Origin of the sequence: Nocardioides kongjuensis (assembly GCF_013409625.1) — a bacterium.
GTDB lineage: Bacteria > Actinomycetota > Actinomycetes > Propionibacteriales > Nocardioidaceae > Nocardioides > Nocardioides kongjuensis.
In genome coordinates, this window is the sequence record NZ_JACCBF010000001.1 from 2,688,393 (window position 1) to 2,746,063 (window position 57,671).

The following is a 57,671-nucleotide window of genomic DNA, read 5'->3' on the forward strand; positions in this document are numbered from 1 at the left end:
TAAGAGCCTGGCAAGCGCCTCATCAATGTCCTGTCTGCTCGCCCGACCGGCGTCGACCATCCACATCGGTACGACACGGAAGGCAGCTCCATCATGACAGCGACACGACCAGTGACCCCTGCCGTCTTCGCGGGCGCTGACACCCACGCCGACACGATCCACGTGGCCGCGATCGACGGCTACGGTCGCGATCTCGGCGACGGCGAGTTCCCCACGACGCCGGCGGGCTACCGCGACGCCTTGGCCTTCCTCGCGTCGTTCGGTTCGGTACAGGTCTTCGGGATCGAAGGCACCAGCTCCTACGGAGCAGGGCTGGCCGTTGTGGCCCGCACGGCCGGGATCGCGGTGCGGGAGGTGATCCGTCCCGAAGCCACGGTGCGGCGGATGCAGGGCAAGTCCGACCTGATCGACGCTTACCAGGCGGCCCGTGCCGCCATGACCGGTCGCGCGAAGACCGCGCCGAAGGCCGAGGACGTCGAGGGACTTCGAGCGCTTCTCAGCACGCGACGTTCAGCCGCCAAGGCACGTACTGCGGCGATGAACCAGATTCACGCACAGTTGATCACCGCGCCCGTCGAGATCCGTGAGAGGTACCGGAAGCTGAGCGACAAGCGGTTGATCGACGCGCTCGCTGCCTGCCGCCCCGGCTCCCGCGGTGGAGTGGTGGCCACCGTGCTGCTCGGGTTGAAGATGCTGGCCCAGCGCCACCGGTTCCTCGGCCAGCAGATCGAGCTGCTCGACGACCAGCTCCGCGGCCTGGTCGCGGCGATCAACCTGAACCTGATCTCGGCACGCGGCATCGGACCGGTGACCGCTGCGCAGCTGCTCCTCACCGCGGGCGGCAACCCCGAGCGCCTGGCCAGCGAGACATCCTTCGCTGCCCTGTGCGGCACCGCACCGGTCCCGGCATCGTCGGGCAAGACCACCCGATACCGGCTCTCTCGTGGCGGGGATCGTCACGCCAACTCCGCGCTGCACACGATCGCGACCGTGCGGATGGCCAGCGACCCCCGCACCCGCGAGTTCGTCGCCACCCAGCGCGCCAAGAACCGCAGCAACCCCGAGATCCTGCGAATCCTCAAACGCGCCATCGCCCGCGAGGTGTTCAAGCTGCTCCAGAACCCGAACGCGCTTACCGGAATCGCCGACCTACGACGCATCCGACGCGAGAAGAACCTGCCTATCCGAGTCGTGGTCGAACAGCTCGGCACCACCCTGAACCATGTCAGCCGCATCGAACGCGGAGTCGCGTTCGACCGCGAGTTCACCCAGCGCTACCGAACCTGGCTCCAAGCCGCTTGACAACCATAGGAGCATCACAATCCAGCGCCGGAAACCCGCCTGGGGACAGGGGAAACTCCATTCGGAGGGTGTGGAGAACCGACGTCACCGACCGTCACGAAAGTGACCCCGGGACCGCAGCCCGACCGCGGAACCCAGCCACCTCCCCACCCTTCTCGTCACTGCCCTTTCGGAACGGAACCGGCCACCCAACCGACGCCCACGAACACTCGCAGCAGCGCGGCCGAGGGTTTGAGGCTCGACCGCGGACGGCGGCCCCGCACCTCAACCACGTCGCTGCACGACCCCAGCCACCGCAAGCGAGCGACAAGGACGCCGCAAGCGCCCCGAGCCACCCTCGGGTCCATGACCACCACCCCCACCTCCTGGCTGCCCGCGTCCTGGGCGCATCCGACCCGGGTCCCGGTGACGCAGGCACACCACCTGCGACCCATGGGCCCGGCCGACGTCGACCTCGACCTGCCGGCGGTGCACGCGTCGCGGGAGCGGCTGTGGTCGATCTACGGGCAGGCGTGGGGGTGGCCGCCGGTGGACCTGAGCAGGGAGGCGGACATCGACGACCTCGCCCACCACGCGGCGGAGATCGACGCCCACGAGTCCTTCCTCTACGGACTCTTCGACGCGGCTGAGACCGCCCTGCTCGGGTGTGTGTACGTCGACCCACCGGCCAAGGTCGGCGCCGACGCGGACATCTCCTGGTGGGTGGTCGAGCATGCCGTCGGCAGCGAGCTCGAGCGGTCGCTGGACGCCTTCGTCCCTGCCTGGATCGAGGCCGAGTGGCCGCTCCACCAGCCGCGCTACGTCGGCCGCGACCTCAGCTGGCAGCAGTGGCTCTGCCTCCCGGACCTCGTCGAGGACGACACCGAGGAGGACGCATGAGCCCCCGCGTCCTCGCCCGCACCGTCGTGGGCCTCCTCGCCCTGGTCGCCGGCCTCGCTCCGGTCCTCACCCCCGCGCCCGCCCACGCCGGTCAGGTCGGGGTGACGCTCAGCATCGCCGGCGCCGGCCGGGTCGAGGTGGTCGAGGGCTCGCTCGAGGACGGGGGTGCGTACGCCTGCGACCGCACCACCAACCTCGACCACCGGGTGACCATGACCTGCGGCCGGGTCCGCAACGAGGAGCCGTTCGAGGCCTGGATCTGGCTGCGGCCGTCCTTCTTCGGCGTCCCCGACGGCTGGGAGTTCGTCGAGTGGCAGGGCTGCGACGAGACGCGTGCCAACAGCAGCGGCACCCGTGACTGCGCGGTGCACTCGGGCGCGTTCACGAGCGTCGAGAAGTACCCGGTGGCCGTGTTCCGCGACGTCGACCCGCCGACGATGACCAGCTTCAACGCCACCCAGGTCGTCAACCAGCAGGGGCGCTTCACGTTCACCTTCGCCGCCAGCGGAGCGGTCGCGATCCACTGCAAGCTCGACAGCGGCGCGTGGGAGGGCTGCGCCTCCCCGCGGACGCTCACGCTGCCCGAGGGTGCGCACCTCTTCGCCGTCCGGTCGGAGGACGCCTCCGGCAACCTGAGCTTCTCGCACTCCCTGACGGTGCACTCGATCGACACCGGTTTCACCGCCACCCCGCCCAGGCTGAGCAACAGCCGCTCCGCCGACTTCACCTTCACCTCGCAGGGCGGCAACGCCTTCGACTGCAACCTGGACGGCTACCCGTTCACCTGCGACAGCGGCCAGGGCCACTTCACCGACCTCGCCGACGGGCCGCACACGCTGACCGTCGCGGGCCGCAACGGCACCTGGGTCGACCCGGTCCCGGCGCACCACGAGTGGACGATCGACGCGACGGCGCCGGAGACGACGCTGACCGGCGGCCCGGCGGAGGGCTCCACGACCACGGACAGCACCGCCACGTTCACCCTCGACGGCCCCGGCGCGGCCGACTTCTCCTGCACGATCGACGGGGCCCTCACGCCCTGCGACCGCGGCCAGGTCAGGCTGGAGCGCCTCGCCCCGGGCACCCACGTGCTCGAGGCGGCCGCCCGCGACGCCGCCGGCAACCGCGACCAGACGCCGGCCCGGCGGACCTGGAGCGTGCGCGCCGCCGACACCACCCCACCCGACACCACCCTCACCGGCGGACCCGCTGACGGCTCGATCGTCACCACCCCGAACGCCACCTTCGCCGTCGGTACGACGGAGCCCGGGTCCCGCACGACCTGCACCCTCGACGGGTCCGCCCTGCCGTGCTCCGCCGGACCGCTCGTCCTCACCGGTCTCGCACCCGGCACCCACGTGCTGACCGCGACGTCGACGGACGCCGCCGGCAACACCGACGCGACCGCTGCGACCCGGATCTGGACGGTGCCGGTCCCGGCCGCCGCCCTCGAGCGCAGGGGCAGCACGCTGAGCCTGAAGGTCCGCGACGCGCGTCGCCTCGCGCTGGTCGTCTCGACCGGCAAGAGGCCCGGCAAGGTGAAGGTCTACGCGGGCAAGCGGCTCGTGAAGACCCTGTCACTCGATCGCTCGACCACCACGCGGGTCGTCGACGTGACCACCTTCGCGTCCCCGTGGAGCGGCAAGGTCCGCATCGTCGTGGCGTCGAAGCGCCGCGCGGTGCGGGTCGAGGGAGTCGCGGCCCCCACGCGCTGACCTCGACCGAGGAGGCGCCGCCGGTCGTTCAGTGGACGACGACCGGCGGCGTCGCCGCTACTGCCTTCTCCGCACGGCGTCGCGCAGCGCCTGCTCCGGGTCGACGCCCTGGGCGCGGGCCTCGGCGACCAGGGCGAGCAGGCGCTCGCCGAGGTCCGGCGAGTCCGGGTCCACGTCGAGCGTGAGCCCGGCCCGCTCGCGGCGGCCGAGGGCCTTGTCGGCGTACAGGAGTGCGGGGAGGGCGGACGGCAGCTCGGACGGCGCGGACTGCTCGGCCGCCTTGATCCGCTGCCAGCGCTCGTCGACCTGGTCGGCCGTGAGGTGGTCGTCGGGCATGGCGTCACCGAAGACGTGCGGGTTGCGGCGGCGCATCTTCGCGGTGATCCCGCGGGCGACGTCGTCGAGCGAGAAGTCGCCGCGCTCCTCGGCGATCACGGCGTGGAAGACGACCTGCAGCAGCAGGTCGCCGAGCTCCTCGGCGAGGTGCCCGAACTCGCCACTCGCCTCCGCCTCGTCGATGGCGTCGACGGTCTCGTAGGTCTCCTCGAGCAGGTAGCGCACCAACGAACGATGGGTCTGCTCCTGCTTCCACGGGCACTCCGCCCGCAGCCGCCGCATCACCTCGACGAACTCGGCGACCGGCCCGTCCGCAGGATCGGGCACGGCCTAGCCCTGGGGCGCGCCCGCCGGCGAGGCGGCCGCCGGGCCGCACCGCTGGTCGGCGGGCAGCTTCGCGACCTGCTCGGGCGTCATCGCGGAGGTGTTGCTGGCGTCCTTGGCCTGGCTGCTCACCGGCACCGAGAGCGGGTCGCCGCTGAAGACGCCCGTGCTCGCGTCGTAGGTCCCGAAGACCGGGTTGAAGCTGACGTCGTGCTCGTCGAGCCACTTCGTGATCAGCGCGATGCCCGCACTGACCGCGGCATCGCCCTGGGCGCCGGACTCGTCGGCCCCGAGCTGCTCGACCGGGTCGCTGAGCCGCTGCTTGATCCAGGTCAGGAACTCGAAGGTGTCGTAGTTGTCGTCGTCGATCGTGCCGAGGGCGCCCCAGGCGTCGGTGACCGACGTCCGGTCGATCTGCTCGCCCGGCAGGGACACCCCGTGCTCGGGTGCCAGGTCGTCGACGGCGACCGCCTGGGTCCAGCCGACGACGAACTGCGCGCGCACGAGTGCGATCGGCGCCGCCTGCGCCTGCGGGTTGGTCGCGGCCAGGGCGCAGTAGTCCTGGACCGCCTTGTCGACCTTGCTGAGCGAGAGCTGCTGGCCCTCGACCTCGGCGGCCACGCCGGGCTTCACCTCGTTGTCGCTGACGCCGCAGCCGGCGGTCAGCAGGGCGACCGCAGCGAGACCCGCTGCGGCGGACCGGAACGTGGGACGCACACTCACTCCTTGGGGTCGATGACCGAGTCGATGACAAGCCGGGCCCATTCAAGCAGGGCGACGCCCTCGAGGGGCGTTCCCGTCCTCCCCGGGATGCCGGGGCGCGGCACCAGGATCGACTCCAGCTGGTGCTTGACGATCGACTTCGGGTAGAGCCGGTTGAGCCGGATGGTGCGCGACTCGGGCAGCACGACGGGGTGGAAGCGCACGTTCTTGCCGACCGTGGTGACCTCCTTGACCCCGGCCTGCCGCACCCGGGCGCGGAAGCGGGCGACCAGCAGCAGCGCGGTGACCTGCTCGGGCGGCTCGCCGTACCGGTCCTGGAGCTCCCCGACGATCTCGTCGACGTCGGCGTCGGTGCGGACCTCGGCGAGGCGCTTGTAGATCTCCAGGCGGAGCCGCTCGCTGGGGATGTAGTCGTGCGGCAGGTGGGCCTCGACCGGCAGCTCGATGCGGACCTCCTCGAGCTGCTCCGGCGCGCCGCCGTCGGAGCGGAAGTCGCGGACCGCCTCGCCGACCAGGCGGACGTAGAGGTCGAAGCCGACGTCGGCGATGTGCCCGGACTGCTCGCCGCCGAGCAGGTTTCCGGCGCCGCGGATCTCGAGGTCCTTCATCGCGATCGCCATGCCGCCGCCGAGGTCGGAGTGCTGGGCCAGGGTCGCGAGCCGCTCGTGGGCGGTCTCGGTGAGCGGCTTCTCCGTCGGGTAGAGGAAGTAGGCGTAGGCCCGCTCCCGCGAGCGACCCACGCGACCGCGCAGCTGGTGGAGCTGCGAGAGGCCGAGCGTGTCGGAGCGCTCGATGATCATCGTGTTGGCGTTGGAGACGTCGATGCCGGACTCGACGATGGTCGTGCAGACCAGGACGTCGAAGTTCTTCTCCCAGAAGTCGACCATCACCTGCTCGAGCTGGTGCTCGCCCATCTGGCCGTGGGCCGTCGCGACCCGTGCCTCGGGCACCAGCTCGCGGATCTTGGCCGCGGCCTTCTCGATCGAGCTCACCCGGTTGTGGATGTAGAACACCTGGCCGTCGCGCAGCAGCTCGCGCCTGATCGCCGCGACCACCTGGCGGTCCTCGTAGCCGCCGACGTAGGTCAGCACCGGGTGCCGCTCCTCGGGCGGCGTGGTGATCGTCGACATCTCGCGGATGCCGGTGATCGCCATCTCCAGGGTGCGCGGGATCGGGGTGGCCGACATGGACAAGACGTCGACCGAGGTCCGCAGCCGCTTCATCGCCTCCTTGTGCTCGACGCCGAAGCGCTGCTCCTCGTCGACGATGATCAGGCCGAGGTCCTTGAACTTCGTGTCGGCGTTGAACAGCCGGTGGGTGCCCACCACGACGTCGACGGTGCCGTCGGCGAGGCCGGCGATCGTCTCGGCGGCCTCCTTGTCGGTCTGGAACCGGCTCAGCGGCTTGAGGTTGATCGGGAAGCCGCTCATGCGCTCGGAGAACGTCGCGAGGTGCTGGTTGACGAGCAGCGTCGTCGGCACGAGCACGGCGACCTGCTTGCCGTCCTGCACCGCCTTGAAGGCCGCGCGCACGGCGATCTCGGTCTTGCCGTAGCCGACGTCGCCACAGATCAGGCGATCCATCGGGACCGTCCGCTCCATGTCGGCCTTGACCTCGTCGACGGTCGTGAGCTGGTCGGGCGTCTCGTGGAACGGGAAGGCGTCCTCGAGCTCGCGCTGCCAGGGGGTGTCGGGGCCGAAGGCGTGTCCCTGGGTGGCCTGGCGGGCGGCGTACAGCTTGATCAGCTCGGAGGCGATCTCACGGACCGCCTTGCGGGCCTTGTTCTTGCGCTTGGTCCAGTCGCCGCCACCGAGCCGGTCGAGGCTCGGCTGCTCGCCGCCGACGTAGCGGGTGACCTGGTCGAGGGTGTCGGCCGGCACGAAGAGCCGGTCGGCCGGGCCGCCTCGCTTGGACGGGCCGTACTCGAGGACGAGGTACTCGCGGATGGCGCCCTGCACCTCGCGCTGCTTCATCTCGACGAACCGGCCGACGCCGTGCTGCTCGTGGACGACGTAGTCGCCGGCCTTGAGCTCGAGCGGGTCGATCTGCCGCTTGCGGCGCACCGGCATCGCGCCCTTGTCGCGCACCGAGGCCTTGGCGCCGACGATGTCCTCGCCGGTGAGGATCGCGAGACCGCGGCTGGTGTCGACCAGGCCGTGGCCGAGGTTGCCGCAGGTGATCGTGACGACGGCCGGGTCGAGCTGGTGCCCGGCCGGGATGTCCTCGACGAGCCGGGCGGGGACGTCCTGCTCCCCCAGCGCCTCGACCATGCGCTGCGCAGGTCCGTGACCGACGTGCACGACGGCCACGGCGTGCCCCTCGCTGCGCCAGCGGGCGATGTCGGCGAAGGCCTTCGCCACGTCGCCGCGGTACGACGGCGCGGGTTGCGCACTGCTGGGCACCTCGTCGTCGAGGCCGAACGGGCTGAACGTCCACCAGGCCTGGCCGCGCTCGCGGGCGTGGGCCCGCACGTCCGCGAGCGACTGGTACGACGCCGCCTGCAGGTCGATCGGCGCCTGTCCGCCGCTGGCGGCCGTGGCCCACGACGCGGCGAGGAACTCCTCGCTGGTGGCGACCAGGTCGTGCGCGCGGGCGCGAGCCCGCTCCGGGTCGAGCACGAGGATCCGGGTGTCCGCCGGCATCAGGTCGACGAGCAGCTCGAGCTCGTCGACCAGCGCCGGGATCAGCGCCTCCATCCCCTCGACGGCGATGCCCTGGGCCAGCTTGTCGGTGATCTCGAGGAGCTGGGGATGGGTCTTCCCGAGCTCGGCGGCCCGGGCCCGGACCTCGTCGGTGAGCAGCAGCTCGCGGCACGGCGGGGCCCACAGCCGCTCGACCTTGGCGATCGTGCGCTGGTCGGCGACCGCGAAGGAGCGGATCTCGTCGACCTCGTCGCCGAAGAACTCCACGCGCAGCGGGTGCTCCTCGGTCGGCGGGAACACGTCGACGATGCCGCCTCGGACCGCGAACTCACCGCGCTTCTCGACCAGGTCGACACGCGAGTACGCCGCACCGACCAGCCCGGCGACGACGTCGTCGATCTCGGCGGTGGCGCCGACGCTCAGCTCGACCGGGACCAGGTCGCCGAGCCCCTTGACCTGCGGCTGCAGCACGCTGCGCACCGGCGCGACGACGACCTGGACCGGCCCGGTCGTCGCGTCGGTGCCGGGGTGGCACAGGCGGCGGAGCACGGCGAGCCGCCGGCCGACCGTGTCGCTGCGCGGGCTGAGCCGCTCGTGGGGCAGCGTCTCCCAGCTCGGGTAGTAGGCGACGCTCGCCGGGTCGATGAGGTCGCCCAGCTCGGCGACCAGCTGCTCGGCCTCGCGGGTGGTGGCGGTGACCACCAGCACCGGCTTCCCGGCCCGGACCAGGCCGGTCGTCAGGAAGGGCCGAAGTGCCTCCGGACCGGTCAGCTCACCGGTCGGCTGGGCGCCGCTGGTGGCGCCCGCGAGCGCGGCGGCGAGGGTCGGGTCGGCGAGGACGGCGTCGGCGAGGCCGGCGAGACTCACGGGGCACACCTTTGGTCGAGGAACACGACGAGTGCCCCCGGTCTTCGTGCGACCGGGGGTGCAGGCGCCAGCCTACGCCGCAGCCCCGACAGCCCTCGCGGTCAGCCGAACCGTCCGTTGACGTAGTCGTAGGTGCGCGAGTCCTGCGGGCTCTGGAACATCGCCTCGGTGGCGCCGTGCTCGACGATGACGCCGGGCTTGCCCTGCGAGGCGAGGAAGAACGCGCACTGGTCCGAGACCCGCGCCGCCTGCTGCATGTTGTGCGTGACGATCACGATCGTCACCTCGCGGGCCAGCTCCAGCATGGTCTCCTCGATCACCCGGGTGGAGGTCGGGTCGAGGGCCGAGCAGGGCTCGTCCATGAGCAGCACCCGCGGCTTGATCGCCAGCGAGCGGGCGATGCACAGGCGCTGCTGCTGACCACCCGACAGGCCACCGCCGGGGGCGTCGAGGCGGTCCTTGACCTCGTTCCACAGGCCGCCCTTGACCAGGCAGGACTCGACGAGGTCGTCCTTGTCGGCCTTGCTCATCCGGGTGCCGGTGAGCTTGAGGCCGGCCAGCACGTTCTCCCGGATCGACATCGCCGGGAACGGGTTGGGCTTCTGGAACACCATCCCGATCGATCGACGGGCGTCGATCAGCCGCTTGCCGGGGTCGTAGATGTCCTCGCCGTCGAGCAGCACCTCGCCGGCCAGCTGCGCCGACGGGACCAGCTCGTGCATGCGGTTGAGGATGCGCAGGAAGGTCGACTTGCCACAGCCGGACGGCCCGATCAACGCGGTGATGCCACCGGCCGGCATGGTGAGCGAGACCCGGTCGAGCACCTTGTGCTCGCCGAACCACGCGGTGATGTCGCGCGCCTCCAGCTCGGCGAGCGCGCCGGTGGCGGGGTCGGGTGCGTCGACGGACGTCGGCGGGTCGAGCCGCGGTACGCCGGCCCCGGGCGACGGCGGAGGCGGCGGGACTGCCGGGATGGAGATGGTGTCGACGTTCGGGTCGGTGGTCATGCGTGGTCCTTCGGAACGTGCGGAGCCCGGGTGGGCGTCGTGCCCACCCGGGCCTCGCGGAGTGCTTGAGCTACGTGAGCCTGATCGTGAACGCGAGGGTGGTCGACGGCGCGAGACCGTCACCGCTCCACGTGACGACCAGCTTGTTCTTGCCCTTCTTCAGGCCCTTGAGGGTGACCTTGGCGACGCCGCCGCTGACGGTGCCCTTGCCGACGACCTTGCTCCCGAGCTTGATCGTCACGGTGCCGGTGGCCGGGGTGGCGGTACCCGCGAGCGAGACCGAGATCGAGCCCTTGACCTTCTTCGCGAACTTCGCCTTGGCCTTGAACGACTTGCTCAGCGAGGCCGAGGTCTTGACCGTGACGGAGCCGGTGGCCTCGGAGGGCTGGAAGACCGAGCCCGCCTTGGGCGTGAAGACCGCCTTGTAGGTGTGGGCACCAGCAGCCAGACCCGACAGCCTGGCGGTCGCGGCACCGCCGACAACGGCGACGTTGGCCGCGACGACCACGCCGTTCTCGGAGAAGGTCACCGTGCCCTCGGGGGTCTTCGAGCCCGCGATGGTCGCCTTGACGTCGGCCTTGCCGGCACCCGTGCTGGTGCCGCTGACGGCGGCGGTGGTCGCGACCGGCTCGTTGCCGGTGGTGAAGTTGCTGGTGGCGGCGGTCGTCTGGACGCCGCACACGCCGCCGTCGACCGGACGCGCGAGCTGGTCGAAGCCGGCCTGCTTGATCAGGGCCTCGGCGGCGTCGGAGCAGATGAACCCGTCCGGCCCGAAGACCGCGGTGATCTCGGGCTTCGCCACGTCGGCGCCGCGCACGACGTTGTAGAGCGCGCGCTTCGCCACGAAGTCACCGTTGACCAGGCGCAGCGTGCTGCCGAGCAGACCGGCGCGGCCGGCGGAGAACGGCGCGATCGCGTTCGGGTCGTTCTTGATCGGGGTGTCGTCGTGCTCCTGCACGGCGACGACGGTCGGCGCGAGGGTCACCGCGGTGCCGCCGTTGGCGGCCTTGAGCTGGGCCTCGAAGAAGGACCGGGTGCCCGAGCCGGCCTGGGGGATCCTCGGCGCGATGACGCCGCTCGTCGTGCTGCCGGGGACCTGGTTCCAGTTGGTGTAGGTGCCGTCGTAGATCTTGACCAGGTCGGCCTTGTTGATCGTGGCCGGCGCGTTCGACGGCACGCTGGCCGACACCGCGACCCGCAGCACGTCGACGGCGAACGGGAACTGCTTGAGCCCGGCGTTCGTCTCCGCGTCGCTGAGCGTGGAGGAGGACCGGGCGAAGTCGACCTCGGGCGTGTCGTTGGGGGCGAAGAGGCGGCTCTTGCCCGAGCCGGAGCCGTTCGGGCGTGCGATCGTCACGCCGCCGGGGAGGTTGAGGTCGCCGCCGCTGGTGGCGGCATAGCTGACCACCTTGACCGACGGAACCGGGTTCTGCGCGTTCCAGGCGTCGCCGAGGACCTTGAGCGCGTGCTGGCTGGTGTCCGATCCGACGCCGATCAGGTCGCCGCTCACCGGAGTCAGGACGGTGTCGTCGTCGTCCGGGATGTAGGCGGCGTGGGCGGGCGCCGTACCGGCGATCACCGAAGCGGTCGCGAGAGCCCCGACGAGGACTCCCCCGAACGTCTTGCGTGCAGACATCAACTTCCTCTTCTCTGGATTTCTTCTCGGGTGTGTGGTGCGGGTCGGTCAGATCAGGTTGGGCAGCAGCCGCATGGCCGTGTCCGTGGTCAGCCACGACAGGGCGAGCAGGGGCGCACAGGCGACCACCCAGACCTGGACGCGGCTCCAGCGCTGGCGCGCCAGCTGGGTGGCGACGACGAGGCCGACGAGCAGCGCGAGCCACAGGGTCAGCAGCGGCAGCGCCTCGGTCCCGGCCTTCATCGCCTCCTCGGACTCCGGCACGCTCGGCGAGAGGCCGCCGGGCGCCGGGAGGCCCTCGGCCGCCTCGGCGTCGACGTACACGGTGCTGCCCGGCATCATCCGGGCGAACCGGCCGTCGCCGGCGGCCGTGACGAGGGTCAGCCGTGCGGCACCCTGCGCGGCGGGCCGTGGCAGCGGGTCACCGTCGCGGCGTACGTCGAGCACCCGGAAGCCGACCTCGCCCTGCGCCATGGTGACCTTCACCAGGTCGCCGGCAGCGAGCCGGCCGAGGTCGCGGAACGGTGCACCGTAGGTGGTCGAGCGTCCGTAGACCGTCGACGCACCGACCTGGCCGGGGAGCACGGTGTCGCGGCGGTGCCCTGGTCCGGCGAACAGGTCCCCGGCCGCGGTCCCCTCGACGACGACCTCCTCGACGCCGATCGCCGGGATCGACAGCAGTGCGACGGGCGCTCCGGGCTCGGCGACCGGGCCGACCGGCGCGGTCGCGCCGGCCAGCTCGGAGCGGAGCTCGCGGTGCAGCAGCGACTGCGCCCGGTCGTGCGAGACGGCACCGAGGAAGAGCAGGTGCAGCACGAGCCACAGGCACAGCAGGGAGACGACGGTCAGGGTCGAGCTGACCAGCAGGCCGGACTCGCTGGGCGGCGGCGCAGGGGCCGGCGTACGACGTCGGCGGCCGCCCTCCTCGATCGCCTCCTCGGTCGCCTCCTCGGTTCCGGCGGTGGGCGGAGCGGTCATCGTCATGCGGACCACCTCCGGCGCAGCGACATCAGCCGGGTCACCAGCGAGGCCGCGGCGGCGACCATGCCGATGACGAGCAGGGCCGGGAGCATCGACATCGCCGTGGTGGAGCTGGCGGCCTTCGTGTGCGCGGTCACCACCTCCTGCGGTGCGGCCGGGGCCGCAGCTGCGGCGGCACCGGGGTCGGCGGCCGGAGCGGCCGCGCCGGGTGTCCCGGAGGCCGCCGGCGGCGGCGCGTCAGCGGCCGGCGCGTCGGCAGCGGGCGCCCGCTGCGCCTCGATCGCCTTCGCGGTGTCCTGGGCCGCACGCCACAGGCGGGCGGTCGCCCCGGTCCTGCGCAGCGGCAGGTAGCCCGCGGGCAGCTGGCCGTTGGCGCGGCCGGGCCGCTGGCCCTCGGTGGTCGCGATCCGGATGAAGGACGCGACCGTCTCGGCCTCCACCTTGCCGAGGCCGTGGGTGCGCGCCGCCGTGTAGACGATCTGGGTGCCGGGATAGGCGGACTTCGCAGCGACCAGGTCCTTCTGCGACATCAGCAACGGACCCCGCGGGTCGCCCTTCTCCTGTCGCGCGACGGCGACTGCCTTGCTCAGCGAGGCGGTCGTCGGCTCGACGAAGTTGCCACCCGAGGTCTTCAGCGCGGCCGCACGCAGCCCGAACCGCTCGGCGTCGCCGAGGCTGACGATGCCGAGCATGAACCGGGCGCCGTACGACTGGCGGTCGATCCGCCCCAGCTTCCACGCCTTCGTGGCCGCAGACAGGTCGGCGACGCACCGGGTCTGCACGTTGGGCCAGGCGTCGATGAGGGCGTCGGCGATCTTGCGCAGCGTCGTGACCGGAGCTGCGAGCTGGTTGAAGTAGACCGCGGGGTTGGCCTGCCGGCACTCGTCGTTGGTCTGCGGCTCGTAGGTGTCGAGCAGCGGCCACTCGCCCGTGGGCAGGTCGACCTTCTTGTACGACGGGTTCACCACCATGCCCCACGGGTCCTTCTTGCCCGAGACGAACCTCATGGCGTCCTCGTCCTGGGCGATGTACTCGGTGAGCTGCTGGATGATGTCCGAGGAGTTGGACAGCGACAGGAGGGTCGCGCCGGCCTCGGAGGAGATGTCGGTCAGGCCCGGGTTGAGCGCGCGGAACTCGGGGTCGAGCTGCAGGCTGAGCGGGTTGTCCGCGAGCCCGGGGTGTCCCTTGCCGAGTGCGGATCCCGGGTAGCTCTGCGTGAGCAGCTTGGCGATCAGCCGGGCGTTGAGCCGGAGCTCGGTGTAGACGCCCGCGTTGTCGGGCCGGTCGATGACGTAGCCGATCGCGAAGCCGGTGATCGCGGTCGGCGCGTAGCCGACCGGGTCCGGCCCGGTCTTCTCGTGTGGTCCGGCGACGAAGGCGGCCGGCGAGCCACCGGTCTGCATGAGGTTCCACCCGGTCTGGTCGGGCATCTGGTTGAGCTGGAACTTGAACCGCTTCTTGTCCAGGCAGTACGCCGGTGCCCACTGCAGGGCGGCCTGGGCCATCAGCTCCGAGCCCGAGAACGCGACCGGCGGCCGCTTGTCGAGGATGTCGCAGGCGTCCGGCGGGAGGCCGAAGCGGATCGGGATCGAGACCCGGTTGCGCCAGTTGGACGCGGCCCACCACAGCTCGGGGCCGACGGCACGGTCGATGCCGTCGCCGGCGAAGTTGCTGCTGCCCGAGGGGTGCTCGCCGAACTGGCGGCAGTCCTTGCCGAGGACCGCACTCACGTCAGCCGGCACGTCGGCCGGCACGGTCGGGTCGGCCGGCGCGGCGCAGCTGAGGCCCGCGATGGGGACGACGACGATCGAGCAGGCCACCTCGCGCGTGCAGCCCAGGGACTCGTTCTCGGCGCTGGACCGGACCTCGAAGTCCACCGACCCGTTGCCGTCACCGTCGGTGAAGGCGGCGATCTCCGAGGGCGGGAAGGCAGCGTCGACGGCTGCCTCCGGCGGCATCGTCTCGCGGTTGCACGCGAGGAAGACCTTGCCCGACGCGGCGAGGAACGGCGTCACGTGGGTGTAGGTGGCGTCGGACTGCGCCTCCTTGCACGCGTCGGCGGGGAGCCGGTCCGCCCCGGACAGCGGCTCTCGATCGGCCTCGCTCGCGTAGCGGTCGACGGTCCACAGGGCCTCGTAGGGAGACACCGCGATCTGCGAGCGCTGCGAGAAGGTCGACGTCCAGCAGGTCTCCGGACGCACCTGCTGGTCGAGGGGCAGGGACGCGTCGTCGGTGCCCCGGCACTGCATCACGACGACCGGGTACTCCTGGAGCAGACCCTTCTCGCCGTAGGGGTTGCTGGCTCGCCCGCCGCTCGGCGGCGCTCCGGTCCAGGAGACCTCGACCCGCTCCCGGCCACGCAGGTCGGTCGTGTGGTCGGCCCGGACCGTCAGGTCGTAGCTGGCGACCTTCTCCACGTTGCCCTGGTCGTCGACGAACGTCCGGTCGATGCTCCTGGTCTGCTCGAAGGCCCCTGCGGGTACGGCGCTGCGGGCCGTCGCCGAGCCCGCGCTCGCGCCGGGCGCGAGGAGCGCCAGCCCCATCAGCGCGCCGAGAGCGACGGTCACGACCGTGCTGTGGCGGCGGTTCATGCGCCGGCTCCGGTCGTGCGGGCACCGCGTCGACGGCGCAGCAGCATGCTGACGACGCCGGGCACGATGACCAGGGCGCACAGCTCGAGGACCGCCAGGACGCCGAACGGGCGCTGGTCCCCCTTGCGGTCGGCGACGAGGGTCGGGTTGGCGTAGACCTCCGTGGCGGCCGCCGTACCGGTCTCGGCGACGGGTGCGGCCCCGGTCTCGGGATCCACCTGGCCGGCAGGCGGGGGCGCGGCACCGGCAGCGGCGTCGGGCGCGGGCGCACCGGCGTCGGGCACCGCACCGTCGGTGGACGGCTTGCCGGTGCCGGTGTCGGTGCCGCACGGCCCCGCGCCGGTCTTGTCGCAGGCAGCCGGCTGCGGCGCCTTCTTGGCGAGGACGTTGTTCTTGAGGTCCTTGCCGTCGAAGGTCGGGTTGTTGCAGCTCTTGACGTCGCGGTCGGTCAGCTCGACCCCCGCGTCCGCGGCCTTGAGCTTGGCGACCTGGTCGAACCCGGCCTGCACCAGGTTGAGCGGCAGCGGCGAGTAGCCGTAGGACCCGGCGCTGGTCTGCCCGGCGCACAGCGAGTAGTAGATGAAGTCGGCGAGCGTCTGCCGCTTCGCCGTCGTCATCCGAGCGTCGGTGCTGCCGGTCGGGATGATCATGTAGGAGTACGACGAGATCGGGTACGCCCGCGGGTCCGGGTTGACGTACACCCCGCGCAGGTCCTGGGTGAGCGTCGTCGGGTTGATCTGCGCCTTCGTCAGCGCGACCGCGGTGTTGTACTGGGTCGGCTCGACGAAGTAGCCCGCCTTGTTGAGCACCTTGACGACCGGGTAGTTCGCGTTGACCGGGTAGGAGTACTCGACGTACCCGATGGTGCCGTTGCCCGCGAAGCCCTTGACCGTGTTCATCACCTGGTCGGAGCCGGACTGGGCGACCATCCGCGAGCCCGGCTTGCGCGGGAAGTACGACGTCAGGCCGGACTTGCCGAAGTACGGCCGCCAGATGCCGGGGTACTGGTCGTCCATCCAGGTGGTGAACTGCGCCGTCGTGCCGGAGCCGTCGGAGCGGACCACGGGCGTGATCGGCAGCGACGGGAACGCGCGGCCGTTGTTGTCCTTGGTGATCGCGGCGTCGTTCCAGTTGCTGACCTGGCCGGTGAAGATCTTCGCGATCGTCTCGCCCGAGAGCCGCAGGTTGCGCACGAGCTTGCCGCCGACCTTGAGCTGGTAGGTGAAGGCGGTGCCACCGGCGACGATCGGCAGGTAGGCGTAGGGCCGGTCCGACTTGTCCTGGTTGCCCTGCTCGTCGACGCCCTGGTAGGGGATCTCGGAGATGGCGAAGTCGTTGGTGGCCTGGGCGAAGTCCTTGCGGCCCTTGCTCGAGCCACCGCCGGTGTAGACGACCTTCATGCCGTTGGCGTCGACGTCGGCGATCCACTTCTGGACGATCAGCTCCGACCAGGTGGAGCCGGTGCCCTCGATGGTCGTGTACGCCGCGCGGCCGTCCGGCTGGGTGCTGTCGCCGCCGTCGGCGGCCGCCGTACCGGTCGCGCAGACCAGGACGGCGAGCCCCGCGAGCAGGGTGAGGGCGGTGCGGCGGACGCGGGAAGTCATGCGGTCTCTCCGTCGGTGCGGGGGTTTCGGGTACGGCGTGGGCGGGTGCCGGTCGTGGTCACGAGGGCGACGACGCGCTTGCGCAGGCTCGGACGGGTCCGCAGGCGGCGCGGGCGGGCCACCAGGCGGGCGATCACGAACAGCGCGAGCACGAGGGTCATCAGCACGACGGCAGCACCGAAGGCGCGGCCGATGGCGTGCGGCTCTCCGCTGCGGACCTGGGTGTAGATGAACAGCGGCAGCGAGTTCATCGCGCCGCCGACCGGGTTCGCGGTGATGAACGGCGCGGCCCCCGAGGTCAGCAGGACCGGGCTGGTCTCTCCGACGCCGCGCGCAACGCCGAGGATGACGGCGGTGGCCAGGCCGGGCCGCGCGGTCGGGAGGACGACGTGCCACACGGTGCGCCATCGGCTGGCGCCGAGCGCGAGGCTGGCCTCGCGCAGGTTGCCGGGGACGACGCGCAGCACCACGTCGGCGGCCCGGGCGATGATCGGCAGCATCATCACGCCGATCGCGAGGCCTGCGGCCAGCCCGGATCGCGGCACACCGGCGGCCAGGATCACCGTCGTGTAGACGAACAGGCCCGCGACGATCGACGGCAGCGCGGTCATCGCCTCGACGACCGTGCGCACGATCCTGGCGAAGCGGCCGCCGACCTCGGTCATGAAGACGGCGGTGCCGATGCCCAGCGGCAGAGCGACAGCGAGGCCGATGCCGAGCTGGATGCCCGAGCCGATGATCGCGTGCAGCACGCCACCCTCGGTGAACGGCGCCTTCGGCTCCACGCCCGACATGTCGTCGGTGAAGAAGTTGAGGTGCGTCAGCGGCCGCCAGCCGCGGACGAAGACGAACACCACGGCCGAGACGAGCGCGAGACCGACGAGCACCGCACCGGCGGTGACGACCACGCCCGCGACCCGGTCGCGGACCTCGACGAAGGTGGTGCTCATCGCGGACAGCAGCGCGGTCATCACGATGCCCGCCACGAGCAGGACGATCACGAACCAGGCCACGCCGCTCAGCGGCAGGAAGCGCTGGGTGACCAGCCAGGTCGCGCCCAGGGCCGCGATCCACGCGCCCACGCGGGCGAACAGCTCGTCGGCGTCGGGCCGGCCCACGGCCCGTCTCGGCACGGGCGGCGGGGCGTCGGGGTCGCGCGTCGGGAGCGTCGTCCGCGGGGCGGTGGTGGTCGGCTCGGCGACCACGTCGGTCAGGGCGGCGCTCATGCGTCGGCGTCCGCTCCGGAGCGGCTGCGGTTCACGATGATCGCGGCGAGCGTGTTGACGCACAGCGTGATCAGGAACAGCACGAAGCCGGCGGCCAGCAGGGCGGAGAGCTGCGCGGGCGTGGCGTCACCGAACTGGACCGCGATCAGCGCGCTGACCGAGTTCGCGCCGATCTCCAGGACGTTCCACTTCACCTCGAACGCCGGCGAGATGATGAGGACGACGGCGATCGTCTCGCCGAGCGCGCGGCCCAGGCCGAGCATGGTGCCGCCGATGATGCCGCCGCGGCCGAAGGGCAGCACCACGGTGCGGATCACGCCCCACCGCGTCGCGCCCAGCGCCAGCGCGGCCTCCCGCTCCCCCGGCGGGGTCTGGGAGAACACCTGCCGCATCACGGCGCAGGCCATCGGCAGCACCATCATCGCCACGGCGATGCCGGCGCAGAAGGCGCTCGACACGTAGCGGCTGGTGTCCCACACGGCGCTGTCGGGATCGGTGTCGCGGATCTCGAAGAACGGCACCCAGCCGAAGTTCCGCTGCAGCCACCAGGCCAGCTCCGCGGCGTACGGCATGACCAGGAAGAAGCCCCACAGGCCGTAGACGATCGACGGGATCGCGGCCATCAGGTCGACCGCCGAGACGAGCAGGCCCTTGACCCGGGCCGGTGCGTACTCGCTGATGTAGAGCGCGGTCAGCAGGGCCAGCGGGAAGGCGAAGGCCATCGCGACCAGGGCGATGGAGACCGTGCCGACGAGGACGCCGGCGATGCCGATGACGTCGATCTCGGGCTGCCAGCGCTCCTCGGTGAGGAACGAGAGCCCGTAGTGGCGCAGGGTCGGGACCGCCTGCCAGGCGAGGAAGACGCCGACACCGCCGGTGATCACCAGCACCGAGGCGCCGATCGCCCGGGAGACGTTGACGAACACCGCGTCGGCACCGGTGGCCTTGCGGGAGATCCGGCGCGGCTGCACGTCGGGTGCGCTCGGATCGACGAGGGGCAGGCTGGTCACAGTCGTCCTTGGTCGTGGCCACCCCGAGAAGGGCCGCCATGGCAGCGCGGGACCGCGCAACCACCGGGAACGTTGACGGCGGTCCGCGACCAGAAAGGGTGACGGTGGTGAACAGGACGGGAACGGATCCGCCGGTTTTGCTTAAATCCGGCGGCCCGCCAGCACCTGAGGGGTTCAGCCGATGGGATCCGTCACGCGACCGACGAAGAGCGGGGTGCCGTGCTCCGCGTCGTGGACCACGAACAGGAAGGGCCGGTCGACGACGAACGGCTCGGTGACCGGCACCGCCGTCTCCGCCATGATCACCGCCGTGGCGGCCGCAGCCTCGGTGCCCTCCTCGTCGACCGCGACGAAGCCCTGGTGGACGACGTCGGCCACGACCAGCGGCAGGTCCTCCTCGGTCATCGGCGTGAAGTCCGCGCCGTCGGCGAAGGCGGTCGGCATGCCGAGCTCGACCAGCGGCTCCTTGAGCGGCGCACTGGTGCGGAAGGACCAGCGCGGCAAGGTGAGCTCGACGGCGGTCGGCTGCGCGTCGGCGGTGGCCAGGAACCCCGCGAAGCCGCCGGACCGGACCTGCTCCTCGACCCGGTCCAGGGCGCCCTCGTCGGGGAGCACGACGGTCATCGCGAGTCCGCGTCCGGCGTAGGGCAGCGAGACGGAGCTCCAGCCGTCCCCGCGCACGAGGTACGTCGAGAGCTCGGGCAGCCGCATCAGCTCGGCCTCGACGCTCGAGCCGTCGGCACGGTGGAACGGCCCGGTCGCGGTCAGGTCCTTCTCGAACGGGTTCTCCCACGCAGCCTTGAGGTGGATCGCGTCGACGAGCACCAGCCGGGTCGAGGCGTCGACGGCGCCCTCGGCCAGCAGGTCGACGATCCGGTCGTGGGTCTGCACCTCGACCCAGGCGTTGATCGCGGTGCGCGCCCGCTCGGCGGCGGTCTCGAAGTCGACGGTGCGCAGGCCGGCGCCGTACTCCTTGGCGAGCAGGTCGAGGAAGTCGGACTCCCACGCCACGCCGCGCTGCCCGAAGACCTGGTCGGCGGTGCTCAGCTGCAGCTCGGCCTTCGACCCGTCGGCCCGCTCGTGCTCGCCGGCCAGGCCCTCGATCGTCGCGGTGAGGGCGTTGACACCCTTGTGCCAGCGCTGGCCGAGGTCCCCGACGCCCAGCACGGTCCGCATCTCGTCGGCGGTCGTGCCGGCGGCACCGGTGAGGGTCATGCCGAGCGCCACCAGCACGGAGTACGGCGAGATGCCCAGGTTGTCGCCACCGGCTCCCGCCAGCTCGCCGTACAGCCGACCGGCGAAGGCGTCGAGCCCGGCGACGACCGGGGCGACCAGGCTCGGGTCGCCCGCGGCCCGGCGTACGTCGGAGGAGACCAGCTCGATCCCGTCCACCTCGGCCGGCGTGCGCCCCCGGGGCGAGGGTCCGTCGTCGCCGCAGGCGGTGAGCGCACAGGCGCCGAGGGCGGCGATCCCGAGCTGGAGGGCGGAGCGGCGGGCGAGGAGCGTCATGCCCGCTCTGACGCGCGCGAGCGTCGGCGGGTTCCGCCCGGATGTGACCTGTCCCACTCAGTGCGACAGGTCACATTCGGCGAAGGTTCCCGCACCTACGTTCCGCGCCATGACCGACCAGATCAGCCGTCGCCGCCGCCTCGGCGGCCTCGCGACCGCATCCGTCCTGCTCCTCAGCCTCACCGCGTGCGGTGGCGGGGACGACGGCAAGGACGACTTCGCCAAGCCGAAGCAGAACGCCGACGTCACTTTCTCGGGTGACCCGATCAAGGTCATGACGTTCACGCCCTACGACACCGACACGATCAACTTCAAGGCGGCGCTCGACGTCGCCGACGGCGCCAAGGTCGCCATCAACAACGCCGGCGGCATCAACGGCCACGAGGTCGTGGTCGTGCCCTGCAACGAGGGCGCCGACCCCAACAAGGCCGCCGACTGCGCCCGCAAGGCCGTCGACGAGGGCGTCTCCGCCGTCGTCGGTGGCTTCAGCGCCAACGGCGACACCATCCTCCCGATCCTGGAGAAGGCCGGCATCTCGTGGATCGCCCCGCCGGTGATCAGCGCGGCCGAGCTGTCCAGCAAGTTCAGCTACCCGATCGTCCCGGGCGTCATCGCCCAGGCCGGACTGGGCGCCAAGGCCGCCGAGGACGGCTGCGACAAGGTCGCCAACGTGATGTACGACCTGCCGTCCAGCGGCTCGGTCAAGGAGCTCGGCAACGTCGGCCTCGCCAGCCAGGGCCACGCGCCCGCGACCGTCGTACCCGTGCCGCCGACCACCACCGACTTCAGCTCGATCGCCCAGGAGATCAGCGACTACGACTGCGCGATCATGTCGATCCCCTCGGGACCGCTGACGGGTGTCGCCGCCGCCGGCGCGAGCCTCGGCAGCAAGACGAAGTACTACGCCTTCCCGGGCACCCTGACCGACTCGGCGATCAGCCAGGCCGGCGGCGCCCTCGACAGCGCCGTCACCATGTCGCCGTTCCCGCCCTCGGGCGACGCCGTGTGGGACGACGCCAAGAAGATCGTCGGCGACATGTCCAGCGAGGAGAACGGCGGCTGGTCCTACATGTCGTACCAGAGCACGTGGGTCGGCTACCAGCTGCTCGCCGAGGTCCTCAAGGACAGCACCGACGTCTCCGCGGCCGGCGTCAAGGCGGCCTTCGACGCGGCCTCCGCGGTCGACGGCCTGGGCTTCACGCCGGAGCTGAGCTTCACCCAGGAGTTCCCCGCCCCCGGCATGAACCGGATCTTCAACACCAAGGTCATGTTCCACGACATCAAGGACGGCGCGCTCCACCAGGACGGCGACTACGTCGACCTCGGCGCCTCCCTGACCCCGGCCTCGTGACCACGGTGCAGGCGCCGCACGTCCCGGGCGGCCGGGTCGAGCCCGGCCGGGTCGTCGTCGAGGCGACCGGCCTGACCGCCGGGTACGCCGGGACCCCCGCCGTCCACGGCGTCGACCTGCGGGTGCGGTCCGGCGAGGTGCTGGCCCTGCTCGGCGCCAACGGCGCCGGCAAGACCACCACCCTGCTGTCCCTCGCCGGCGAGCTGGCACCGATCTCGGGATCGGTGGCGGTCCTCGGCGACGCCCGGCGGCGGCGCCTGCACCAACGGGCCCGTGCGGGCCTGGGCTTCCTGACCGAGGAGCGCTGCGTCTTCATGCAGCTCACCGGCTGGCAGAACCTGAGGATCGGCCGCGGTTCGGCCGAGAAGGCGCTGGCCCACTTCCCCGAGCTCGAGCCCCACCTGTCCAAGAAGGTCGGGCTGCTCTCGGGCGGCCAGCAGCAGATGCTCGCCCTCGGGCGGATCCTCGCCGCCGAGCCGAAGGTCCTGCTCGCCGACGAGCTGTCCCTGGGCCTGGCCCCGCTGGTCGTCGAGCGGCTGCTGAGTGCCGTGCGCCGGGCGGCGGACGACGGCGTCGCGGTCGTGCTCGTCGAGCAGCACGTCCGGCAGGCGCTGGCGATCGCCGACCACGTGCACGTGATGCGGCGCGGCCGCATCGTCCTCTCGGGACCCGCCTCCGAACTGCGCGACGACGCCGAGCGCATCGCCGCCACCTACCTGAGCGAGAGCACCGAACCATGACCGACCTCATCCGCTACGCCCTCCTCGGCCTGGGCACGGGCGGCATCTTCGCCCTGCTCGGCCTCGGACTGGTCGTGATCTACCGCGGCTCGGGTGTCATCAACTTCGCCCACGCGGGCTTCGCGCTGGTCGGCGCCTACCTCACCTACGAGCTGCAGACCGTCCACGGTCTCGGCCTGGGCGTCTCGCTGGGCACCGCGGTCGCCGCGACCGCCCTGCTCGGGGTGCTCACCCACCACCTGGTGCTGCGTCCCCTGCGCAGCGCCAGCCCGCTGGCCCGGGTGATCGCCACCCTCGGCCTGCTGACGCTGCTGACCGAGGGCGTCCAGCTGAAGTACGGCGCCCAGCAGCTGCGCACCGAGTCGCCGCTGCCGAACGACGCGATCACCGTGCCCGGCGACATCGTGGTCGGCCAGTACGCGTTCTGGCTGGTCGGCATCGCGACCGTCGTCGCGCTCGCCCTGGCGCTCGCCGGCACCCGCACCCGGATCGGGTACGCCGTCTCAGCGTCGGCCGAGAACCCGCGCGGCGCAGCCGCCCTGGGCTGGGCCCCGGACCTGCTCGCCAGCATCACCTGGGCGATCGGCGGCGGTCTCGCCGCCCTGGCCGGCGGCCTGTTCCCGTCGACGACCTTCGGCTTCATCTCGCCGACCCCGTTCGGCGTCCTGATCATCGGCGCACTCGCCACCGCCCTGCTCGGCGGCTTCCGCTCCTACCCGCTCGCCCTGCTGGGCGGACTGTTCCTCGGCGCGGCCCAGTCCGCCACCCGGCACTTCACCGACCAGACCGGCGTCTCGGACGCCGTACCGTTCCTCGCGATCATCGTCGTGCTGGTGCTGCGCGGCCGCGGCCTGCCGCTGCGCGGCAGCATCACCGACCGGCTCCCCCGCGTCGGCACCGGCCGGGTCCGGCCCGTCGTCGTGCTGGTCCTCGCCGGCGGCGCGCTGCTCTGGGTCGGCCTCGGCGCCTCGGCCGACTGGTACGCACCGACCATCATCAGCGCCACCTTCGCGCTGGTCGGGCTGTCCATCGTGCTGCTCACCGGGTACGCCGGACAGCTCTCCATCGCCCAGTTCGCCCTCGCCGGCATCGGCGCCTTCGCCGCGGGCCGGTTCGTGGTCTTCCACGACTGGCCGTTCGAGCTGGCGCTGGTCGCCGGCGTGGTCGTGGCGATGCTGGTCGGACTGCTGTTCGGCCTGCCCGCCCTGCGCACCCGCGGCGTCAACCTCGCCGTGGTCACCTTCGGCCTCGGCTTCGCGGTGCACCAGATGGTGTTCAGCAACAGCGACTACACCGCCAAGGTCACCCCCGGCGACATCACCCTGTTCGGCATCGACATCGAGCCGATCGACCACGCCCGCAACTACGCCCTGGTCTGCCTCGTCGCGCTGGTCCTGGCCGCGCTCGTCGTCGCCAACGTGCGTCGCGGTCGCAGCGGGCGCCGGCTGCTCGCCGTCCGCACCAACGAGCGGGCCGCCGCCGCGATCGGCGTCAACGTCTTCGAGGCCAAGCTGTACGCCTTCACGCTCTCGGCCGGCATCGCGGGCCTCGGCGGCGCGCTGCTCGGCTTCAGCTACGCGACGATCCTCTACCCGCAGCTGTTCGCCCCGGGCGCCTCGATCTCCGTGCTCGCGGCGACGGTCATCGGCAGCACCGGCTACCTCGCCGGTCCGTTCATCGGCGCCATCTCCGCGCCCGGCGGCCTGATCACGCTGCTCGGCTCGGACGGACCGGCCACGACCGCGGGGGTGCAGGACGGGCTCACCTGGCAGTCCTGGCTGCCGCTCGCCTCGGCGCTCCTGCTGATCATCACGCTGATCGCCAGCCAGCACGGCGTCGCGGAGTCGATCGACGCCTCCACCCGCCGGCTGCGCGCCAGGATCCCCGGCCTGCGCCCCGGCAAGCCCCAGCCGCTGCCGGCGACCGAGCGGACGACCGTCGCACCGCGGACCCTCGAGGTCACCGGTCTCACCCAGCGCTTCGGCGGGTTCGTCGCCCTCGACGACGTCTCGCTGAGCGTCGCGCCCGGCCAGGTCGTCGGCCTGCTCGGCCCCAACGGCGCCGGCAAGACGACTCTGATCGACTGCGTCAGCGGCAACAACCGGATCTCGTCGGGCGCGATCACCTGGGACGGGCGCGACGTGTCCCGCTGGGCGCCGTACCGCCGCGCCCGGGCCGGCCTCTCCCGCTCGTTCCAGTCGCTCGAGCTCTTCGACGACCTGACCGTGCGCGAGAACCTGCTGGCCGCCGCCGACCGCCGCGACCGGCTGGCGTACCTCACCGACCTGGTCCTGCCCGGCCGGTCACGGATGCCCGCCACCGTGGTCGCCGCCGTCGAGGAGCTCGGCCTCGCGCCGCTGCTCGACACCCGCGCCGAGGACCTCTCCTACGGCCAGCGTCGTCTCGTCGCCATCGCCCGCGCGGTCGCCAGCAGCCCGTCGGTCCTGATGCTCGACGAGCCGGCCGCCGGGCTCGACGAGACCGAGAGCGCCGAGCTCGGCCGCCTCGTGCGCCGCCTGGCCGACGAGTGGGGCATGGGCATCCTGCTCATCGAGCACGACGTGGCGCTCGTGCTCGAGAACGCCGACCGGGTCGTCGTCCTCGACTTCGGGCACCGGATCGCCGAGGGCACCCCCGCCGAGATCCGCGTCGATCCCGCGGTCCGGCGGGCGTACCTCGGCGAGGAGGCCGAGCCCGTCTCGGTGTGACGCTCGACCGCGTCAGCGGCGGATGAACTCCGCGGCGAACCTCGCCACGCTCTCCAGCCGGGTCTCACGATCGGCCACCGCGTGAGCGTGGAACCGCCAGGGGTTCAGCCACACGTCGGTCGCGCCGGCGGCGGCGAGGTCGTCGAAGCCGGCCGCGTCGTCGACCCCGACGGGCGAGACGCAGACCGAGAACGGTACGTCGGCCCGCCCCTCCTCCGCGCGCAGCTCCTCGAGCCGCGCGATCACCGCCGGCAGGTCGGCGGCGGGCAGGTTGGCCGAGATCCAGCCGTCGCCGAGACGGGCGGCGCGACGCAGGGCCGGCTCGGTGTGGCCACCGACCAGGATGGGCAGCGGTCGCTGCGGCGCCGGGGAGATGATCAGCCGGTCGAAGTCGTAGTGCTGGCCGTGGAACTCCGCCCACTGCGGGCCCTCGCCGGGGCACACCGCACGCAGGACGGCGATCGCCTCGTCGGTGCGGGCGCCGCGGGTGCGCATCTCGGTCCCGGTGAACCGGAACTCCTCGGGCATCCACGACAGCCCGACGCCGAGCTCGAGCCGCTCCCCCGTCAGCACGGCGAGCGTGGAGACCTGCTTGGCGAGCAGCAGCGGGTCGCGCAGCGGCAGCTTGAGGACCGAGACCCGGAACCGGATCCGCTCGGTGACCGCGGCCAGCGCCGCGATCGTCACCAACGGGTCGGGCATGTCGGTGTCGGGGGCCCACATCCGCTTGCCGTCGCCGGAGTAGGGGTAGTCGGCCGAGACCTGCTCGGGGAAGAACACCGAGTCGGGGAGGCTGATCGCGTCCCAGCCCTCGGCCTCGGCCGCACGGGCCAGCTCGGGGAGGTCGCCGGTCGGCACCATCCCCACGGACAGGGTCCAGTTGAGGTCGCTCATGCCGCGAGCCTCACCGGCGCCCCCGGACGGCGGAAGGGATCTCCCGCTGACCGGGATCGACCGGGGTCAGGATCCGGGCGGGCCCACAACCAGCGCGACGCCGGTCAGCGCGGCCACGGCGACCAGGCCCACGCCCAGCCCGCGCAGCGGGTTCGTGAGCAGCCAGGCGACGACCCGGTCCGGGAGCGACGCTCCGGCACCGGCGGGCAGCCGCCACGCGTCGCCCAGCCAGCCCTTGCGGATCGCGAACCACTCGAGCGGCAGCGTCGCGAGCGGCGGTACGGCGGCGACCAGCGCGAGCAGGCCACGGCCCGCCGACCAGCGCCGGTCCACCCAGACCACGACCGTCGTGACGACGTACGCGACGAACACGATGCCGTGCAGCATCCCGAAGATCCGCACGCCGGTCTCGTTCTCCGCCGGGCCGTACTTGAGGAACATGCCGAGCAGCAGACCCGTCCAGGTGATCGCCTCGGCGATCGCGACGGTGCGGAACAGGCGGGTGGGGGTGTTCATGACGTGCCTTCCTCGGTGCGGGCCAGGTCGGCCTTCCACTCACGGAAGGTCTCCTCGGTGCGGCCCTGCTTCCAGTACGCGGAGATCGAGACGTCGGCGCGCGGGACCGCGCGCTCGCCGTACAGGTAGGGCCGGATCTCCTTCATCACGGCCTGCCCCTCGCCGTGCACGAACGCGTGCACCCGGCCCTCGCGCCACGGCAGAGCGCGCACGGCGTCGGCCAGGCCGGGGTGGCTCGGGTCGGAGCGGTGCAGCCAGGTCAGCTCGACGCCGGCGGGAGCAGCGACCGGCTGCTCGTACGCCGGCCCGTCGACCTGCAGCACGACGTACCCCTGCGCGTCCTCGGCCAGCGCGGCCAGCGCCTGGCGGATCGCGGGGATCGCGGCCTCGTCGCCGGCGAGCAGGTGCCAGTCGGCGGCCGGGTCGGGCGCGTAGGCGCCGCCGGGTCCACGGACGTGGATGGTGTCGCCGGGTCGGGCCTTCGCCGCCCAGGGACCGGCGACCCCCTCGTCACCGTGGACGACGAAGTCGATGGTGAGCGTGCCCTTCGCGACGTCGGGCTCGAGCGCGGTGTAGGTCCGCAGCGTCGGGCGGCCACCGTTCTCGAGCTCGGCCGGGTCGCCGAAGACGAGCTTCACGTAGCGGTCGGTGAAGGTGCTGCCCGCGAAGACGGCCAGGTCGCCGGAGAAGCGGATCCGGGTCATCCCCGGGCTGAGCTGCTCCGTCGACTCGACGGTCAGCAGCGTGATGGGCTTGCTCACGCCGCCACGGTACCGGCGCGACGTTCAGGCCCCGAACCGGCGCTCGCGTTGTGCGTAGGCGCGGATCGCGCGCAGGAAGTCGACGCGGCGGAAGTCGGGCCAGTAGGCCTCGCAGAAGTAGAACTCGGACTTCGCGCTCTGCCACAGCAGGAACCCGCCGAGGCGCTGCTCCCCCGAGGTGCGGATCACGAGGTCCGGGTCGGGCTGGCCCTTGGTGTAGAGGTGCTCCTCGATGTGCTCGATGTCGATCTGCTGGGCGAGCAGCTCGAGCGGGGTGCCGAGGGCGGCGTGCTCGGTGAGCAGGGAGCGGACGGCGTCGGCGATCTCGCGGCGTCCGCCGTACGCGACGGCGACGTTGACGATCATCCCGTCGACGTCGGCGGTGGCCTCGGCGGCGGCCTTGAGCCGCTTGGCCGCGGCGTCAGGGAGCAGGTCGAGGGCGCCGACGGGGTGCAGCCGCCAGCGGCGCTGGTCGGCGAGCGAGTCGACCGCGTCGACGATGATCTCGAGCAGCGGCTCGAGCTCCTCGGCGGGCCGGTTGAGGTTGTCGGTCGAGAGCAGCCACAAGGTGACCACCTCGATGCCGACCTCGTCGCACCAGCCGAGCAGCGGCTCGATGTTGGCCGCGCCCGCACGGTGCCCGTGGGCGGTGTCGCGGCCTACGGCCTTGGCCCAGCGCCGGTTGCCGTCGAGCATCACGCCGATGTGCTTGGGCAGGTTGGCCGGCATCTTGCGAAGCATGCGTGCCTCGTACGCCGGGTAGAGCACCCTGCGCGCACCGCGCTTCCAATCCGCCACACCTCGATATTAGCCGGGCTACCGGCCCACCCACCCGGCTGACACGATGATCCCCACACCGGCTTCGAACCCGAGACCCGACAGACCGAGAGATAGGACGACCATGACTGCAGCCGCCTGGCACCCGGACCCCACCGGACGCCACGAGCTCCGCTACTGGGACGGCTCCCAGTGGACCGACCACGTGTCCGACCAGGGCGTGCAGTCGACCAACCCCCTCTACCCGTCCGCCGACGCCGGCTCGGCCGCGGCGGCCACGGACTCCAGCAGTGCCACCGGCACCTCGGACAGCGGCTCCTCCGGCGATGCCTGGGTCGGCAGCCAGGAGGCCGCCGCGTCCACCGACGGCGCGGAGTCCGCGTCCGAGGAGGCGCCGAGCGAGTCCGCCGAGCCGTCGTTCTCCTTCGACGCCGTCACCCAGGTCGCCCCGCGGTCGGCCCAGCCGGCCCATGCCGCCGAGCCGGCCCGGCCCGAGCAGGCCGCGCAGCCCGAGCAGCAGCCCTACCAGTCGGCCCAGCCGCCGTCGTACCAGCCCCAGCCCATGGCACAGCAGCCCATGGCCCAGCAGCCGATGGCCCAGCAGCCGATGGGCGGCTACAGCCCCCAGCAGGTGCCGGCCGACGCCTTCGCCGGCATCTCCGGCGAGCTGATCGACGGCCGCTTCAGCGAGGTCGACGGCGCGGGCGCGATCTTGCAGAACAAGAAGCTGCTCCGGGTGCGGATCACCGAGCCGTTCATGGCCAAGCAGGGCTCGATGGTCGCCTACCAGGGCAACGTGAACTTCAACTACCAGGGCGGCGGCGCCGCGAAGTTCCTGAAGAAGGCGCTGACCGGCGAGGGCCTGCAGCTGATGCGGGTCGAGGGCCAGGGCGACGTCTTCCTCGCCGACCTCGCGCACGAGGTGCACATCCTGCACCTCAACAACAGCGGCCTGTCGGTGAGCGGCAAGAACGTCCTCGCCTTCTCGGCCTCGCTCGAGTGGAACGTGGAGCGGGTCAAGGGCGGCAGCATCGCCGCGGGAGGGCTGTTCAACACCACCCTGCGTGGCACCGGCTGGGTCGCCATCACCACCGAGGGCGCGCCGGTCGTGCTCAACGCGGCCGAGGCCCCGACCTTCGCCGACGCCAACGCGCTGGTCGCCTGGTCGGTGCACCTGCAGACCTCGCTCCGCTCCACCCTGTCGGCGGGCGCGCTCATCGGCCGCGGCTCGGGCGAGGCCTTCCAGGTCGCCTTCCAGGGACCGGGCTTCGTCATCGTGCAGCCCTCGGAGGGTCCGCCGGTCCACACCGCCTGAGCCTGGCCCGAACGGGCTACTCGCGACGGCCGGATGAGCGTGAGATCACGTTCGTCCGGCCGTCGTTGCGTCTGCGGGCCCCGGGTACCCTTCGGTGCATGAACCAGGCCATCCACCACGCGAACGGCAAGGTCCGCGACCGGCTGGACGACCTCGGGGAACAGATCAGCGAGACGGTCGCGGACATCAAGCCGAAGCTCCGCGGCTGGTTCCACCTCGCGTCCACCCCGCTCGTCCTGGCCGCCGGCATCGTGCTGATCTGCCTCTCGCCGACCGCCACCACCAAGGTCGGCTCGGCGCTGTACGCCGGCTCCGCGCTGCTGCTGTTCGGCATCTCCGCGCTCTACCACCGCGGCACCTGGTCGCCGAAGGTCTGGACCGTGCTCAACCGGTTCGACCACTCCAACATCTTCTTGTTCATCGCCGGTTCCTACACGCCGTTCGCGCTGATCCTGCTCGACGGCACCTCCCGGGTGGTGATGCTCGCGACCGCGTGGACCGGCGCACTGCTCGGCATCGCGTTCAAGCTGTTCTGGCCCACCGCCCCGCGCTGGCTGTCCGCGCCGATCTACATCGCGCTCGGCTGGGCGGCGATCTTCTTCATCCCCGCGTTCTTCGAGGGCGCGATCGCTCTCGGCCTCGGCATCGGGATCGCGATCTTCGTGCTCATCGCGGTCGGCGGCGCGCTCTACACGATGGGGGGCCTGGTCTACGGGTTCCAGTGGCCCAACCCGTCACCGCGGGTGTTCGGGTTCCACGAGATCTTCCACGGCTTCACGATCGCCGCCTTCGCCGCCCACTACGTCGGCGTGTCGCTCGCGACCTACTCGCTGCGCTGACGCTCCAGCAGGAGCAGCACCTCTGCGTGCGGGGTCTGCGGGAACATGTCGAGCAGGCGTCCCCGCACCGGCCGGTACGACGCCAGGTCGGCCAGGTCGCGCGCCAGGGTCTCGGGGTTGCAGCTGGAGTAGAGCACGTACGACGCCCCCGACTCCTCGAGCCGGACGGACAGGTCGTGGCCCAGGCCGCGTCGCGGCGGGTTGACCACGACCAGGTCGGCACCGGCCAGCAGCGTGGCGTGCTCCGGCGCGGTCGCGTCGCCCACCGCGAAGTCGATCTCGCCGGGCAGGCCGGCCTCGTCACGTGAGCGCTCGGCCGAGGCGATCGCGTCCGCGCTGATCTCGATGCCGGTCACCTGCCGGCCCGGCGCGGCCAGGTGCAGCGCGAACCCGCCGACCCCGCAGTAGAGGTCGACCACCCGGCTCCGTGCCAGGTCGGCGACCCAGGCCGTCGCCTCGGCGTACAGCGCCGCGGCGACGGCGGTGTTGGTCTGGAAGAAGCTGCGCGGGCGCAGGTGCAGGCTGACCCCGCCGAGCCGCATGGGCAGCGTGTCGGCCTCGGTCAGCACCACCTCGCGCTCCCCCTCGAGCACCGCCCGGTGCTCGGGCTGGACGTTGAGCGTGACGACGCGCAGCCCGGGCAGGGCGTCGAGCAGCCACGGCAGGTGCTTGCGGACCCGCGCCTCGACCGCGGTCGAGCGGACCACGAGGCGCACCATCAGCTCACCGTCCGGCGAGGCCGTCACGAGCAGGTGCTTGAGCTCACCGCGCTGGCCGACCGGTGCCGCCGACGCCACGTCGTACGGCGTCAGGTCGGTGCGCCGCACGAGCTCGGCCAGGACCGGCATCGCCGCCACGACGACCGGCTCGTGCAGCGCGCAGTCGCGCAGGTCGACGCCCTTGCCCTCCGGCCCCAGGATCCCCAGCGTCGGCGCGTCCGCGGTCCCGGCGACGACCATCTTGGCCTTGTTGCGGAAGCCCGCCATCGGACTGGTCACCGGCGGCAGCCAGACCAGCCCGGGCGCGTCGACCAGGGCGCGGGTCGCGGCGAGCTTGGCGGCCAGCTGGTCGTCGTACGGCTGCCCGAGCCAGGTGCACGAGCGGCACTCCCCCGCCGTGAAGTGGGCACAGTCGAGCACGGCGGAACCCATGGCTCCATCGTAGGCGCGCACTAGGCTGCCGCCGTGCCGTCCCCGCTCGAGCGCGTCCAGGCCGCGCCGGTCCTCGCGACCGTGCGCCGCCTCGAGCAGCGCATCGCGGCCCGCTTCCCCGGGCGCGGCCTCACCAAGGTGGTCGGCGAGCTGGCCGGGCTGGTGGAGACGGTGGACTCGTCGACGGCCACGGCACGCGGTCGCAGGTCGTGGCTGCGGCCGCTGTCGCGGTTCGGGATCGTGGCCGTGCTCGTGGTGACCGGGACCGTGATGGTGCTGGCGATCCGCTCGGCGATCGCGGACGCACCCGATGACGGGCTGGCCTGGATCCCGCTGCTGGAGAGCTCGGTCAACGACCTGGTGTTCGCAGCGCTGGCGATCTGGTTCCTCTACTCCGTGCCCGAGCGGCTGCAGCGCGCCAGCCTGCTCGAGCTGCTCCACCGGCTGCGCTCGCTGGCGCACATCGTCGACATGCACCAGCTGACCAAGGACCCGGAGCGGTTGCGCTCGGAGTTCGTGCCGACCGGCGCGAGCGTCCCGATGGACCTCGACACCGACCAGCTCGAGCACTACCTCGACTACTGCTCCGAGCTGCTCAGCCTGGTCGGCAAGACCGCGGCGCTGTGCGCCGAGGCGTCGCGCGACCCGGTCGTGCTCGACACGGTGAGCACCGTCGAGACGCTCACGGTGTCCCTGGAGCGCAAGATCTGGCAGAAGATCGCGGTGCTCAACCACCACCGCGAGACGCCCGGAGCGACGTGACGGGACCGGCCGCGGAGGTCGTCGTCCTCGGCGGGGCGGTGATGGACGTCAAGGCGGTGACCGACGGCCGGGCCGTCCCCGGCACCAGCAACCCCGCCACGATCCACACCTCCCCCGGCGGGGTCGGCCGCAACATCGCGGAGGGGCTGGCCCGGCTCGGCCGGCGTACCTTCCTCGTGGCGGTCGTCGGCGACGACGCCTTCGGCCGCGAGCTGCTCGCCCGCACCGCCGACGCGGGGGTGCACGTCGACCACGTGGTCCGCAGCGCGGTCCGGACCGGCACCTACCTGGCCACGCTCGACCACGACGGCGAGCTCGTGGTCGGCGCGTCCGACATGCGCGCGACCGATGCACTCACCGTCGACGCGCTCGGCCGGGCCGGTGACCTGCTGCCCCGCGCCGGCTTCGTCGTCGTCGACGGCAACATCCCGGCCGACGTCGTGCGCTGGGCGGTCCGGGTCTGCGCCGAGCACGGCGTGCCGCTGCTCCTCGACCCGGTCAGCGTCGCCAAGGCCGGCCGCCTCGCGCCGCTCCTCGACGGAGCGCCCGTCGACACGATCACCCCCAACCTCGCCGAGCTCGCGGCGCTCACCGGCAGCCCCGTGGCCGACACCCGGCCCGCGATCGCCCGTGCGGCCGCCGAGCTGCACGAGCGCGGCGTGCGCCGGGTGTGGGTACGACGCGGCCGGCACGGCAGCCTGCTCAGCGACGAGGGTGCGGTCACCGCGCTCGCGGCGCGGCCCGGCGAGGTCGTCGACGTGACCGGCGCCGGGGACGCCATGACCGCGGCGTACGTCGCCGCGCGCACCGGCGGCGACACGCCCGTCGCGGCCGCCGGGCTCGGCCACCTCGCCGCCGCGCTCACCGTCGCCCACCCCGACACCGTCCGCCCCGACCTCGCGACCGCGATCCGCGCCGACCGAACGGAGACCCTCCCGTGACCAGCCCGCACCCGCTCCTGTCCCTCGCCCCCGAGGTCGCGGAGGCGTTGGCCGGCGGCGGGCCGGTCGTCGCCCTCGAGTCGACGATCATCAGCCACGGGATGCCCTACCCCCGCAACGTCGAGATGGCCCGCGAGGTCGAGCAGATCGTGCGCGACGGCGGCGCCACCCCGGCCACGATCGCCGTGCTCGACGGCGTCGCGCGAATCGGCCTGTCGGCCGCCGAGCTCGACGTCCTCGCCTCCGACCCGTCGGTCACCAAGGTCAGCATCCGCGACCTCGGTTACGTCGCCGCGCGCGGCGCACACGGCGCGACCACCGTCGCCGCGACGATGCGGCTGGCCGCCCTCGCCGGGATCCGGGTGTTCGTGACCGGCGGCCTGGGCGGCGTGCACCGCGGCGCCGAGTCGTCGATGGACATCTCCGCCGACCTGACCGAGATGAGCCGCACCGACGTCGCCGTCGTCAGCGCCGGCGTGAAGTCGCTGCTCGACATCGGCCGCACCCTCGAGGTCCTCGAGACCCTCGGCGTCCCGGTCGTGGCCTACCGCTCCGACGAGTTCCCGTCGTTCTACTCCCGCTCCAGCGGGTACGCCGCCCCGATGCGCCTCGACGAGCCGGAGCAGGTCGCCGCGATGATGCGCGCCAAGTGGGACCTGGGCCTCGAGGGCGCGGTCTCGGTCGCCAACCCGGTCCCGGCCGAGGACGAGATCCCGCAGCCCGAGATCGAGCGCACCATCCAGCAGGCGCTCGCGGACGCCGACGAGCGCGGGATCCGCGGCAAGGACATCACGCCGTACCTGCTCGGCCGGATCGTCGAGCTCTCCGGCGGCGCGTCCCTGGAGACCAACATCGCGCTGGTGCGCGACAACGCCCGCCTGGGCGCGGCGATCGCGGTCGCGTACGCCGCGCTCACCGACTGAGCCAGCCCACCGCGAGCCGCAGGTCGGCCACGAGCCCGTCGTACGCCGCCTGCCGCTGGTCGCGTGCACGCAGCACGGCCGACGGGTGCGTGGTCGCCAGCACCCACGCCGGTGGTGCGTCGACGGGCGGGTCCTCCGGCCACGCGAGCCGCCGCCCGCGGCACTCCTGCACCGCAGCCCGCAGCCGCGGCAGGGTCGGTCGGTCCGGCACCCACGCCTCGGCTCCCGCTGCTCCCACGAGGGCGCGGTACCCGGCTCAGCGGTGCTGCAGTCGGACCGCCCGCTCGACGACCGCCAGCGCGGCCGGGTAGCCGGCCGGCTCGGGACCGATGAAGGTGAGCCGGAGGTACGGCGCCGCCGGCTCCGCGGGGAACCACTCGTCGCCCGCGGCCACCCAGACCCCGTCGGCCGCGCTGTCCCGGACGACCTGCGCCGGGTCGGTGCCCTCGGGCAGCCGGGTCCACAGGTGCAGCCCGCCGGGCGGGACGGTGTCGAGCGCGATCGAGGGTGCGTGCTCGCGGACGGCGCCGACGAGCAGGTCGCGGCGCTCGCGGAGCTGGCCGCGCAGCCGGCGCAGGTGGGTGCGCCAGCCGGGGTCGCTGACGACCTCGAGCGCCGCCTGCTGGAGCAGCCCGCTGACGTACATCGACTCGGCCGCGCGGTCGCCGAGGATCCGGTCCCGGGCCGGCCCGCGGGCGTACAGCGCCGCCACCCGGATCGACGGCGAGACGCTCTTGGTCAGCGACCGGAGGTACACGACGTGGCCGGCGTCGTCGCGGGCCGCGATCGGCCGCACCTCGGCATCGATGCCGAAGTCGTGGGCCCAGTCGTCCTCGACGAGGAAGGCGCCGTGCCGGCGTACGACCTCCAGCACCTCCTCGCCGCGCTCCACGCTCCAGTGCGCGCCGGTCGGGTTGGCGAAGCTGGGCTGGGCGTAGAACGCGCGGGCGCCGGTCTCCCGGAAGGACCGGTCGACCTCGGCCGGGTCCGGGCCGTTCGCGTCGCTCGGCACCGGGACCAGCTCGACCCCGGCCTGCCGGGCCGCCTGGATCGCCCCCCAGTACGTCGGTGACTCGATGAGCAGCGGCTGGCCGGGCGCGACGAGGGCCCGGAAGATCGAGGCCAGCGCGCTCTGCGACCCCGGCGCCACGATCACGTCGTTCGGCGTCACCGCGCTGAGGTGAGCGGGCGTCGCGTCGGCCAGCTCGGTGGCGAACCATGCGCGCAGCTCGGGCAGGCCGGCCGCCGGTGGGCGCGCGGTGGCGGCCGCGCCCCGCGCGGCGCGGCCGAGCGCGGTGCGGACCAGCCGCTCCGGCAGCAGGTCCGGTCCCGGGTACCCGGCGTGCAGCGACAGCGCCTCGGGCGGTGCGGTCTGCAGCGGGCCGGCCACCTTGGCCAGGTCCGCGCGCGGGCCACGCAGTGCGGCGGTCTGCCAGCCGAAGTCCGGGCCGCGCGCCGGCCGGACCGCGCGGACGAAGGTGCCGACGCCGGGACGGCTCTCGACGAGGCCCTCCGCCACCAGTCGGCGCAGCGCCTTCTGGACGGTGACCGGGCTGGCGCCGTACTCGCTCACGAGGTGGCGCGACGACGGCAGCTGCGCGCCCGCGGCGGCGTCCCGGATCCAGGCACGGAGCCCCGCGACGATCCGGGCACTGCTATCGTTGCTCATGTCAGCACAGAGTAGCGCTATCGTCCCGAGTCGGCACCTGCTATCGGTGGTCCCCGCCGGGCTCGCCTGGGGCCTGGCCGGCGTGGTCGCCTTCTCCTTCACGGTGCCGCTCACCCGCGTCGCCCTCGGCGGGCTCGACCCGCTGTTCATCGGTGCCGGACGCGCGGTCGTGGCCGCCGCCCTGGCCGCCGGCGCGCTCGCCCTCACCCGGCAGGCCCTCCCCCGCGGTCGTCAGTGGCTGCGCCTGGCGATCGTCGCCGGCGGTGTCGTCGCCGGGTTCCCGCTGCTGACGTCGTACGCGCTGACCGAGGTGCCGGCCAGCCACGGCGCGGTCGTGATCGCGATGCTGCCCGCCGCCACCGCCGTGATCGCGGTGCTGCGCACCGGCGAGCGTCCGGTCCGCGCGTTCTGGGCGTTCGCCGCACTCGGCGCACTCGCCGCGGTCGGCTTCGCCGCGCTGCAGGGCGGCACCGGGGGCCACCTCCAGCGGGCCGACGTGCTGCTGGTGCTGGGCGTCGTCGCCTGCGCGATCGGGTACGCCGAGGGCGGCGTGATCTCCCGTGAGCTCGGCTCGTGGCAGACCATCTCCTGGGCGCTGGTGCTCGCCGCGCCGGTGATGCTGGCGCTGACCGGAGCCAGCGTCGCCACGCACCCGCCGGCGGCGACCGCGACGCAGTGGCTGTGCTTCGCCTACCTGGCGTGCATCAGCATGTTCCTCGGCTTCTTCGCCTGGTACCGCGGCCTCGCGATCGGGCCGATGGCGCAGGTCAGCCAGGTCCAGCTCGCCCAACCGGTCCTGTCGATCACCTGGGCGGGCCTGCTGCTCGGCGAGCAGATCACCTGGCTGACCGTCGTCGGCGGCCTGGCCGTCGTGGCGTGTGCCGCCGGCGCCAGCTCTGCCCGCGCTAGCTCTTCCCGCGCCCGTACAGGCCGCGCACGACCTTCGTGAGCTGCTGCTCCTCCTTCGCCGTGCGGCGGAAGGTGGTCAGCGCGATCGCCGGCTTGAACCGCTGACGGGCGATCGCGTGCGGGTAGGTGAACTCGCGCAGACCGTCGGGGCCGTGGATCCGGCCGAAGCCCGAGTCGCCGACGCCGCCGAACGGCAGGGTCGGGATGCCGGCGAACGAGATGACCCCGTTGATCGCGGTCATGCCGGCGCGCAGCCGCTGCGCGATCTCCATGCCCTGGCTCTTCGAGAACACGGTCGAGCCGAGGGCGTAGCGGGTGCCGTTGGCCCGCTCGATCGCCTCGTCCATGCTCGTGACCCGCGACACGGTGACGGTCGGGCCGAAGGTCTCCTCCTGCACCGCCGCCGAGTCCTCGGGCACGTCGACCAGCACGGTCGGCTGCACGAACCGGGCGCCCTCCGGGACCGGGCCGCCGACCAGGGCGCGGCCGCCGCGGGCCAGCGCGTCGTCGACGTGGCGGCGGATGATGTCGACCTGGGAGGGCATGGTGATCGGGCCGACCTGGCCGCCCGGCCGGGCCTCCAGCTTGCGAGCCTGCGTGACGAGCTCGTCGAGGAACTGGTCGTAGACGCGGTCGTGGACGTAGACCCGCTCGACGCCGGCGCAGGTCTGGCCGGCGTTGGCGGCCGCACCCCACAGCGCCGCCTCGGCCGCCTCGGCGACGTCGGCGTCCTCCGCGACGATCAGCGCGTCCTTGCCGCCGGCCTCGATCACGACGGGCGTGAGCGACTCGGCGCAGGCCGCCATCACCCGCTTGCCGGTCGCGGTCGAGCCGGTGAACGCGACCTTGTCGACACCTGCCGTGGTGAGCGCGGCGCCGGTCTCGCCGTACCCGGTGACGACCTGGAGCACCGGCCGGCCGACGGCCTCGAGGAAGGTCGCGGCGAGCCACTCGCCGACGCCGGGGGTGTACTCCGAGGGCTTGAAGACGACCGCGTTGCCGGCGGCGAGGGCGTAGGCGATCGAGCCCATCGGGGTGAAGACGGGGTAGTTCCACGGGCCGATGACGCCGACCACGCCGAGCGGGCGGTACTCCACGCTCGCGGCCTGGTTGACCATCAGCAGGCCGGGCGAGACGCTGCGCCGCTTGAGGACCTTCTCGGCGTGGCTCGCGGCCCACGCGAGGTGGTCGATCGCGAGCGCGGTCTCGAGGAGTGCGTCGCCGTCGGGCTTGCCGGTCTCGCGCGCCATCAGCGCGGCCAGCTCCTCCATCCGCCGCGCGATCACCTTGCGCCAGCGGACCAGCGCCTTCTTGCGGCCGTCGAAGCCGAGGGCCTGCCACCACTCGGACTGCTTGCGGGCGGTGGCCACCGCGGCGCGGACGTCGTCGGCGGTGTGGATCGGGTGGGTGCCGACGACCGCGCCGGTGGCGGGGTCGAGCGAGGTGAAGGTGGCTGCGGCGTCGATGGTCACGCCCCGAAACCTACTCGCGAGTCAGTTCGAGCGGAATGGCGTCAGGAACAAGACAATCAGCACCAGATGGGCGGCAATCACAATGCCAGCGATGACAATCGCCGCCACGGGCCGGCGCCGGGCGATCCACTCGGCCGCCTGGTAGGCCAGCGTGATCAGGCCGAGCGCCACCGTGACGTGGAGCAGCACCGCGAGCGCGATCCCGGAGACGACGCCCGCGACCGCGAACCTCCCCCAGGTCAGCCCGAGCAGCAGCGGTACGACGACTGCCCCCGCCAGCCCGCCGACCAGCTCCATCACGAACGACCGGTCCCCCATCCACGGCACCTCGTCGATGACGTCGAACAGGTCGAGGGTCGCCAGCACGCCGAGCACCACGATGATCGCGACGCTCGCTGCCGCGGCCACCCTGTAGCGCAGGTGGGTCGCCCGGGTCCAGGACGCGGACCCGTGCCAGATCGTCGAGAGGGTGATCGCCGACCACACCAGCCAGCTGCGCACGGGACCGGTGTCGGTGTCGCGCATCGCCGCACGGAACACCCGGTCCGCGGCGACCCGGTCGAGCACGCGGCCCTCGACGGAGAGGTACGTCGGCGCCTCGTCGGGTGCGTGCACCAGGCCGTCGTGGATCAGCGCGGGCGGGAGGTGGCGCCCGGTGCGCGGCACCAGCCAGGTGAAGATCGTCGGCACCGAGGTCAGGTCGGTCTCGAAGGTGCCGAGGTCGGCGGGGACCAGCAGGTCGCCGTACTCGCGGTCGCGGTAGGCGATGCGGTGCAGCATCCGGAACCGCTCGGTGCGCCGGTGGACGTCACCGGCCTCGACCCGCTCGAGCACGATCCTCGGCGGGTCCGCGGAGCCCTCGTCGTGGAACCGCTCGGGCTCCGGTCGCACCGGTCGCCACGGACTCAGCTGCATGACTGCGTCCCCTTCCCGAGACGGACCAGCCCTTCACGATCACCGCGACCGTAGTCCAGCCGGCCGGTCGTGGTCCGGTACATGAGCTCGGCCCGCGAGTCGACGTGGTCGAGGCCGACCAGGTGGCCGAGCTCGTGGAGCAGGATGGCCCGTCCCTCCTCACCGAGACCGATCCGGTCGAACACCTCGACGTCGAGGACGATCTGGCCGCTCACGAACCACTCCCGGCTGGCGTACCTCTTGATCGCGGCGCGGGTGACCCCGGCGACCTTGCCGGCCAGCTCGTCGACCTCGTCGGCGGCGGCCCAGGAGATCGCCACGTCGAACGGCTGCCCGACCGGCTCGCGGCGGAACCGCAGACCGGTGAGCGCGGAGACGTGCTCGACGGCCTCGTCGACGAAGGCCAGCGCCTCACCCTCCCCACCGAGCAGCCGTGAGGTGTGGACCTGGTAGACGATCGGGACGCAGGGCTCCCAGGTCACCGGTGCGCCCGGCTCCCCCGCCTGGGTCTCGGTGAACGCGAACTCCGGATCGGGCGGGCCGGCGACGCGGCCGGCCGTCACCGCGACCGCGAACACGACGATGCTGAGGGCGAGGACGAGGCCCCAGGCCCGACGCGTCACCCGATGCCGTCCGGCTCCGTGACCGGCCGCTCGCACACGAAGCCGCGACAGACGTACGCCGCCGGCCGGCCGTCGACGGGGGTCCGTCCGACCAGCAGCGGGATCACCGCGTCCTCGGTGCTGCCCTCGGTGCTGCCCTCGGTGCTGTCTGTCGCGACCACCACCGCACCCGGCAGGGTGAGCGCCTTGGCGACGAGGGCGTCGCGGGCCTCGCCCGCGGGGCCGACGACGGCCACCTCGAGGGGGCCGTCGGGCATGGTCACCGCGGCGGCCAGCGACCAGCCGGCGAACCGCGGTGCCTTGTCGGCGAGCACGCTGACGGTCGCCAGCGCGCGCTCCGCAGCGTCGCGGTAGCGGCCCTCACCGGTCAGCGCGTGCGCCTCCACCAGCGCGTGGACCAGGCTGCTGAGCCCGCTCGGGCTGGCGTTGTCGCCGGGGTCGCGCGGCCGGGCGACGAGGACCTCCGCGTCGGCGCTGGTGTCGAAGAAGCCCCCGTCCGGAGCCGCGAAGCCCTCCAGCGCGGTGTCGAGGAGCCGGGTCGCCGAGCGCAGCCAGCGTGCGTCGGCCGTCGCCTGGGCGAGGGCGAGGAAGCCGGACGCCACGCACCCGTAGTCCTCGAGCACGCCGGCGTGCGCACCGGCCACACCGTCGCGGGAGACCCGCAGGATCCGGCCGTCCTCGACGTGGAGCCGCTCGAGCAGCTCTCCGGTCTCGACGGCCGCCTCGAGGTGGTCCGGGCGGCCGAGCCGGCGCCCCGCGTCGACCAGCCCGCTGATGGCGAGCCCGTTCCACGCGGCGACCACCTTGTCGTCGCGCGCCGGGCGCGGGCGCTGCTCGCGGGCGGCGAGCAGGCGGCGTCGTACGTCGGCCAGGCGCGCCCGGTCCGCCTCGTCTGCCGGGTGGTGGCGCAGCTGCAGCGTCGACATCCCGTGCTCGAAGGTGCCGTCCTCGGTGACGTTGAAGAGCTCCGCCGCCCAGGCCCCGTCGGTCGCCCCGAGCACGGCCGTGAGCTGCGCGGGGGTCCAGGCGTAGAACAGCCCCTCCTCCGCGTGCCCGCCCGGCTCGGCCGGGCTGTCCGCGTCGAGCGCCGAGGCGAACCCGCCCTGCGCCGTCCGCAGCTCGCGGAGCATGAAGTCCGCGGTCTCGGTGGCGATCCGGTCGCCCAGCTCGCTGCCCAGCCGGGCGTAGAGCCCCAGCAGCTGGGCGTTGTCGTAGAGCATCTTCTCGAAGTGCGGCACCACCCAGGCGCGGTCGACGGCGTAGCGCGCGAACCCGCCCCCCACCTGGTCGTACATCCCGCTGCCCGCCATCGCCGCGACCGTGCGCGCCAGCATGTGTCGCGCCTGCTGCTCCGCGTCGCCCCGGTAGCGGCGCAGGAACTCCAGCACCATCGTCGGCGGGAACTTCGGCGCACCCCCGAACCCGCCCGCCATCGCGTCGTACTCCTGCGCCAGGGTCGCCACCGCCGAGTCGATGCGCTCCCTCGTCAGTGCGTACGCCGGCATGGCGGCGTCCTTGCGGAGGTGCTCGGCCACGCTGGCCGCGGTGCGTCGTACGTCGTCGCCCCGGTCGACCCAGGCCCCGCTGAGCGCCTGCAGCACCTGCGTGAACGACGGCGACCCGTGCCGCGGCTGGTCCGGCAGGTAGGTGCCCGCGAAGAACGGCGCCCCCTCGTGGTCCATCACCACCGTCATCGGCCACCCGCCCTGCCCGGTCATCGCGGTGGTCGCCTGCATGTAGACCGCGTCCACGTCCGGCCGCTCCTCGCGGTCGACCTTGATGCTGACGAAGTGCTTGTTGAGGTAGTCCGCCGTCGCCTGGTCCTCGAACGACTCGTGGGCCATCACGTGGCACCAGTGGCAGGCGGCATACCCGACGGACAGCAGGATCGGGACGTTGCGGCGCTTCGCCTCGTCGAACGCCTCAGGCCCCCACTCCCACCAATCCACCGGATTCTCGGCATGTTGGAGCAGATAGGGGCTCGTCGCGGCGGCGAGTCGGTTGGCCATCGGGGTACCTCATTAGCGGCGTCAGGCGTACCATCAGAGGGCGAGTGATACACGAAAGTGATACACGAAAAACTTCTCGGGCTTGCAGTACCCGACCAGCCTAGGAGGCGGTCGAACCAGTGGCACGGACCAACAGGCGGCTCCTGCTCCAGGGCAGGGAGCGCACCGACGGCGGCGCCAAGCGCCCCTGGCGGGTGCGCCTCTACGCACCCGAGCCGGGCGGCAGCAAGTACCAGGTGATGTTCCGAGCGCCGGCCGGCGAGGGAGATCCCTGGAAGCGCGTGCTGCGACGCGCCTCCTCTGAGGAGGAGGCGCGCAAGATCTTCAGTCAGGCCGAGACCGCGCTCGACACCGCGCAGCCGACTCCCGTCGGCGCCGACGTCCGTGCAGCGCGGACGATCCGGATGCTCGGCGAGGAGTACCTCAAGGACTCGATCGAGCGCGGCAAGCAGCCCCGGACCATGGAGCAGCGGATCTCGCGGCTGAACGCGCACATCCTCCCGACCATCGGCGACGTCCCTGTGACGAAGTGGCGCGTCGAGCACAGCCGGGCGGTGATGGAGAAGGGCGGCAAGACCCTCTTCTCTCAGCGCGGCCGCGAGGACCTGCGGGGCCAGCTCTCCGCGCTGCGCAAGCTCGCCTGGCGCTTGGGCTGGCTCGACCGCTCGGTCGATCCGCTCGACGGACTGGAGATCGGCCGAGCCAACGTCCTCCATGGAGCGACTGCGCAGTACGTCGACCCGCGCCTGCGCCCCGAAACCCGGCAGGTCCGCGCGATGGCGGCTGCTGCCGACAAGCTCTGCGGGCCCGAGGGCACCGACCCGCTGATGACCCGCCTGCCGCTGTTCGGCACGAAGATCCGTGTGGCCGGATTCGGCGGCCTGCGCCTCGGCGAGCAGAATGCCCTTCGCGCGATCGACGTCTTCTTCGACCTCGGCTACGTCCACGTCAACGGCGCGTGGATCACCCCGCGCGGGGCGCCCGGCTTCCGCGGCCCGGTGAAGAACCATTCGCTCCACGAGGTCCCGCTCCCCCGCTCGCTCATGCGCGGCGAACTTCTCCCCCGCGTCGCCGTTCTCCTGGGTCTGCCAGCAGACGCGGCGATGCAGCGCGTGCTCAACGCACAGGAGGAGGAGCGTCAGCGCCGCGCATCCTTGGCCCTACGGGAGAAGGACCGCAACCTCGCCTGGTGGAACTACCCAGTCCCGCCCGAGGAGGAGCAGTGGCTCTTCGTCGACACCGTGACCGGTGTGCCGGTGAAGCCCGAGATGCACAACGAGCGCTGGCACCGCGTCCGCCGCTGGGTCGATGAGAACGATCCCGACAACGCCTGGCCCAAGACGATCGTCTACCGCAACCTCCGCCACCACGCCGCCACCAAGTGGTTCCACGACGAGCTCGGCGAGCCCTGGGAGGTGGTCGCCCAGTACCTCGGCGACAAACTCACCACCGTGCTCAACCACTATGTCCGTGCCGGCGAAGACGCATTGCGAGCTTCCGTCAGCAAGCTTGCCGACCGATAGCCGGGACGGGAACGGCAGGTGAGACCCACGGAATGCAAATGGCCTGAGCATGGTTCCACCGCGCATGAGCCGTCGACGCGCCCCGAGAGCCGACGGCCAAGCCCGTCAGAATCGGGCGGAGCAGCTATTCCTCCACCAGCGACATGCCTGGGACCACCACCTCAAGAGGCACGGGGCCGGGGGGTGTAGCGGGTATTCGACTCGGCCGGCTGAGTGGCGTGTCCGCTGTCCAATCTGCATGAAGATGACCACATTCGAATCGCTACAAGAGGAGCACGCGCCGCAGCAGTCGGGCGCGTCACTCCTTGGCAGCGACCGATGCGTGGTGCTGACCTGCTCTGCCTGCAACGGCGGAGCGAACCTTACCTACGAGATGCAAGCCGCGAGTCCGGAGACGTCAACGACGCACGCGAGCCCCTTGGGGTGCCCGACTCACGGCCTGGTGCTGGACCATTCGAGGGGGGACCTGATCCTAATAGCGGACGAGCTGCCCCTGGTCCTCACCGATCTCAAGTCGGCCTTTCTTGTCGCCTTCGCGACGCTGGGATACGGATGGTCGACGACCGCTGGCCTTCGACCGGTCCGCACTGCCATCCAGTCCGGCACCTTGCCACCCAACGGTACGTGCAGCATCGTCAAGCTCCGAGATCACGACGGGCAGAACATTGTCATGCAGCTGAGTGGGCCGTCACGATCGATCCTCGTACAGGCAGCGTCCGGCATCGCCGTCCAACTTCCGTGCCCAGGCAGCGCCTCACTACCTATCTTGGACGGCCTGGCAGTGCGGACTAGGCAATGGTCTTGGCCCACCCTGAACGGAAGTCACAAGCAGTTGGAGGTCGCGCGTCGGGCTGGCAACCTGTTTCACACGGATTTCTGTGACGGACACAGTTGGTAGCTGGCTCCCTACGGTCTAGATCTCCGCAACCGCCGCGTGTGTTTGCACCGGGGACCGAACTCAGCGCGTCGAGCTCGCGAGCGCCCCCGTTTCGATGCGCCCTCTACTCAGTTTCGGGACGGTAGGCACCTTCACTACCAAGCGCTCGACCCGACGTCGCCGCTTCCGGCCTCTTCTCGCCATCTCCACACCCATCTCGTAACAGTGGAGCGCCGCGACGTTAGGTAGAACTCGCCCGTCGATACTGGGTCAGTTTTCAGGCGTCGTCGACACACCACTCCCGCGCCGGCGAAGAGGCCCTACTGAGGCGGGTCAGCAGGTCGCCCAAACGCCGATAAGTCAGTGGTGCTCGAGAGTGTGTCCGACTACTCCGGAGAAACCGGAACTGCGGAGGGAAACTGGATCAATATCACAACCAGCGGCCGGGGCTATCAGTAAGATTTCGTCGATGATCACGGGTGAGCTGACGAGTAAGAGTGCCGCGCCCACTGAGGCGTCCCAGAGCTATCTGGAAGGACCCAGGTTCTCGGCAGTACAGGTACGCTCCACGAACGTCATCGCCGATGAGCTCACCCGATCCGGCGTAGTGGAGCCGAGGCACCTTTTCGAGTCGCAGCACACCAATCATTGCCCACCGGTTCCGACTGCTCCTCCCCGGACACCGATGTCGACGTCACCGTCGGCACCCTTAGTCGCATGAAGCAGACCGCCGTACCAAATGAAGTGGCCTGACCATGTGGATCGGTGACATCGATGTGCCGCAGGCTATCCTCGACGCCGCTGCGGCCGGCGAGCTTGTCTTCTTCGTCGGAGCCGGCGCGTCCCGCGCGCATCCGGCCGACCTGCCGGACTTCGCACAACTGGTGCGCAACATCGGGGCACTCGTTGGACGCGAACCGACCGACGCCGAGGTTCGCCAACCCGATGTCTTCCTCGGCCGGCTCAGGGACAACGGCAATGACGTCCACGAACTCGTAGCGCGTGCCATCGACCTCCCGGGATCCCAGCCGAACGCCCTACACCATGCGATCGCGGGGCTCGCGGCGGCGTATCCAGCTCCCAGGATCGTCACCACCAACTATGACCAGCACCTCAGTTCGTCAGCTCATCTTCTATCGCCCTTGCTGGACGTCTATGAGGCTCCGGCGCTTCCGGTCGGCGATGACTTCGAAGGGGTTGTCCACCTACACGGGTCGTTGTCACAACCCAGCCGCAGGCTCGTGGTTACCGACACAGATTTCGGACGGGCCTACCTCCGGGAGGCATGGGCAGCAAGATTTCTCGAGCGAATGTTCTCCAGGTTTACGGTCGTCTTCATCGGCTACAGCCACGGTGACGTCGTGATGCAGTACTTGGCTCGCTCCCTGGGGCCGGATCAACACCGATACGTGCTGACAGATGATGATCAGAACGCAGAGTGGCGCCGTCTCGGGCTGAAATCGATCGCATATCCGAATGATGCAGGGGATCATGCTGCCTTGCCAGCGTCGCTCGAGCGATGGCGAGCCTTGGCGTCGATGGGGCAGGCCGAGCATCGGGCACGACTTGCAGATCTCCTTTCTGCGGAACCGCCCACGGTGCCCGAGGAGGTTTCGTATTTCGAGGCGGCACTCGCGCACGCGGACCGGGTCCGGTACTTTGCCGAGAAGGCGAAGTTTGATGACGCTGCCCGCAGCCAACGGTGGTTCGCTTGGTTCGAAGCCCGCCCTGCCTTCCGTGCCCTGTTCTCGCAGGACGCCGCAGGTGAGCCGACGTCCCGCACCCTCATGTGGTGGATTGCCGACCAGTACATCCTCTCGGAGCAAGGCTCCGGGATGGCAATACGCGCGTTCCGCGACCGGCCTTGGCCATCAGATACGTGGTACGTCATCGCGCAGGCGCTTTTTTCCTTCAAAGGGACGTTCCCGACGTGGCTCAACCCGTGGCTTCAACTTGTTCTTCAGAAGGCCCCCACCCGTCAGCATGATCTGCTCGACATGATGCTGATCGACAAGGACTGGTCTGCGAACCTCGATCTCGCACTGATGGTGTTCGAGGATCGGACGCGACCCCAGTTGAAACGGGCCCTTGACTTCGGTGGCGCCACCGACCAGCCTCGGTTCGAGGTAGACCTGTGCGGCGACGAGCACTGGCTCACAGAGAGCTGGGCCAAGATCTTTCTGCCGGCAGTCGACCAGCACTTTGTGCAGTTCCTCAGCCTGACGACAGAGCAGATATCAAGCGCCTACCGGAGCCTTCGCGGGCTAGATCCTGAAGGTTCATTTGACCCAATCTCGTTCTCTCGATCAGCCATTGAACCCCATGATCAAGACAGCTATCGCGACTCCATCGACGTCCTCATCGACGCGGCGCGCGACTCCATCGAAGCGGCTCTCTCCCACTCCGTTCCCGTCGGCGAGGGGTTCCTGGAGGCCTGGTGCTCCTCGCCCTGCGCGATCCTTCGACGCCTCGCCGTCCACGGCTGGCGAGTACGGAGCGACGTTGGCCCAGATAGCAAACTGACCTGGCTATTCGCGAAGGACCTGCTTTGGGAGGCGCCACTTCAGCACGAAGTCTTCCAGTTGATCCGAGATGCCCTCCCGGGCTCAAGCGACGACGTAGCTCGAAGACTCATTGAAGCTGCTACCGCTGGCCCTCCGGGGGAGGACGATGAACACTCGTCTTACCGGACATACAATCTGCTGGGTTGGATCGCGTCCTCCGCACCTGCTCTCCCGATAGCCGTTGCCGCCTTCGAGCAGGCACAGGCAGCCAACCCCGAATACGGTCAGAGGGAGCATCCAGATCTCACCCGCTATGGCTCTTCTGGCGTTGTCGAAGATGCACTGCCGTTCACCGCATCGGAGCTTCACGAGATGGTCGGCGAAGATCCGGCCGCAGCGCTGACCTGCCTTCGAGCCTTCAAGGCTGAGACGCACGCACTCAGCGGTCCGACCTGGACCGGCGCACTCCGTTCCCTTCAAGCGTGCGTTTCGACGAACCCCCAAGATGGGGTGCGGGTCGCGGCCGCCCTACAGGATGACGACGGGGAGATCAGGACCTATCTCATCTACGGTTGGGATCGCGCCGCGCTTGATCGGGCCCAGATCGAACAAGTCGTCACGATAATCTCGCGCTGGGATCGCGATGAGATCCGCCGCGCGGCGTCGTCAATGCTCTCGAATGGTGGAGACCTTGAACACCCCACCGACTGGCATCAGCATGAGCCAGCTCGGAGGCTGGCATCCGATCTCTGGCCCACGGGCGCTATCGAAGGTGCAATCGTCAGCGGGGCAGACATCGTCATGGAGGCGATAAACCACCCCGCAGGGGACCTAGCCGAGTTCTGGACGAAGGTCGTTCAGTGGGAATGGACCGAGAACGAAGCGACTTGGGAAAGGCTTCCTGAGTCAGTCGTCAACGAGATCGATCGACTTGTGTCAGACGCGAGCCGTAATGGGCTGCTGGCACGTACCTTCTTCGCCTCCCAACTGCACTTCTACTTCGGCGCCGACCGTGAGTGGTGCGAGAACCGACTTCTTCCCCTGCTCGATTGGACGAATGAGGTGGAGTCGACAGCCGCATGGCAAGGCTTCCTGACGTGGGGGCGTTGGAACGATGGGCTGCTCCAATCAGGACTGCTCGAGGCCTACATGACGACCACAACGCACGCAGAGGAATTGCCCGACAATCTCCGCCGTCAGCTAGCGATCCATCTGACATCGATCGCCATGTTCGCCCCGGTTGACCCGGCGACGTGGTTGACCCGCTTCGTGGTCGACGCGTCAGAGGAACTCCGAGTTGCCTGGGCCCGGGCAGTCAAGCGCGCGCTGACTCAACTCGAAGCTAGTGAGGCGCTAAGTCAATGGGATCGGTGGATTCGCGCCTACTGGTCAGGACGGAACCAGTCCATACCGCGTCCCTTCACCCCGGCTGAGGCTTCCGCTACGGCCAGTTGGGTCACCGAACTGCATGGCGCGCGTCGCCAAGCCATCGACCTAGTCCTCGGATCCCAGGCGAGCCTCGACCAGCATGGAGGCTTCCTCCATCGCGTCGAGGATATCGATGTCGCGGCGGATGCAGTCGACTGGGCACGCCTGCTGACTCATCTCCTGAAGAACACGCGAGAGCCGCAGTGGGCCATCGGACATTACCTCCGCGGCATCGTTTCCCGGTTGCGCGAGGGGAACCCCGCGCCAGACCTAACCGAGATGATCAATGAAGCCATGCGCCTCGGCGCCACGGACGCCGCCGACTGGTAGGAACCCTTTCCGGGACGGTAGCCACGGGGCACATGGAACCTGACGTCCGTGTTCCCACTCACCATCATTCGGTGCTCTGCCTCCTGCCCTGCCGCGCAGCCTTCGCGCCCATTGGTTGTCGTCAGCGGCACCGCGAATGACCTCCAGATTGCCCGCGCTCACCAGCCACCAGGGGCGGCACGCATGCTACGAAGTTCGGTAGGGATCAGGAGCTCAGGTTCCCCCTGAAATCGCGGTTTCGCGGTTGTCGATGGTTGTTCAGGGCGGTGGTTCACCTGCACGGCGGCATGAAGATCTACCGCGGCGCGGCGGCGGCCGCGCGGCACTACGTTGAGGCGGATCGTTCGCGTGCCGACGACTACTACCTCGCCGAGGGCAGCGGCGTGGCTCTACGGTTCGTCGCGGGCGTGGACAAGCTCAACCAACGAGTAGATCTCAACAAACCAGCGGACCTCGAGCGGCGAGCCGACATGGATGGCGAGTCCTACGAACGCTGGGTAGCCGGGTACGACCCGGACACCGGTATCGCCAAGGGGCGATTGCGCAAGGACGATCAGGCGGTCCGATTTGTGGAGGTCACCGTCAATGGGCCGAAGACGTGGTCGCTCGCGGCAGCCCTCCATCCGGAGATCGCGGCGGCATACGACAAGGCACAGATGGCAGCCGCTGAGGAGATCATCTGCTGGCTGGCCGCCTACGCCACGACCCGGGTCGGGCCGCGTGGGCGGCAGGTGCAGGTGCCGGTCGAGCAGATCGAGGCGGCCGTTGTCCGCCACTTCACCTCCCGGGCCGGCGATCCGCACCGCCACCTGCATCTCCAAATCAATGCGCGGGTGTGGGCGCAGGACGCCTGGCGCGGGCTCCACACGGTTGGCGTGCGCGACAGCCTGGAGGCGATCAACGGAATCGGGCACGCCGCGGTGATGACCAACCCGGAGTTCCGCTCCGCGCTTGCCGAGCACGGCTACACCATCGACCTCGAGACCGGCGAGGTCACCCAGCTGGCGCCGTACGCCAGGGCGTTCAGTGCCCGGTCGCGACAGATCGAGGCCAACATCGACCGGTACGAGGCGCAGTGGCGCCAGGACCATCCCGGCGAGGAACCGGGCCCCGCGATCCGGCAGACGTGGGATCGCCGAGCCTGGGCCGACGCGCGGCCCGACAAGGTCGTCCCGATCTCGGGAGCCGATCTGCGCAACCGCTGGATCGAGGAGCTCGTGGAGCTCGGCTTCCGAGCACCCCATCGGCGACCCACCACACCCAGCACGCCGATCGGGTCGTTGGACCGCGAAGCCATGGCCAGGCGCGCCGTCGACCGACTCGGCGCCCGCCTCTCCGCCTGGAACGCAGCCGACATCCGCGGCGAAGTCGAGAAGCTCATCGCGTCGGCCGACGTGGTCGCCCGCGGCGCCGCACGCCGGGAGCTCGCCGAGGACCTGACCGCGAGGGCCATCGAGGCGTGCGTGGCGTTGGTGAACCGCGAGGACACTCCCGAGCATGTGCGGGCGCTGAGCTCGCCGGATGTGCTCGCGGTCGAGTACGACCTGGTCGCCCAGATCATCCGCGCCGGCGAGCGGGAGAAGATCACCGTCGTCGAGGGCGCCGCCGGCGCCGGCAAGACCCGTCGGCTCGCCGCCACCCGTGAGCAGGTCGAGGCACGCGGCGGCCGGATGATCGTGGCGACTCCGACCCGCAAGGCTGCGCAGGTGGCGGCCGGCGAGGTCGGCACCGAGACCCGCGCCGTCGCCAAGCTGCTCCACGAGCACGGCTTCCGGTGGGACGACGAGGGCCACTGGAGCCGGGCCTCGGCGTCTCCCACCGCTCCCCCGCTGGACAGCCGCACTCTCCTCGTGGTCGACGAAGCGGGAATGCTCGACCAGGACAGCGCCCGCGCCCTGCTCGCCCTCGCGTCCGGCGCTGGTGCGTCGGTGGCCCTGATCGGCGACCGGCACCAGCTCCCCGCTGTCGGTCGGGGCGGCGTGCTCGACCTCGCCGTGCGGTACGCCGCCGACCGGTGCATCGAACACGGCGGAGTCCACCGGTTCGCCGATCCTGCCTACGCCGAGCTGTCACTTCGCATGCGGTCCGGCGCTCGGCCCGGCGAGGTCTTCGACGAACTGGTGCGACGTGGAGAGGTCGTGATCCACGCCAGCGACGTCGAGCGTCAGGACCTGCTCGCGGTCAGGGCCTCAAAGGGAGAGCTGGTCGTCGCCGACACCCGCGAGCAGGTCGGCCGCGTCAACCACCTCGCGCATCGCGTGCGGGTGGCCACAGGGTCTGCGTCCGACGACGTCGTCACCGCCTCGGGCGAGCAGATCGGCGTCGGCGACACCATCGCCACCCGCCAGAACGATGCCCAGGTCGGCGTCGCCAACCGGGAGATGTGGACCGTCATCGACTCCTCGGCTGCCGGCCTCCACGTGAGGGGCGAGGCCGGGCAGCGCGTCCTGCCACCGGCGTACGTCCGCGAGCATATCGAGCTCGCCTACGCGACCACGGCGTACGGCGCCCAGGGCTCGACCGTCGACACCGCCCATGTCCTCATCGGCGACCACACCGGTGCCGCGTCGGCGTACGTCGGGATGACCCGCGGTCGTGATCACAACGTCGCCCACCTCGTGGCATCCTCCGCGGAGGACGCCCGCAAGCGCTGGATCGAGGTGTTCGGGCGCGACCGCGCCGACCTCGGCCCATCACACGCAGCGGGTCTGGCTGTCGAGGCGATCGACCGGTACGGCCCGATGCAGGCTCGGTACACCCGACGGACCTCGGCACCCCGGCGACGCCCGGGCCCGGACATCACCTATCGCCCGCCAACGGTGTCGTCCAGCGGCCCAGGCCTCGGCATGTAGAGAACCCCGGCCTCCGCTGCGACGACTGACGTACGAGATGCCGTCGGCCCGCTGCGGCATCTTTGACTTGTTCCCTTCCCGGCACACGGCAGGCGCTCGTCACTGCACTTGCGTCCGAACGGTCCACCGTCGGCAAGTTCGAAGCGCCTCTGTCCACACTGGCACTTGTCGCTCGGCCCGCGTACAACTGCCCCCGTCAGTCCGGGCGCGGCGGATCGACAGCGGGTCAGCGCTGGACGCGCCGGCGCGTCCGTTGGTCGCGACGAAGCTTCCGACGAACGGACGGACCCAACGACGAACGCCACCCTCCTTGCAGGCCGTGCGCTCAGTCGTCGACCAGGGTCTGGCCCATGCGCTGGTAGGCCTCGGGCCGGTTGCTGCGGGCCCGGAGCGCGATGGCGAGGCCGACCAGGATGGTCAGCACGTGGATCCACGGCAGGCTGTTGATCACGCTCGACGTGGTTCCGGTGATCGACTCGTAGTTGACCAGCGCGAGCACGGTCAGCGTCGCGAGAGCGACGGTGGCGATCGCCGGGGCGATGACGTGGACCCAGCCGCGCTCGCCGCGCCGCCAGAAGAAGACGACGACCGCGCCGGAGGTGGTGGTGATCAGCAGGAGCAGACCGACGGCACCGAAGCCGGTCATGGCGGAGGTCAGGGTGGTCAGCGGGTCGAGTCCGGCAATGGCGAAGCCGGACACGACGAGGGCCATCACCCCGAAGCTGCCGATGCCGGCGCGGGTCGGCGAGGAGTACGTCGGGTGCACCTGCGAGAGCGCGGTCGGCATGAACCCGTCGCGGGACAGGGCGAACAGGTAGCGCGACGCGGCGTTGTGGAAGGCGAGGACGCCGGCGAAGCAGCTGGTCACGATCAGGACCTCGAGGATCTTGGTCCATGCCGTGCCGACGTAGCTGTCGCTGAGCGCGTACGCGAAGGCACCCGGGTCGGCGAGCGCCGTCGCGGGCGCGGCATCGCCACCACCGCCGACGACCATGGCCCAGGCGGTGAACATGAAGAAGGCGCCGATCCCCAGCGTGGAGGCGTAGGTCGCACGGGGCACCGTGACCTCGGGGTCACGGGCCTCCTCGGCGTAGATCGCGGTTCCCTCGAAGCCCTGGAAGCAGGAGAAGCAGAAGATGATGCCGACACCGATGGCACCGCTGAGCACGTGGGTCGGCGAGAAGGAGGCGAGGCTGAAGGACCCGGGACCCTCCTGGAACAGGATCGCGAGGTCGAGGACCAGCACGACGGTCCCCTCGAGGACGAGCGCGACGGCCAGCACGCCGGCAGCGAGCGTGATGCGGAAGTAGCCGAGCACCAGGCAGATCACCAGACCCACCAGTGAGTAGACCCACCACGGGATCGTGACGCCGAAGAAGCCCTCCACGCTGGTGCTCGCGAAGAAGCCCATCGCGCCACAGGTCGCCGTACCGACGGCCAGGTAGGCGCTGAGGGCGACGTACGCCGCGGCGAGGCCGGGCGGGCGGCCGACGCCGTTGGTGACGTAGGCGAAGAACGCCCCGGCGTTGCGGACGAACGGCACCATCCGGGTGAAGCCAACAGCGAACAGGGTGAGGATCGCCGCCACCACGACGAACATGCCGGGCGTGCCGACGCCGACGCCGAGCGCGAGGGCGAGGGGGATGAGGGCGACCGCGCCACCGGCGGGGGCGACCGCGGCCATCACCATGAACACGATGTGGGCGGGCCCGAGCGTGCCCTGGGCGAGGCCCGGGGTGATGCCGACGCTGGAGGCTCCGGACCCCACGGCCGATTCCTCGGTGGTGATGAGGAGGCGTGCTTCCTCCGGGCTGATCCTGCTGTCCTCGCTGGTCACGAGCGTCTCCTTCTGCTGTGCCGGGGTGTGCGGAACTCCGCTCGACGCGTGGTTCCGGCCAGGGACTGGTGGGGCGCGGTGTCCGAGCCGCGGGCTGCCCGAGTTGCCTGGCTCACAGTCTTGGCACGGCTCGCGCGGCTGTTGAACCGCCCGGTCCGGTGAGTGGTCCGCACCCGTGGCGCGCGCCCGGAGGCCGGTCGAGACTGGCGAGGACACACCGGAAGGCGGCGGGAGGAGGACTCGTGGCGACGCCCCGATCCCTCGCCGAGGCGGTCCGGATCCGCGCCGAGGCGAACCCCGACGGCGAGCTCGTCCGCGTCGCCGGTGGCACCTCCGATGCCGCGATGCGTACGGCGGCCGGGCTCTACGAGCACGCCGAGATTCTCGCGCGCGGACTGGCCCGCTGGATAGGCCCGGGCGCCGCGGTCACGACTGCCGTCGAGCCCGGCACCGCCACGATCGCGCTGAGCACCGCGCTGTCGATCCTGGGCGCCGTCGAGGTGGCCCTGCCGGCCGGTACGGACCGGGTCGACGCGCACCGGCTCGCGACCGCGACCGACTCAGCGGCGACCCTCGTCGCACCTGCCCGGTTGGCCGCGCAGCCCTGGCTGGCAGACCTGCCGGCTCGCACCCGGCTCGGCACGGCGCCGACGACGGCCCTCGAGCAGCTCGATCCCCACCCGCTCCCCCACCACCGGCCACAGCTGGAGACGCCGGCGGTGGTGATGCTGACGTCCGGGACGACCGGCCGCACCAAGGGCGCCCTGCTGCCGAACGGTGCGGGGCTCGGCCAGGCCCGGCGGGTGCAGCGGGCGATGGCGTACACGCCGGAGGACGCGCTGCTCAGCTTCTTCCCCTGGCAGCACGTCAATGCCCGGCACGCCGCCTTCCTGCCGGCGGTGATCTCGGGCGCCCGCCTCGTCGTGTGGCCGCGCTTCTCCGCCTCCCGCTTCTGGCAGACGGCCGCAGCGGAGGGCGTCACCGCGTTCAACTTCATGGGCGCAGTGTGCGCGATGCTGCTGCGCCAGCCGCCCGGCCCGCACGACCGTGGACACCTCGTCCGCCGCGCGTACGGCGGGCCCGCCCCGGCGGAGATGGTGCACGCGATGGCCGAGCGCTACGGAGTCCGGCTCCGCCAGGCCTATGCGTGCACCGAGCTCGGCGACGTGGCGACCACCGGTGCCGAGATCCGCCCCGGGGCCGCAGGTCGCCCGGTGCCTGAGTACGACGTCGAGGTGCGCGCCGGCGAGCTGGTGGTGCGCCCGCGCGTGCCCGCGCTGACCGCGATCGAGTACGTCGGCGATCCCGAGGCGACGGCCACCGCGTGGCGCGACGGCTGGTTCCACACCGGTGACCAGGCCCGGCTCGACGACGGCTGGCTGGTCGTCGAGGGCCGCAGCGCGGACGTGATCCGGCGGCGCGGCATCAGCATCGGCGCGAGCCGGATCGAGGACGCGGTCGCGCAGTTCGGCGGGGTGGCGGAGGTCGCGGCCATCGGCGTGGAGTCCGAGCTCACCGAGGACGAGGTGCTCGTGGTCGTCGTACCGACCACGGAGGGACTCACCCCCGCCGCGATCCACGCCCACTGCCGCGACGTGCTGCCCCGGCACGCCGTACCCCGCTTCATCAGCATCGAGCCGACCCTGCCGCGCAATCAGAGCCTCAAGGTGCTGCGCCGCATCCTGCGCGAGCGCGGCCTCCCACCTGACGCGTGGGACGCCGAACGACCAGCACCCCATCAACAGGAGAGCCCATGACCCGACCGATCCGCGTCCTCGACCTCACCGACGACCTCGCGTTCCAGGCGGCCCGCCTTTTCGTCGGCATGGGCGCCGACGTGCTGCGCGTCGAGCGTCCCGAGGCACCACCGCTGCGGCGCTCGGCACGGTTGCACTGGCATGCGGGGAAGCGCGTGACGAGTCCCACCGACGACGAGCAGTACGACGCCCAGGTCGCTCGGCTCGTGAGGGACGCTGACGTCGTCGTCGAGTCCGGCCCCGTCCGGCGGCTGCGCACCCCGGCGCTGCGCGAGGCGGATCCCGCCGCCTGGCAGCAGGTCGCTCACGTCGTGGTCACCCCGTTCGGACTCGACGGTCCGCGGCGCGACTGGCTGGCCGACGACCTCGTGCTCAGCGCGGCAGGCGGGATGGCCTGGCTGGGCGGCGATCCGGGCCGGGCGCCCGAGCCGCCGCCGCGCGAGCAGGCGGTCCAGCTCGCCGGCGCGCACGCCGCGATCGGTGCCCTGCTCGCCCTGGTCGCCCGCGATCGGACCGGTCGGGGACAGCTGGTCGAGATCTCCGCCCAGGAGGCGGTCGCCGCCACGCTCGAGACCGGCGCGATCGCGTGGATCCACGGTGAGGTCGTGCCGGGGCGGACCTCGGGGGTCTACGGCCACGTCGCGCACCGGGTGTTCGCGACAGCCGACGGTCATGTTGCGGGCGGCTACTCCGGCAGCCCGCGGATGTGGGACGACCTGCTGGCCTGGCTGGTCGAGGAGGGCGAGGCCGAGGACCTCGCCGAGGAACAGTGGCAGGACGTCGAGGTGCGCTGGAAGGGCCGCCCGCACGTCGACGAGGTCGTTGCGCGGTTCGCGGCCCGTCGTACGTCGGCCGAGCTGGCCGCAGAGGCCCGCCGCCGGGCCCTCCCGTGGGCCGAGGTCACCCCGCCTGGCGCGCTCGGCGCCAACCCCCAGCTCCGGGACCGGGAGTTCCCGGTCCGCATCGGCGAGCTCGAGGACGCCGGCTTCCCGTTCGCCTCACCCGGCCTGGTCCGACCCGTGCGGCTCGCCGAGCCAGTCAGCGTCGAGGACGCCGCGGACTGGGTCCCGCGTCGGGCGCCGATCACGACGCGCCGCCGCACAGCTCCCGCGGACCTGCCCGCGGATGCCCCCGCCCTTGCCGGGGTGCGGGTCCTCGACCTGACCTGGGTGCTCGCGGGCCCCTACGTCACCAAGACCTTGGCCGAGCACGGCGCCGACGTCGTGAAGGTCGAGTCGTCGCACCGCAAGGACCCGACCCGCTTCTCCCCCGGCATGCGCCTGCGGCCGGGGGCGTCGTACGACGACAGCGGCTACTTCCTCAACTTCAACCGCAACAAGCGCAGCCTCGCGCTCAACCTGCGCGACCCACGCGGGCAGGAGCTGCTCCGGGCCCTGGTCCCCCACGTCGACGTGGTCGTGGAGAACTTCAGCCCGGGGGTGCTGGCCAAGTGGGACCTGGCCTACGACCAGCTCCGCGACCTCAACGAGGAGGTCGTCCTGGTCTCGATGGCCGGTGTCGGCCAGGACGGCCCGTGGCGCTCGGCGGTCACCTTCGCCGACACCCTGGCCGCGATGTCCGGTCTCACCTACGAGACCGGTCGCGCGGACCGCGCACCGCAGGGCCTGACCTTCGGGCTGGGTGACATGGTCGCGGCCAATGCGGCCACGCTGGCCACCCTCGAGCTGCTTTACGCCGGGCAGGGCGGGCACGTCGACCTGTCGCAGCTCGAGGCGATGGCGGCGAGCCTGGGGCCGGCGGTGCTGGAGGCAGCGCTCGGCGAGCCGGCGGCGACCGCGCCGGGGATCGTCGTACCCACCGCGGGAGCGGACCGGTGGCTCGCCGTCGGCGCCGGCGCGCCCGCCGACATCGCGGCCCGCGCCGCCGGCTGCGACGCCGACGAGCTCGCCGCCGATCTGCAGGCGCAGGGCATCGCGGCCCACCCGGTCCGCGACGGCCGCGACCTCGTCGACCTCGACCCGCAGCTGGCGGCTCGCGGCTTCTACCGCACGCTCACCCACCCGATCGCCGGGCCGGTGCTGCACGAGGGACTCGTCGAGCACCTCGCTGCGACGCCGGGCGCACTCACCGCGCCCGCTCCCCTGCTCGGCCAGCACACCGACGAGCTGCTCACCGAGCTGCTCGGCCTCGACCCGGCCGAGCTCGCCACCCTGCACCAGGAAGGTGTCCTCTCATGACCCGCACCCACACCGGCTTCCGCATCGAGCACGACGGCCCGGTCGCCGTGGTGACGATCGACCATGGCAAGGTGAACATCGTCGACCCGGAGCTGATCGACGCCCTGGTCGCCGGGCTGCCCGACGTGCTCGACGACCCGGAGGTCCGCTGCGTCGTGGTGCGCGGCAAGGGCCGGATCTTCGTCGGCGGCGCCAACCTGACAGTGATGCGCCTGCTCGATCCCGACACCTATCGCGCGATGCGTCGCTGGGTCGACGTGCAGCGGCTGCTCGAACGGGCCCCCAAGCCGGTCGTCGCCGCCCTCAACGGCCACGCCCTCGGCGGCGGCGCGGAGCTCGCCCTCGCCTGCGACCTGCGGATCCTGCACGCCGACGCGACCTTCGGCTTCCCCGAGAGCTCGCTCGGCATCTTCCCCGGCGCAGGCGGCTCGCAGCGACTGCCGCGGCTGGTCGGGCCGCACCGGGCCAAGCGGATGATCATCGACGCGACCCGGTACGACGCCGCGCAGGCGCTCGCCGAGGGCCTGGTGGACCTCGTGGCCGGTGCCGACTTCGACGAGGTCGTCCGCGCGGAGGCGCACCGCCTCGCCGCACGGCCCACCGCGACCATCGGGCTGGTCAAGCGCGCCATCGACGACGGCCTCGACCTGCCGATCGACGAGGCGATGGCGGTCGAGGAGCGCTACGTGCTGGAGAACATCCGGCTCCAGGACGCGGCCGAGGGGATCCAGGCCTTCC

General features: G+C 71.6%; 41 protein-coding genes (1 of these 41 only partly in view). 18 read left to right on the forward strand and 23 right to left on the reverse strand.

What is annotated here, in order from left to right; genetic code table 11:
- The first annotated feature begins 111 nt into the window (after nt 1-111).
- The 3 genes from BJ958_RS12930 (at nt 112) to BJ958_RS12940 (ending at nt 3,896) form a co-directional block, all read left to right on the forward strand.
- Nucleotides 112-1,302 carry an IS110 family RNA-guided transposase gene (locus BJ958_RS12930; RefSeq protein WP_179726751.1) on the forward strand — a complete coding sequence of 397 codons (1,191 nt, stop codon included), beginning with the start codon at nt 112-114 and terminating at the stop codon, nt 1,300-1,302.
- Nucleotides 1,303-1,647: 345 nt separating this feature from the next.
- Complete coding sequence (locus tag BJ958_RS12935; RefSeq protein ID WP_179727198.1) at nt 1,648-2,181, forward strand: GNAT family N-acetyltransferase; 534 nt, start codon at nt 1,648-1,650, stop codon at nt 2,179-2,181.
- Complete coding sequence (locus BJ958_RS12940; protein ID WP_179727199.1) at nt 2,178-3,896, forward strand: Ig-like domain-containing protein; 1,719 nt, start codon at nt 2,178-2,180, stop codon at nt 3,894-3,896. The genes BJ958_RS12935 and BJ958_RS12940 overlap by 4 nt, the downstream gene beginning before the upstream one ends.
- 57 nt (nt 3,897-3,953) lie before the next feature.
- Here the strand turns inward: BJ958_RS12940 and BJ958_RS12945 are convergent, their stop codons facing one another.
- From BJ958_RS12945 to BJ958_RS12995, 11 genes are all read right to left on the reverse strand, one after another.
- Nucleotides 3,954-4,559: a MazG nucleotide pyrophosphohydrolase domain-containing protein gene (locus BJ958_RS12945; protein ID WP_343052670.1), complete on the reverse strand. Its 606-nt coding sequence runs from the start codon at nt 4,557-4,559 to the stop codon at nt 3,954-3,956.
- Nucleotides 4,560-4,562: 3 nt separating this feature from the next.
- Nucleotides 4,563-5,273 carry a hypothetical protein gene (locus BJ958_RS12950; RefSeq protein WP_179727200.1) on the reverse strand — a complete coding sequence of 237 codons (711 nt, stop codon included), beginning with the start codon at nt 5,271-5,273 and terminating at the stop codon, nt 4,563-4,565.
- Between the two features lie 2 nt (nt 5,274-5,275).
- A complete protein-coding gene (gene mfd / locus BJ958_RS12955; RefSeq protein ID WP_179727201.1) occupies nt 5,276-8,788 on the reverse strand; it encodes a transcription-repair coupling factor in 3,513 nt (1,170 codons plus the stop codon).
- A 101-nt stretch (nt 8,789-8,889) separates the two neighbouring features.
- A complete protein-coding gene (locus BJ958_RS12960; protein WP_179727202.1) occupies nt 8,890-9,795 on the reverse strand; it encodes a phosphate ABC transporter ATP-binding protein in 906 nt (301 codons plus the stop codon).
- A 70-nt stretch (nt 9,796-9,865) separates the two neighbouring features.
- Complete coding sequence (locus BJ958_RS12965) at nt 9,866-11,431, reverse strand: PstS family phosphate ABC transporter substrate-binding protein (protein ID WP_179727203.1); 1,566 nt, start codon at nt 11,429-11,431, stop codon at nt 9,866-9,868.
- 48 nt (nt 11,432-11,479) lie between these two features.
- Nucleotides 11,480-12,415: a sortase gene (locus tag BJ958_RS12970; RefSeq protein ID WP_179727204.1), complete on the reverse strand. Its 936-nt coding sequence runs from the start codon at nt 12,413-12,415 to the stop codon at nt 11,480-11,482.
- Complete coding sequence (locus BJ958_RS12975) at nt 12,412-15,003, reverse strand: hypothetical protein (RefSeq protein WP_179727205.1); 2,592 nt, start codon at nt 15,001-15,003, stop codon at nt 12,412-12,414. Before BJ958_RS12975 ends, BJ958_RS12970 begins: the two co-directional genes overlap by 4 nt.
- Entirely contained in the window at nt 15,000-16,607 is a 1,608-nt protein-coding gene (locus BJ958_RS12980; RefSeq protein ID WP_179727206.1) for a substrate-binding domain-containing protein, read from the reverse strand. Before BJ958_RS12980 ends, BJ958_RS12975 begins: the two co-directional genes overlap by 4 nt.
- Complete coding sequence (pstA, locus tag BJ958_RS12985; RefSeq protein WP_179727207.1) at nt 16,604-17,833, reverse strand: phosphate ABC transporter permease PstA; 1,230 nt, start codon at nt 17,831-17,833, stop codon at nt 16,604-16,606. The genes BJ958_RS12980 and pstA overlap by 4 nt, the downstream gene beginning before the upstream one ends.
- Nucleotides 17,830-18,843 carry a phosphate ABC transporter permease subunit PstC gene (gene pstC / locus BJ958_RS12990; protein WP_179727208.1) on the reverse strand — a complete coding sequence of 338 codons (1,014 nt, stop codon included), beginning with the start codon at nt 18,841-18,843 and terminating at the stop codon, nt 17,830-17,832. Before pstC ends, pstA begins: the two co-directional genes overlap by 4 nt.
- Nucleotides 18,844-19,017: 174 nt before the next feature.
- On the reverse strand, nt 19,018-20,352 hold the full coding sequence (locus BJ958_RS12995) for a serpin family protein (protein WP_179727209.1): 1,335 nt from the start codon (nt 20,350-20,352) through the stop codon (nt 19,018-19,020).
- Between the two features lie 109 nt (nt 20,353-20,461).
- On the opposite strand from BJ958_RS12995, the gene BJ958_RS13000 reads away from it, so the two are divergent.
- Genes BJ958_RS13000 through BJ958_RS13010 form a run of 3 tightly spaced genes read left to right on the forward strand, consistent with a single transcriptional unit; the run spans nt 20,462 to nt 25,151 of the window.
- Nucleotides 20,462-21,703 carry an ABC transporter substrate-binding protein gene (locus BJ958_RS13000; RefSeq protein ID WP_179727210.1) on the forward strand — a complete coding sequence of 414 codons (1,242 nt, stop codon included), beginning with the start codon at nt 20,462-20,464 and terminating at the stop codon, nt 21,701-21,703.
- Nucleotides 21,700-22,443 (forward strand): ABC transporter ATP-binding protein, encoded by a 744-nt coding sequence (locus BJ958_RS13005; protein WP_343052671.1) that lies wholly within the window; start codon nt 21,700-21,702, stop codon nt 22,441-22,443. Before BJ958_RS13000 ends, BJ958_RS13005 begins: the two co-directional genes overlap by 4 nt.
- Nucleotides 22,440-25,151, forward strand: a complete 2,712-nt coding sequence (locus tag BJ958_RS13010; protein WP_179727211.1) for a branched-chain amino acid ABC transporter permease/ATP-binding protein — start codon at nt 22,440-22,442, stop codon at nt 25,149-25,151. Before BJ958_RS13005 ends, BJ958_RS13010 begins: the two co-directional genes overlap by 4 nt.
- 12 nt (nt 25,152-25,163) lie before the next feature.
- On the opposite strand, the gene BJ958_RS13015 is transcribed toward BJ958_RS13010, so the two are convergent.
- The 4 genes from BJ958_RS13015 to BJ958_RS13030 all read right to left on the reverse strand — a co-directional run bounded on the left by BJ958_RS13015 (nt 25,164) and on the right by BJ958_RS13030 (nt 28,120).
- Nucleotides 25,164-26,045, reverse strand: a complete 882-nt coding sequence (locus BJ958_RS13015; protein ID WP_179727212.1) for a TIGR03619 family F420-dependent LLM class oxidoreductase — start codon at nt 26,043-26,045, stop codon at nt 25,164-25,166.
- Between the two features lie 66 nt (nt 26,046-26,111).
- Complete coding sequence (locus BJ958_RS13020) at nt 26,112-26,561, reverse strand: DUF3817 domain-containing protein (protein ID WP_179727213.1); 450 nt, start codon at nt 26,559-26,561, stop codon at nt 26,112-26,114.
- Nucleotides 26,558-27,322, reverse strand: a complete 765-nt coding sequence (locus BJ958_RS13025) for an SIP domain-containing protein (protein WP_179727214.1) — start codon at nt 27,320-27,322, stop codon at nt 26,558-26,560. Before BJ958_RS13025 ends, BJ958_RS13020 begins: the two co-directional genes overlap by 4 nt.
- Nucleotides 27,323-27,346: 24 nt before the next feature.
- Nucleotides 27,347-28,120 carry an isoprenyl transferase gene (locus tag BJ958_RS13030; protein ID WP_179727215.1) on the reverse strand — a complete coding sequence of 258 codons (774 nt, stop codon included), beginning with the start codon at nt 28,118-28,120 and terminating at the stop codon, nt 27,347-27,349.
- A 103-nt stretch (nt 28,121-28,223) separates the two neighbouring features.
- On the opposite strand from BJ958_RS13030, the gene BJ958_RS27865 reads away from it, so the two are divergent.
- Both BJ958_RS27865 and trhA read left to right on the forward strand, forming a co-directional pair.
- Nucleotides 28,224-29,414 carry an AIM24 family protein gene (locus BJ958_RS27865; protein ID WP_179727216.1) on the forward strand — a complete coding sequence of 397 codons (1,191 nt, stop codon included), beginning with the start codon at nt 28,224-28,226 and terminating at the stop codon, nt 29,412-29,414.
- A gap of 98 nt (nt 29,415-29,512) precedes the next feature.
- Nucleotides 29,513-30,253: a PAQR family membrane homeostasis protein TrhA gene (gene trhA / locus BJ958_RS13040; RefSeq protein WP_179727217.1), complete on the forward strand. Its 741-nt coding sequence runs from the start codon at nt 29,513-29,515 to the stop codon at nt 30,251-30,253.
- Here trhA and rlmC read toward each other — a convergent pair.
- Nucleotides 30,238-31,404, reverse strand: coding sequence for a 23S rRNA (uracil(747)-C(5))-methyltransferase RlmC (gene rlmC / locus BJ958_RS13045; RefSeq protein WP_179727218.1), 1,167 nt, complete (start codon nt 31,402-31,404; stop codon nt 30,238-30,240). The genes trhA and rlmC overlap by 16 nt on opposite strands.
- A 33-nt stretch (nt 31,405-31,437) precedes the next feature.
- On the opposite strand from rlmC, the gene BJ958_RS13050 reads away from it, so the two are divergent.
- Genes BJ958_RS13050 through BJ958_RS13060 form a run of 3 tightly spaced genes read left to right on the forward strand, consistent with a single transcriptional unit; the run spans nt 31,438 to nt 34,030 of the window.
- A complete protein-coding gene (locus BJ958_RS13050; protein ID WP_179727219.1) occupies nt 31,438-32,166 on the forward strand; it encodes a hypothetical protein in 729 nt (242 codons plus the stop codon).
- Nucleotides 32,163-33,107 (forward strand): PfkB family carbohydrate kinase, encoded by a 945-nt coding sequence (locus BJ958_RS13055; protein WP_179727220.1) that lies wholly within the window; start codon nt 32,163-32,165, stop codon nt 33,105-33,107. Before BJ958_RS13050 ends, BJ958_RS13055 begins: the two co-directional genes overlap by 4 nt.
- The gene (locus BJ958_RS13060) at nt 33,104-34,030 is read left to right on the forward strand and encodes a pseudouridine-5'-phosphate glycosidase (protein WP_179727221.1); all 927 of its coding nucleotides are present in this window, start codon (nt 33,104-33,106) and stop codon (nt 34,028-34,030) included. Before BJ958_RS13055 ends, BJ958_RS13060 begins: the two co-directional genes overlap by 4 nt.
- On the opposite strand, the gene BJ958_RS27870 is transcribed toward BJ958_RS13060, so the two are convergent.
- Together BJ958_RS27870 and BJ958_RS13070 are read right to left on the reverse strand one after the other, a co-directional pair.
- Complete coding sequence (locus BJ958_RS27870) at nt 34,020-34,268, reverse strand: uracil-DNA glycosylase family protein (protein ID WP_246319041.1); 249 nt, start codon at nt 34,266-34,268, stop codon at nt 34,020-34,022. The genes BJ958_RS13060 and BJ958_RS27870 overlap by 11 nt on opposite strands.
- Nucleotides 34,269-34,286: 18 nt before the next feature.
- Nucleotides 34,287-35,699, reverse strand: coding sequence for an aminotransferase-like domain-containing protein (locus tag BJ958_RS13070; RefSeq protein WP_179727222.1), 1,413 nt, complete (start codon nt 35,697-35,699; stop codon nt 34,287-34,289).
- Nucleotides 35,700-35,745: 46 nt separating this feature from the next.
- Between BJ958_RS13070 and BJ958_RS13075 the strand changes: the two genes are divergently transcribed.
- Complete coding sequence (locus BJ958_RS13075) at nt 35,746-36,648, forward strand: DMT family transporter (RefSeq protein WP_343052672.1); 903 nt, start codon at nt 35,746-35,748, stop codon at nt 36,646-36,648.
- Here BJ958_RS13075 and BJ958_RS13080 read toward each other — a convergent pair.
- Genes BJ958_RS13080 through BJ958_RS13095 form a run of 4 tightly spaced genes read right to left on the reverse strand, consistent with a single transcriptional unit; the run spans nt 36,605 to nt 41,627 of the window.
- Nucleotides 36,605-38,080: an aldehyde dehydrogenase family protein gene (locus tag BJ958_RS13080; RefSeq protein ID WP_179727224.1), complete on the reverse strand. Its 1,476-nt coding sequence runs from the start codon at nt 38,078-38,080 to the stop codon at nt 36,605-36,607. The two genes, BJ958_RS13075 and BJ958_RS13080, sit on opposite strands and share 44 nt — an antisense overlap.
- 21 nt (nt 38,081-38,101) lie before the next feature.
- Nucleotides 38,102-38,995 (reverse strand): DUF1353 domain-containing protein, encoded by an 894-nt coding sequence (locus BJ958_RS13085; RefSeq protein ID WP_179727225.1) that lies wholly within the window; start codon nt 38,993-38,995, stop codon nt 38,102-38,104.
- Entirely contained in the window at nt 38,986-39,618 is a 633-nt protein-coding gene (locus tag BJ958_RS28535; protein WP_179727226.1) for a matrixin family metalloprotease, read from the reverse strand. The genes BJ958_RS13085 and BJ958_RS28535 overlap by 10 nt, the downstream gene beginning before the upstream one ends.
- The gene (locus BJ958_RS13095) at nt 39,615-41,627 is read right to left on the reverse strand and encodes a thioredoxin domain-containing protein (protein WP_179727227.1); all 2,013 of its coding nucleotides are present in this window, start codon (nt 41,625-41,627) and stop codon (nt 39,615-39,617) included. The genes BJ958_RS28535 and BJ958_RS13095 overlap by 4 nt, the downstream gene beginning before the upstream one ends.
- A gap of 281 nt (nt 41,628-41,908) precedes the next feature.
- Here BJ958_RS13095 and BJ958_RS13100 point away from each other — a divergent pair, with 281 nt between their 5' ends.
- From BJ958_RS13100 to mobF, 3 genes are all read left to right on the forward strand, one after another.
- Complete coding sequence (locus tag BJ958_RS13100; protein ID WP_343052673.1) at nt 41,909-43,150, forward strand: hypothetical protein; 1,242 nt, start codon at nt 41,909-41,911, stop codon at nt 43,148-43,150.
- A 1,632-nt stretch (nt 43,151-44,782) separates the two neighbouring features.
- Nucleotides 44,783-48,289 (forward strand): DUF4020 domain-containing protein, encoded by a 3,507-nt coding sequence (locus BJ958_RS13105; protein WP_179727229.1) that lies wholly within the window; start codon nt 44,783-44,785, stop codon nt 48,287-48,289.
- Nucleotides 48,290-48,555: 266 nt separating this feature from the next.
- Nucleotides 48,556-51,141 (forward strand): MobF family relaxase, encoded by a 2,586-nt coding sequence (gene mobF, locus BJ958_RS13110; protein WP_343052674.1) that lies wholly within the window; start codon nt 48,556-48,558, stop codon nt 51,139-51,141.
- Nucleotides 51,142-51,466: 325 nt separating this feature from the next.
- On the opposite strand, the gene BJ958_RS13115 is transcribed toward mobF, so the two are convergent.
- Nucleotides 51,467-52,978 (reverse strand): amino acid permease, encoded by a 1,512-nt coding sequence (locus BJ958_RS13115; protein WP_179727230.1) that lies wholly within the window; start codon nt 52,976-52,978, stop codon nt 51,467-51,469.
- A gap of 242 nt (nt 52,979-53,220) precedes the next feature.
- Here BJ958_RS13115 and BJ958_RS13120 point away from each other — a divergent pair, with 242 nt between their 5' ends.
- The 3 genes in view from BJ958_RS13120 to BJ958_RS13130 are tightly spaced (each overlapping or abutting the next) and all read left to right on the forward strand, a layout consistent with a single transcriptional unit that may run on beyond the window.
- On the forward strand, nt 53,221-54,735 hold the full coding sequence (locus BJ958_RS13120) for an AMP-binding protein (protein ID WP_179727231.1): 1,515 nt from the start codon (nt 53,221-53,223) through the stop codon (nt 54,733-54,735).
- Nucleotides 54,732-56,933: a CaiB/BaiF CoA-transferase family protein gene (locus BJ958_RS13125; RefSeq protein WP_179727232.1), complete on the forward strand. Its 2,202-nt coding sequence runs from the start codon at nt 54,732-54,734 to the stop codon at nt 56,931-56,933. The genes BJ958_RS13120 and BJ958_RS13125 overlap by 4 nt, the downstream gene beginning before the upstream one ends.
- On the forward strand, nt 56,930-57,671 hold the 5' portion of the coding sequence (locus BJ958_RS13130; RefSeq protein WP_179727233.1) for an enoyl-CoA hydratase/isomerase family protein. The gene runs 35 nt beyond the window's last position; the window shows 742 of its 777 coding nt (coding positions 1-742); it begins with the start codon at nt 56,930-56,932; its stop codon lies off the right edge, out of view. The genes BJ958_RS13125 and BJ958_RS13130 overlap by 4 nt, the downstream gene beginning before the upstream one ends.

What these genes read in the sequence shown, in the direction of transcription:
- BJ958_RS13095 (WP_179727227.1), bottom strand. Translation starts at nt 41,627, where the DNA reads ATGGCCAACCGACTCGCCGCCGCGACGAGCCCCTATCTGCTCCAACAT.
- BJ958_RS27865 (WP_179727216.1), top strand. Translation starts at nt 28,224, where the DNA reads ATGACTGCAGCCGCCTGGCACCCGGACCCCACCGGACGCCACGAGCTC.
- BJ958_RS13105 (WP_179727229.1), top strand. Translation starts at nt 44,783, where the DNA reads ATGTGGATCGGTGACATCGATGTGCCGCAGGCTATCCTCGACGCCGCT.
- pstA (WP_179727207.1), bottom strand. Translation starts at nt 17,833, where the DNA reads ATGAGCGCCGCCCTGACCGACGTGGTCGCCGAGCCGACCACCACCGCC.
- BJ958_RS12995 (WP_179727209.1), bottom strand. Translation starts at nt 20,352, where the DNA reads ATGACGCTCCTCGCCCGCCGCTCCGCCCTCCAGCTCGGGATCGCCGCC.
- BJ958_RS12960 (WP_179727202.1), bottom strand. Translation starts at nt 9,795, where the DNA reads ATGACCACCGACCCGAACGTCGACACCATCTCCATCCCGGCAGTCCCG.
- trhA (WP_179727217.1), top strand. Translation starts at nt 29,513, where the DNA reads ATGAACCAGGCCATCCACCACGCGAACGGCAAGGTCCGCGACCGGCTG.
- BJ958_RS12980 (WP_179727206.1), bottom strand. Translation starts at nt 16,607, where the DNA reads ATGACTTCCCGCGTCCGCCGCACCGCCCTCACCCTGCTCGCGGGGCTC.
- rlmC (WP_179727218.1), bottom strand. Translation starts at nt 31,404, where the DNA reads ATGGGTTCCGCCGTGCTCGACTGTGCCCACTTCACGGCGGGGGAGTGC.
- BJ958_RS13085 (WP_179727225.1), bottom strand. Translation starts at nt 38,995, where the DNA reads ATGCAGCTGAGTCCGTGGCGACCGGTGCGACCGGAGCCCGAGCGGTTC.
- BJ958_RS13010 (WP_179727211.1), top strand. Translation starts at nt 22,440, where the DNA reads ATGACCGACCTCATCCGCTACGCCCTCCTCGGCCTGGGCACGGGCGGC.
- BJ958_RS13015 (WP_179727212.1), bottom strand. Translation starts at nt 26,045, where the DNA reads ATGAGCGACCTCAACTGGACCCTGTCCGTGGGGATGGTGCCGACCGGC.
- BJ958_RS13125 (WP_179727232.1), top strand. Translation starts at nt 54,732, where the DNA reads ATGACCCGACCGATCCGCGTCCTCGACCTCACCGACGACCTCGCGTTC.
- BJ958_RS12970 (WP_179727204.1), bottom strand. Translation starts at nt 12,415, where the DNA reads ATGACGATGACCGCTCCGCCCACCGCCGGAACCGAGGAGGCGACCGAG.
- BJ958_RS13000 (WP_179727210.1), top strand. Translation starts at nt 20,462, where the DNA reads ATGACCGACCAGATCAGCCGTCGCCGCCGCCTCGGCGGCCTCGCGACC.
- BJ958_RS12940 (WP_179727199.1), top strand. Translation starts at nt 2,178, where the DNA reads ATGAGCCCCCGCGTCCTCGCCCGCACCGTCGTGGGCCTCCTCGCCCTG.
- BJ958_RS12935 (WP_179727198.1), top strand. Translation starts at nt 1,648, where the DNA reads ATGACCACCACCCCCACCTCCTGGCTGCCCGCGTCCTGGGCGCATCCG.
- BJ958_RS12965 (WP_179727203.1), bottom strand. Translation starts at nt 11,431, where the DNA reads ATGTCTGCACGCAAGACGTTCGGGGGAGTCCTCGTCGGGGCTCTCGCG.
- BJ958_RS13020 (WP_179727213.1), bottom strand. Translation starts at nt 26,561, where the DNA reads ATGAACACCCCCACCCGCCTGTTCCGCACCGTCGCGATCGCCGAGGCG.
- BJ958_RS12975 (WP_179727205.1), bottom strand. Translation starts at nt 15,003, where the DNA reads ATGAACCGCCGCCACAGCACGGTCGTGACCGTCGCTCTCGGCGCGCTG.
- BJ958_RS13070 (WP_179727222.1), bottom strand. Translation starts at nt 35,699, where the DNA reads ATGAGCAACGATAGCAGTGCCCGGATCGTCGCGGGGCTCCGTGCCTGG.